Here is a 55758-nt window from a genome sequence, read left to right as displayed (position 1 = left end):
GCGACCCGCACAACCGGGAGGCGCACCACCGCATGCTGCAGTTCGTCTACGCCCGGCGCTCGGGCCCGCTCTCCGAGGCCGTCAACTACTGCCACTGGGCGGCGTCCACGGCCCCCGTCGGATCCGCCCTGCACGTCCTCCCGCTCTACGTCCGCGTCGAGCGCTACCGGCGCGAGCGTGGCCACGAGCGCGCCCTCGACCTGCACTGGGTCGCAGAGGACGCGGTACGCGAGGCCCGGCGCGCGCTCGACACCTGGTTCCTCTACTGCGCCACCGACGAGGCCTCCCTGCTCGACCTCAACCACCTGGCGCACGCCCTCTTCGGCGCCCTCCGCTTCCCCGACGCGGCCCGGGTCTTCGAGTCGCTCGGCCCGTACTACACGACCTTGCCGTGGGCGTACCGGACTCCCCATCCGGACGACCGCGCCCACGCGGAGGACGTCTTCCTGCGCGCCCGCGCCCGCTGTCTCGGCGACTGACGCAGGCCCACGAACACCGACCACCGCCGGACCGCCGAACCGTCGCACCGCCCACGCCTTGTGCCGCACCGAAAACCCCGCTCACCCCCCGTCCCCGGAGGAACCCATGTCCCGTACCGCCGCCCCCGACGACGCGATACGCAAGCCACCCCCCGCCCAGGACGAGGAGGCGCGGCTGAGAGAGCTCGGCTACCAGCCCGTCCTCGCCCGCCGCATGGGCGGCTTCGGCAACTTCGCGATCAGCTTCTCGGTCATCTCCGTCCTCTCCGGATGCATGACCCTCTACGGCTTCGGCATGGGCACCGGCGGTCCCGCCGTCATGCTGTGGGGCTGGGCCGGCGTCGGCCTGTTCGTGCTGTGCGTGGGCCTCGCCCTCGCCGAGGTCACCAGCGCCTATCCGACCTCCGGCGCCCTCTACTACATGGCGGACCGGCTCGGCGGGCGCCGCTGGGGCTGGTACACCGGCTGGCTGAACCTGCTCGGTCTGCTCGGCGCCATCGCCGGCATCGACTACGGCGCCGCCCTCTTCACCGGGGCCTTCCTCAACCTCCAGTGGGGCTTCGAGCCCACCGCCGGCTCCACCTTCCTGATCTTCCTCGCGATCCTGCTGTTCCACGCCGTCCTGAACCTCTTCGGCGTCCGCCTGGTCAGCGTGCTCAACTCGATCAGCGTCTGGTGGCACCTGACGGGCGTGGCGGTCATCGTCGGCGCCCTCGCCCTCGTCCCCGACCGGCACCAGTCCGCCGGGTTCGTGTTCACCGAGTTCGTGAACGACACCGGCTGGGCCAACCCCTTCTACGTCGCCGCGATCGGCCTGCTCCTCGCGCAGTACACCTTCTCCGGCTACGACGCCTCGGCCCACCTCTCCGAGGAGACCTCCAACGCCTCCGTCTCCGCCGCCAAGGGCATCGTGCGGGCCATCTGGGTCTCCTGGATCGCCGGATTCGCCCTGCTCGCCGGGCTGAGCTTCGCCATCCAGGACTACGCCGCCACGCAGAACAGCGCCACCGGCGTCCCGCCCGCCCAGATCTTCCTGGACGCGCTCGGCACCGGCGGCGCCACCGCCCTGCTGCTCGTCGTGATCGTCGCCCAGCTCTTCTGCGGCAACGCGGAGGTGGCCGCCGCCAGCCGCATGGTCTTCGCCTTCAGCCGCGACAACGCCCTGCCCGGCTCGGCGATCTGGCGCAAGGTCAGCGGCCGGACCCAGACCCCGGTGCCGGCCGTCTGGCTCGCCGTGGCGGTGGCCGCGCTGCTCGCCGTCCCTTCGCTGTACTCCGCCACCGCCTACGGCGCCGTCACCGCGATCAACGTCATCGGCATCACGCCCGCCTACGCCATCCCGATCTACCTGCGGCTGCGGGCCGGGGACCGGTTCACCCCCGGCCCGTGGAGCCTGGGCCGCTGGAGCAAGCCGATCGGCTGGACCGCCGTCGTCTGGGTGGCGGTCGTCACCGTGCTGTTCTGCCTGCCGCAGAAGTCCCCGGTGACGGTCGACACCATGAACTACGCCGTGATCGCGCTCGCCGTCGTCCTCGTGCTCGCCAGCGTCTGGTGGTACGTCGCCCGCCGTTCGTACGGGACGCCTACGGCGTACGGCACCGCCCGGGAGGAGGCGGAGATCGCGGAGGGAATCGTCTGACGAAGGGGCCGGCTCCCGTGCCGCCTGCTCTTCAACCGGCCCCGGCGTCCCTCTCAGGCGCTGAACTCGTAGGTCCAGGCCGCCGAACGGGCCGAGAAGTCGATGTCCGTGATCTCCAGGGCGTGCCCGTGCTGGTCGCTCACCACCCGGTGGACGGCCAGCCGTGCCGCGCCGCCGGCCGCCGTCGTGGCGGGTCCCGGCGGTACGCCGACCGACTCCCGGTGGGTGATCCGCAGCCCCGCCTGGTGCATCCAGTGGTAGAGCAGCCGCAGGTCCGGCTGCTGACGGCAGTCCCGGCCGCGCCGGTAGCGGGCCAGCTGGGGGATCTCGGCGAGCGCGGCCCGGGAGAACCACGACACCGCCCGCTGGAGCGCCGCGCCGTGCGGCCCGAGCACGACGTGCCGGTGCACGAGCGTCGGCTCGCCCGGGGCGAGCAGGAGACGCGGTGCCAGCGGGGTGGGCGGCGGATCCCAGGTGAGGGAGGCCCGCACCAGTGCCCCGGCCGCGCGCGGGCCGCCGGGGAACGTCGGCCGACGGGCGGCCAGGGCGGGAACGGCGGGCTCGCCCTCGCCGCCGGATCCGGCGGCGGCGAACGTGCCGCGCCGGTCGGTGACCACGAGCCGCTCCTCCCGCAGGAGCTGCAGCGCGCTGCGGACGGTCTGGCGGTTCACGTGGTATCGCTGGGACAGGGATCGTTCCGAGGGGAGCCGGCTGCCGGGGGAGATGCGCCGGTGGGCGAGATCCTCGCGCAGCGCGGCGGCGACCCGGAGATAGAGCGGCGCGTCCGCAGCCGCCTCGGAATCGGGCTCGGCCATGATCAGACCCTCTCTTCGCTCAGCGTGACCGCACGGGTCGTGTGCGTGATCAATTCCTATCATTGGTCTAAACCATTTTGCCAGAGCGCTCCCGCAGAGTGGCCGAAACGAGCGTCGCCCCGTGTAATGAGGTACCAGGTGACGGGGAAGAGACCGCGGTGGCGGAAGAGACGGGGTGAGGCCGGATGACGACACCGTCGGAACGCGCCGCACGGGGCAAGGAGGCCCGCAGGCGCGTCTCCCGCTCCTCCCACGGCCGCTGGATACCCAGCTCACAGCGGCCCCACCCGATCGACGTGCTGGAACAGCAGTCCCGGGACCGGCTTCCCGACCTCGTACCCCTCCGGTACGGCCGGATGTCCGCCTCCCCCTTCGCCTTCTTCCGCGGCGCCGCGGCCGTCATGGCCGCCGACCTCGCCGCCCAGCACCACACCGGCCTCACCGTCCAGCTCTGCGGCGACGCGCACCTGCTCAACTTCGGGGTGCACGCCTCACCCGAACGGACGCTCCTCTTCGACGTGAACGATTTCGACGAGACGCTCCCCGGCCCCTTCGAATGGGACGTCAAGCGGCTCGCCGCCAGCGTCGTCGTCGCCGCCCTCCAGAACGGCAGCGCCAAGCCCAAGGCCCACCGGGCGGCCCTCGTCGCCACCGAGGCGTACCGCACGAACATGCGCCGCCTCGCGGGCCTCGGCGAGCTCACCGTCTGGTACGAACGGATCGCCGCCGACGACCTCGTCCCCCTCGTCCGCCGGGACGAACGTGCCCGCTTCACGAACCGGCTCGCCGCCGCCCGCCGCCGCACCAGCCTCCAGGCCCTGACCAAGCTCACCGAGGCCGACGCGACCGGAGCCCGGCACATCGTCGACGACCCGCCGCTCCTCCAACGGACCACGGACCTCGACCGGGTCTCCCTCGGCAAGATCTTCAGCGACTACCGCAGCTCGCTCGCCGAGGAACGCCGGATCCTCCTCGACCGCTACCGCTTCCTCGACGCGGCCCGCACAGCCGGGGGAGTGGGCAGCATCGGCACGCGCTGCTTCCTCCTCCTCCTCGAAGGCCGGGACGAGGGCGACCCGCTCATCCTCCAGATCAAGGAGGCCGGCCGCTCCGTCCTCGAGCCGTACCTGCCGCCGAGCGCGTACGCCCACCAGGGCCGCCGCGTCGTCTGCGGCCAGCGCCTCATCCAGGCCGCGAGCGACATCTTCCTCGGCTGGATGACCGGACCCGAGGAACGCCACTTCTACTGGCGCCAGCTGCGCGACATGAAGGGCTCGGCCGAGGTGGATACCATGTCCCCGGCCATGCTGCGGGACTACGCGCGGCTCTGCGGCCGGGCCCTGGCCCGCGCCCACGCCCGCTCGGGCGACCGCGTCGCCATCGCGGCCTACCTCGGCGGTTCCGACGTCTTCGACCGCGCGATCGCCGACTTCGCCCTCGCCTACGCCGGCCAGAACGCAGACGACCACGCCGCCCTGGGCGCCGCCGTCGCCGCCGGCATGGTGGCGGCGGCGCCGGGCGCCTGAGCCCGCGCCACTGTGCGTCGAGGGCCCTCGGCCGTCGCCTGAGGGCCCCTTGCGGCTACCGGCGCAGCGGCGGCTCCGCCGGTGTCTCCGCGACCGGCCCGAAGAGGACCGCCCGCGCCACCGAGGGGGCGAACAGCCCCGTCAGGGGGGCCGTCAGGGTGAGCGCCGCACGGAACGGCGCCCCCACGACCGGATCGCCCGCGGCCCGCGCCTGCACCCGGCTCAGATACCAGCCGACGGCCTTGTCCATCGGACCCGGCCGCGCCGCGTCACCCGTGGCACCGGGCATCTTCTTGTCCGCGCCCGCCGAGATGTCCCAGGCCTGCCGGGACGCGTCGAACAGCGCACGCTGCACCTGCCGCGTGGTCGGGGTGCGCCTCGGGTCGGCGAGCGCCCGGCGCAGCGCGACCGCGCTCATCGCGGCGACCGCCATGCCCTGCCCGTAGATGGGGTTGAACGCGCACAGGGCGTCGCCCGTGGCGAGGAACCCGGCCGGGCGGCGGCCCGGACGGTCGTACCTCCGCCGGATGTTGGCGGTCTTGCGGAAGCCGTACACCGGGGACTCCGGCTCCGCGCGCGCCAGCCACTCGGTGAGCACCGGGTGCGGCAGCCGCTTCGCGTACTCCTCGAACGCGCCCTCCTCCGTCGGCGGTTCGTCGCCGCGCAGCCCCGACAGGGTCACCAGGTGGCGCCCGTCCCCGAGGGGCAGTACGACACCGCCGTAGACCTGCCCGGGGTTGGGCACGATGTAGTAGCCGGTCGCGTCGGTCCCCGGGTCCCCGGCCGGGGCCCGGTACACCCGGGTGCCGTACGCGAGACCCGTGTCGAGGGTCTCCTCGTGCGGGGCCTCCGCGCCGATGCCCGCCAGCCAGTCGGCGGCCTTCGTGGACCGCCCGGAGGCGTCCACGACCAGGTCGGCCGTGAGCGTACGCGGTTCCTTGTCGGCCCCCGCGCCCCGCTCCCGCAGCCGTACGCCCCGGACGCGCGACGAGTCGCCGGTCAGGCCCACCGTCTCGGTGCCCTCGATCAGCTCCACGCGTGGGTCGGCGAGCACCCGCTGCCGCACCAGCCACTCCAGCTGGGGACGGGGCCCGGAGTAGAAGTGAGCGGTCGCGGGCGTACGGCGGAACCACTGGCCGTTCTGCCACTGGATCATGTCCTCGGGAACGCCCACCTTCGGCGCACCGAGGCCGCTCAGCTCGTCCATGAACCCCGGAAGCAGCTCGTCGAGGGCCCGCTGCCCGCCCGCGACCAGCACGTGCAGGTGCCGGCCCTGCGGGACGCCCGGCCGGGCGTCCGGCCCCTCGGGCAGCCGGTCGCGCTCCACGACCGTCACCTTCTCCGCGTGCTCGGCCAGCACCCGAGCGGCCAGCAGCCCAGCGAGACTTCCCCCGATGACCACCGCGTGACGTGTCGCGCGGCGCCCCAAGTCGTCGGCCATACCCGCCCTTTCGTGTAGTGGAACTCCGACGCTCAGTATCCACACCGGTACGGGCCGCGTCGCGCCCCGTCACCCCCGCACCCCTCGCCGCCGTACGGTTTCGGCCGTCGGCCGGAAGGTGAATGGATCCGGGGCATCCGGGCAGGCGCTGGGACCGAGGCTGTCCTGAAGCGGAGGAGAGGGGAGAGAGGAGAGCGTGATGGCAGTCTCCCGGCACCACGACCTCAAGGGTCCGGGGGCCGCCGCCCGAGCACGCCAGGAGGTGCACCGCCTCGCCGGTGACGCCCTGCTCGCCGGGCATCCCCTGCGCCCGACCACCGAGAACGACGCGGTGCTCGTCGTGAGCGAGCTGGTCACCAACGCCATCCGGTACGCCGGCGGCGAGTGCACCCTCGACCTCGCCGTGGAGGGGGACGGCATCGGCATCGACGTCCACGACCACAACCCCGACCCGCCGCGCCCGAAGCAACCCGATCCGGGACGGGAAGGCGGCTTCGGCTGGGGCATCGTCACGCGCCTGGTCGGCCACGTCACCGTCCGTCGCGAGCCGGACGGCAAGACGGTCCACGCGCACGTGGACACCTAGAGAGTGTCCGGCGGACAGGCACGTGGACACCTCGAGAGTGTCGGGCGCACCGCGGTCGGGGTCCCCCTTGATCTGCTGGGCATGCCCTGGGCCGGGCCCGGCCCAGGGCGGCGAGATCAGCCCCGCATGATCAGCCTCAGCCCCGCATGGCGTCCTTAGCGCGGTCGAGGAGCGAGGCGAAGGGTCCCATCGTCCACTGGGCGACCGTCGAACCGGCGGCCGTGGGGTGCGGATGGGTGGGCGCCATGCGTTCGGCGGCGCGCAGCCTGCGCCCCATCGAACGGCGGTCGTCGATGTCGCACTCCGCGCGGATCCGCGGGAACTCCTCCCGCTCCTCGTGCTGTGCGTGGTGTTCGACGGCACGCTGGAACTCGGCGAGCCTCGCGTCGAACTCGGCGCTGTGGACGTCGAGGTTCTCCAGGGCGGCCAGCTCCTTGTTGGCCTGCGCCTCCTCCTCGTTGCGCGCCTCCGCCTCGTCCTTGCCGGCGACCCGCTTGGCCACGGGCCGCAGGATCATCTCCTCGGCGGTCTCGTGCACGGCGAGCAGCCCGCGCAGCTCGTCGAAGCACTGCTGCTTGGCCTCCCCCTCGGAGTCCATCGTCTCGGCGAAGAGCTGACGGATCCGCTCGTGCTGCTCAAGGAGCTGTTCCAGGATGTCGTCCTCCTGCTCGACCGTGTGCTGCGGTCCGGTCGTCATGCTGCCCATGACGCCTCCTCCGGTGTAGCGGCGATGTGCTCGCTCCCGCGTGTAACCCACGCCCGCGGCACAAAACCCCCGCCGCGGGCGGTTCACTCCGTCCTCAGCTCCGCCAGCGCGCTCGTCAGCCACTCCACCCAGAAGCGCTCCATGTCGATCCCGCCCCGCAGGACGAGATGCCGCAGCCGGTCCGGCTCCGTGTGGCGGCGCTCCGGCGTGAAGTCCCGCGTCTCGATCTCCAGGTACTCCGCCAGCTGCTCCCGGTGCAGGTCGAGGTGGCGGGACAGCTCCGCGCGCAGTCCCGTCGCGCCGACCACCGCCGCCGCCCGCATCCGCAGCAGCAGGGCGGCCCGCAGCGGCTTCGGGTCCTCCTGCCTGGCCACCCACCCGCCGAGCTCGGCGCGGCCTGCGGGCAGCACCTCGTACTCCTTGCGCTGACCCTGCGCCGGAACCGGGGCGGGCAGGGCACGGATGTGCCCCGCCTGCTCCAGCTTCCCGAGCTCGCGATAGATCTGCTGGTGCGTGGCCGACCAGAAGTAGCCGATCGACTTGTCGAAGCGGCGCGTCAGTTCGAGGCCGGAGGACGGCTTCTCGAGCAGCGCGGTCAGGATCGCGTGCGGGAGTGACATGCACGCATCCTAGAAGTGGCCGGCCGGGGCGATCACAGAGTGGCCGCGAGCCGGGTGCCCTGGTCGATGGCCCGCTTGGCGTCCAGCTCGGCGGCGACGTCCGCGCCGCCGATCAGGTGCGTGACGCGGCCCGCCGCCACCAGCTCCTCGTAGAGGTCCCGGCGCGGGTCCTGGCCCGCGCAGAGCACGACCGTGTCGACGGGAAGCAGCTGAGACTCGCCGTCGATCGTGACGTGCAGGCCCTCGTCGTCGATCAGGTCGTACGACACGCCCGCCACCATGGCCACGCCCCGGTGCTTGAGCTCGGTGCGGTGGATCCAGCCGGTCGTCTTGCCGAGGCCGGCGCCGACCTTGGTGGTCTTGCGCTGGAGCAGGTGCACCTGGCGCGGCGGCGCGTTCCGTTCGGGAGCGCGCAGGCCGCCCCGGTTCTCGTACGCGGTGTCCACGCCCCACTGGCGGAAGTACGTCTCGGGGTCCTGGCTCGCGCCCTCGCCGCCGTCCGTGAGGAACTCGGCGACGTCGAAGCCGATGCCGCCGGCGCCGATGATGGCGACCCGCTCGCCGACGGGAGCGCCGTCGCGCAGCACGTCGAGGTAGCTGAGGACGCTCGGGTGGTCGACGCCCGGGATGGCGGGGGTGCGGGGCGAGACGCCGGTGGCGACGACGACCTCGTCGTAGCCTTCGAGGTCGTCCGCCCCGACCTGGGTGTTCAGGCGCACCTCGACACCGTGCTCGGCGAGCTGGACGCGGAAGTAGCGCAGCGTCTCGTCGAACTCGTCCTTGCCCGGAACCCGCTTGGCGATGTTCAGCTGGCCGCCGATCTCGGCGGCGGCGTCGAAGAGCGTCACCGAGTGACCGCGCTCGGCCGCGGAGACCGCGCAGGACAGACCGGCCGGGCCGGCGCCGACGACGGCGATCCGCTTGGCGAGGCGGGTGGGGGAGAGGACCAGTTCGGTCTCGTGGCACGCGCGCGGGTTGACCAGGCAGGAGGTGATCTTGAGGTTGAAGGTGTGGTCCAGGCAGGCCTGGTTGCAGCCGATGCAGGTGTTGATGGTGTCGGCGCGGCCCGCGGTGGCCTTGGCGACGAACGCCGGGTCGGCGAGGAAGGGGCGGGCGAGCGACACCAGGTCGGCGCGGCCGTCGGCGAGGATCTCCTCGGCGACCTCGGGGGTGTTGATGCGGTTGCTGGTGACGAGCGGCACGGAGACCGAGCCCATCAGCTTCTTCGTCACCCAGGTGTAGGCGCCGCGCGGCACGGAGGTGGCGATGGTGGGGATGCGCGCCTCGTGCCAGCCGATGCCGGTGTTGATGATGGTGGCGCCGGCGGCCTCGATCTCCTTGGCCAGCTGGACGACCTCCTCCAGGGTGGAGCCGCCGGGGACCAGGTCCAGCATGGAGAGGCGGTAGACGAGGATGAAGTCCTCGCCCACGCGCTCGCGGATCCGGCGGACGATCTCCAGCGGGAAGCGGACGCGGTTCTCGTAGGAGCCGCCCCAGCGGTCGGTGCGCTGGTTGGTGGCGGCGGCGATGAACTCGTTGATGAGGTACCCCTCGGAGCCCATCACCTCGACGCCGTCGTACCCGGCCTCCTTGGCGAGCTCGGCGCAGCGGGCGTAGTCCTCGACGGTCTGCTCGACCTCGGCGTCGGTCAGCTCGTTCGGTACGAAGGGGCTGATCGGGGCCTTGACGGCGCTGGGTGCGACGAGGGCGGGGTGGTAGGCGTACCGGCCGAAGTGCAGGATCTGCATGGCGATCCGGCCGCCCTCGGCGTGCACGGCGTCGGTGATGAGCCGGTGCTCGGCGACCTCGTCGGCGGTGGTGAGCTTGGCCCCGCCGTCCCAGGGGCGGCCGGCGTCGTTGGGCGCGATGCCGCCGGTGACGATGAGGCCGACGCCACCGCGGGCCCGCTCGGCGTAGAACGCGGCCATGCGCTCGAAGCCGTGCTCGGTCTCTTCGAGGCCGACGTGCATCGACCCCATGATCACCCGGTTGGGCAGGGTGGTGAACCCCAGGTCGAGCGGGCTCAGCAGATGCGGGTACGGGGTCATGGGGGCGCCTCCTCGCGCAGGAACGTCGACCTCAGTTGTAGGGGACCTCCTTCCTGTTCTGCAACTAGTTGCAGAAGAACGGGGACGTGATTTCTACTACTCGGTAACCACCGATGCCGCCGCGGCCCCCAGCCACGCGTCGAGATCCTCCGGCGTCCGCGGTTCAGGCGCGTCCGCGCCCAGCAGGCCCCGCGCCCGCAGCAGCCGCGCCACGGCCGTGCCCCAGGGCCGCCGGAGCCGGGCCGCGTCGAGCAGCGCGTCGTCCGCGAGCAGCTCGGCGACCGGACCGGTCCGAAGGCCCGCGGGGGAGAGCACCGCCGCCTCGTCCGCCCACCGCAGCGCCAGATCCACGTCGTGCGTCGCCATCAGCACCGTCGTACCGGCCTCCCGGAGCCGCCCCAGGGCGTCGAGCAGCCGTTCCTGCCCGTGCGGATCGAGCCCGGCCGTCGGCTCGTCCATCATCAGCACCCGCGGCCGCATCGCCACGGCCCCGGCGATGGCGGCCCGCTTGCGCTGCCCGTACGACAGCAGATGCGTGGGCCGGTCCGCGAGCGCCGTGATGTCCAGGGCCTCCAGGGCCTCCGCCACCCGGAGCCGTACCTCCTCCTCCGGCAGCCCCAGGTTCGTCGGACCGAACGACACGTCCTGCCCGACCGAGGCCGCGAACAGCTGGTCGTCCGGGTCCTGCACCACCAGCTGCACGGTGGTCCGCAACCGGGTCAGTCCCTTCCGGTCGTACGCCACCTCCGCCCCGTCCAGGAGCAGCGACCCGCTCCCGCACCGCAGGCCGCCGCTGAGCAGCCGGAGGAGCGTCGTCTTGCCGCCGCCGTTGCGGCCGAGCAGCGCGACGGCGCGGCCCTCCGCCACCGCGAAGTCCACGCCCGACAGGACCGCGGGCCCGTCCTCGTAGGCGAAGCCGGCGCCCACCAGTTCCACGACGGGCGGCGGAAGGGAGGGAGCCTTCGTGGGCATCACGGGAGCAGCCTTTCCAGTACGAGGGTGAGGGCGACGAGCCCCGCGAGCAGGACGCCCGTCGCGGCGAGGAACCGGCGCGAGAGCGCGCACGCGGGCACGAGCACCCGCAGCGTGCCGTCGTACCCGCGCCCGGCGAGCCCCGACTGCAGCCGCTGCGCCCGGTCGAAGGCCCGTACGAACGTGGTCGCTCCGAGGCCGGCGAGGGAGCGCCAGGTCGCGGCCCGGGTGGTGTGCCCGAGCCGGGCCGCCTGTGCCTGCCGGATCTTCGACAGGGAGTCGAGCAGCAGGAAGATGATCCGGTACATCACGAGCGCCACGTCCACCACCGGAGCCGGCACCCCGGCCCGGACGAGCCGGGGCAGGACGTCGGAGACCGGCGTGGTGAACGCGAAGAGGAGCACCCCGAGCGAGGCCGAGGCGGTCCGCAGGAGCAGCTCGACCGCCTGCACCGGACCTTCCGGCGCGAGCGCGACGAACCCGCGGTCGCCGCCCACCGCGAAGAGCAGCGGAATCGCGCCCGTGACACAGAATCCGAGCGGGACGCGGAACGCCCGCCACAGGGCCCGGCCCGGCACACCGGCCGGACCGAGCAGGACCGCGAGCGTGGTCGCCGCGACGAGCGGGGCGCCCGGCCACGGCGGCAGGGAGACCGCGCACAGGGTCAGACCGAAGCCGAGCAGCGCCTTCTCGGCGGGGTGACGGCGGCGCCAGCGACTGCTGTGCGCCGCCGCGTCGATCGGCAGCATCGGCGGCTACGCGCCCGGCTCGTCGACGGTCACGGAGCGCGTACCGCCCGAGCCCGTGCCGCCGCCGTCCGGCGAGGCCTTCACCTCGGCCACCCCGGCCGTTCCCGCCTCGGCCTCCTGCGCCCCGACAGCCTTCTCCTCGGCCTCCTTCGCCAGCGCCGCCCCCTGCCTGCGGCCCCGCCGCAGCCCGAAGTAGTACGCCAGGAAGCCGGCGCCCAGCGCGGCCTGGAGGGAGAACAGTCCCGACTCGATCTCCCCCGACGGCGGCTCGTACAGGGGGCTGAACCACGGCTCGTAGTCCGGGTGGAGTTCCGTGATCGCCGTCTCCGCCTCCCCGTCCGCCCCGGTGAACGGCTCCTCCTTGTGGTCCCCGAGCCCGAGCGCGAGCGGCAGGACCGCGAGCGCCGCGACGACGAGCAGCAGCAGGGCGTTGATCTTCGTGTTCCGGCTCATCGCGCGGTCGCCTCCTCGCGTCGCTCCGCCGTGCGTCCGCCGAGGACGCCGAGCCGGATCAGATCGCCCTTGCTGGACTGGGTGAGCAGCCGCATCACGAGCACCGTGAGCAGTCCCTCGCTCACGGCGAGCGGGAGCTGCGTCACGGCGAAGATCCCGCCGAACTTGGCGAGCGCCCCGAGCACACCGCCGGCCGGGTCCGGGAAGGCGAGCGCCAGCTGCACGCTGGTCACGCAGTACGTGGACAGGTCGGCGACGAACGCGCCGAAGAAGACGGCGACCATCAGCGGCGCACCGGTCCTGCGCAGCAGCAGATACGTCCCGTACCCCGCCCACGGGCCGACGATCGCCATCGAGAAGGCGTTCGCGCCGAGGGTGGTCAGCCCGCCGTGGGCCAGCAGGAGGGCCTGGAACAGCAGGGTGATCGTCCCGAGGACCGCCATGATCGGCGGCCGGAACAGGATCGCACCCAGACCGGTACCGGTCGGATGCGAACAACTACCCGTCACCGACGGCAGCTTGAGCGCCGACAGGACGAAGGTGAAGGCGCCGGAAGCGCCGAGCAGAAGGGTGGACTCGGGATTGGACCGTACCTCGCGGGTCAGCGCGCGGACCCCGTGGACGATGAACGGCGCGGACGCGACGCCCCAGGCGGCCGCGTGCACAGGGGGCAGATACCCCTCGGCTATATGCATGGTTGGGAGACCCTCTCCAGCACCTCGTGGATGGACAACGCACCTTGGCCGGTCTCCTGGCTGACGGTCATACGTCCGACTCCGCCTTCCCACACCCCGACGGTCTCCCGTCGCGGTCCAGTGGCTTCCCCGAGGGTGCTTCCCGCGGGGGTGGAGCCGGACATCCCGATCACAGTGGCGAGGGCCGCACCGGTACTGCACCGGTTTCCCGTACACCAAGGCCCTGCGACCCTAGTGCGTTGACCAGGTACATCACAACACGGTCGCCACGCGGTGCGGCCTCGCGCTCACTCCACGCAGTCAGTCCTTGCGGTAGGCGTACGCCTCCGAGGCCACCGCCGCCACGGCGTCGAGGTCGCCGCCCGCGCTCGCCGTGACCAGCGCGGCGACCGCGCCCTCGACGAACGGCGCGTCCACCAGACGGGAGTTCTCGGGCAGTTCGTCGCCCTCGGCGATCAGTGCCTTCACGGTGAGCACCGCGCTCCCCAGATCGACCAGGATCGCCACACCGGCGCCCCGGTCCGCTGCCTCGGCCGCGGAGCGGATCAGCTCGGAACTCGTCCCGAGACCGCCGTCCGGGGTCCCGCCGGCCGGGAGGACCGGCGCCAGGTCTCCGCCGCCGGCGAGTCCACGGGCGAGCTCGGCCACGGCGGTCGCGACGGCGGCACTGTGCGAGACGAGCACGATGCCGACGCGGGGCCCGGCACTCATGACGCCCCCTCGGCACGGGCGACCTCGTCGAGCGCGGCGAACAGCAGCGCCGAGGAGGTGGCCCCCGGATCCTGGTGCCCCACCGACCGCTCGCCCAGATAGCTGGCCCTGCCCTTGCGCGCCCGCAGCGGTACGGTCGCGAGGGCGCCCTCCTCGGCGGCGGCGCGGGCCGCCCCGAACGACGCCCGCAGCCCCTCCACCGCCGGAACGAGCGCGTCCAGCATCGTCTTGTCGCCCACCTGGGCACCCCCCAGCTGCGACACGGCGGCCACACCCGACCCGAGGGCCTCCGCCAACCGCTCCCGGCCGACCCGGTCCCCGTCGCCGAGCGTCTTGCCGGTACGGCGCAGCAGCGTCCCGTACAACGGTCCCGACGCGCCGCCCACCGTGGAGATCAGCTGCCGCCCGGCGGCGGTGAGCGCCGCGCCGGGAGTCGCGGGCGGTTCCTCGGCCAGGACCTTGGTGACGGCGGCGAACCCCCGCCTCAGATTGGCGCCGTGGTCGGCGTCCCCGATGGCCGAGTCCAGCTCGGTGAGCCGGTCCGCCTCACGGTCGACGACCTCGGCCACCGAGGCCAGCCACCGCACCAGGAAGTCCACACCGAAGGTCTCCGTCATGCCGGTCCCCTCTCCCATGCCCCGACTCACCGGCCCCAGCGCAGCGCGGGCGTCTCCACGGGCGCGTCCCACAGGCGAAGGAGCTCCTCGTCCACCTCGCACAGGGTCACCGAGCAGCCCGCCATGTCGAGCGAGGTCACGTAGTTCCCGACGAGCGTACGGGCCACCGGCACCCGCCGCTCACCGAGTACGCGCTGCACCTCGGCGTTGAAGCCGTACAGCTCCAGGAGCGGGGTCGCGCCCATCCCGTTCACCAGGGCGATCACAGGACCGGACGGGCGGAGGTCCTCGACGACGGCGTCGACGACGAAGTCCGCGATCTCCCCGGACGTCATCATCGGCCGCCGTTCACGGCCCGGTTCGCCATGGATGCCGATGCCCAACTCCAGCTCGCCCGGGGGGAGGTCGAACGTGGGACTGCCCTTCGCGGGGGTGGTGCAGGCGCTCAGGGCGACACCGAAGGACCGGCAGCGCTCGTTGACCCGGCGGGCGATCGACTCCACCCGCTCAAGAGGCGCGCCCTCCTCGGCGGCGGCGCCCGCGATCTTCTCCACGAACAGCGTGCCGCCGGTTCCGCGCCGGCCCGCCGTGTACAGACTGTCCGTGACGGCGACGTCGTCGTCGACGAGGACCTTGGCGACCTGGATGCCCTCGTCCTCGGCGAGCTCCGCGGCCATCTCGAAGTTCAGCACGTCACCGGTGTAGTTCTTGACGACGAACAACACCCCGGCGCCACTGTCGACGGCAGCGGCGGCCCGCACCATCTGATCGGGCACGGGCGACGTGAACACCTCACCGGGACACGAGGCCGCCAGCATCCCGGGCCCCACGAACCCGCCGTGCAAGGGCTCGTGCCCGGACCCACCGCCGGAGACCAGCGCCACCTTCCCCGCCACGGGAGCGTCCCGCCGCACCACGACCCGCCGCTCCACATCCACGGTGAGCCCGGGATGAGCGGCGGCCATCCCCCGCAGGGCGTCGGCGACGACGGTCTCGGGAACGTTGATGAGCATCCTCATGGTTACCTCCTGGTGAGATGAGCAGGCAAGGGCGCTGAGCCGGGTCTTGGCAGGTCAGGGCACGTGAGGCGAGAAGGTGATCTTGGCGGTTCGTGGTGACGGACGGGGGGTGACGCAATTATCGACGCGAGATCGTATGCGCGCACCGGTGCGTCCGGGACCGGATCCCGGTGGATCTGATTCCAGAGTCCGCAAGGCGTGACCTGTCACCTGCGCCGCCGGCACTGGCGGTACTCAGCCGCAGCCAGGAGTGCCCCGACGAAGTGGCGGGAGGCATCGGCGCCGGTGAGGGTCTCGTTGGCTCGTGGAGCGACACCTCGCCCACGGGCATGGCTCACGGCGTCTGCAGGCGTACGGCCAAGGCGGCGATGTCATCGTCGAGGCTGCCTCTGCTGTGGCGGAGGAGGTCGTGGTGCAGGGCCGTGAGCAGATCACGGGGAGGTGTGGGGGGCTGTCGGCGCATCCACGCTGTCAACGGGAAGAACTCACCGTCCCGGGCGCGGGTTTCGGCGATCCCGTCCGTATAGAGGAGGAGAACTTCGCCGGGAGAGAAGTCGAAGGCGTCCGCACGGTACTGGTCGCCGAGCAGTTCCGCGAGGCTGAGCAAAGGCGACGGGACGGACGGTTCGAGGACGCGGACGTTCTTGGAGCTGTGGATCAAGGGTGGGGGGTGTCCGCAGTTGACGATGGTGATGTGGCCGCCTTGATGCGGGATCTCGACGAGCAGCGCGGTGGCGAAGCGTTCCATCGGTGCCTCGGGTGGATGGGCGGCGTTGTGCCGGGCACAGCTCGCGTCCAGCCTGCGTGCGACGTCGGCCATGGAGGCCTCGCCGTGTGCCGCCTCGCGGAAGGCGTTGACGATCGCCGCTGCCGCCCCCACCGCCGGCAGGCCTTTGCCCCGCACGTCGCCGATGAGCAGCCGTACCCCGTACGGAGTGTCGACGACCTCGTAGAAGTCCCCGCCGATGCGGGCTTCCGCGGCGGCCGCGAGGTAGAGCGATTCGATCTCGACGTTCCGGAAACGGTGGGGCAGGGGCCGCAGCACCACCTGCTGGGCCGCGTCGGCGACGAGCCGTACCTGAAAGAGCGTGCGCTCCCGTTGAAGCCGGACATGGCTTCCGTATGCGGCGGCCACGGTGACCGCCACGATTCCCCCGCACGTCCACCACGTCCCGAGATCGGGGAAGACGAAGCTGAGGCCGATCATCAGAAGGAGGCAGACGGTACCGAGGAGGACGGTCGGGAGGACCGGCCACATGGCGGCGGCCAGAGCCGGCGCCGCAGGCAGGAGGCGGCTGAAGGCCATCTCCGGCGGAGTGGCGTAGGCCAGGCCGGCGATGACGACGGTCAAAATCACCGGCGACAGCCGCACGAGCGTGCCGTGGCCGTGGCCGTGGCTCCGACGGAGCCGCAGCCGCAGCCGTCCGGACTCGATCATGAATCCCAGAGTATCCGCGAGGGACCCGCTCAGCGACGTGACGAGTGGGCTCCGCGTGCGACAGAGCACGCCTGCCCGCTCGCGAGGGGCGCGACCGCTTGCGACCGGCACGAAGGGCCGCGCTTCCAACGCCCACCCGCTACCTCGTGACCGCGTGGTCCCTCGTCGAACCGGCGTCCCACGCCGAGGCCGCGACCTTGCGCGGCGCGGCGATCAGTTCGTGCCGACGCGGTCGTACGGGACCGCAGCGGGGTCCGTTTCGCCGGCCCGACGCCCCGGCTCGTACGCCGAGGGCTGCCTCGCGGTGCGGCCGGGCCGGACCGGCCACCACAGCGAGCGGCCGAGCAGCGCGGCGAGCGCCGGGACCAGCGCGACGGACAGGACGAACGCCGACAGCAGGATGCCGAGGGCGGTCGCGAAGCCGATCTGCTGGGTGGACGGAGCGGGGTTCACCGCGAGGCTGCCGAAGGAACCGGCCAGCACCAGTCCTGCGGTGGCCACGGCCGGGGCCGTGTGCCGTACGGCGCGGGCCACCGCCGCGCGGGCCGGGCCGGGGCGCTCCATCTCCTCCCTGATGCGGTCGCTCATCAGGATGTTGTAGTCCGTACCCAGGGCGACGACGAACAGGAAGAGCACCAGCGGCAGGGTGAAGTCGACGCCTGCTTCGCCGCGCACGTGCTGGAACAGCAGAGCGGAGGCGCCGAGCGTGGCGGCGAAGCCGAGCCCGACGGAGACCATGAGCACCACCGGTGCCAGGGCGCTGCGCAACAGGACGAGCAGGATCAGCGCGATGAGCGCGGCGGCCACGGGAAAGACCAGCTTGAGGTCCTCGGAGACGGCGGCGGAGATGTCCGCGAAGATCGCTGCCGTGCCGCCGACGTGTGCCTGGGCGCCCGCGGGCACGTGCGCCGCGACGGTCGCCCGAACCGGCCCGGACACCAGGTCGCGTGCCTTCTGGCTCTGTGGGTCGGCGGTCAGGTAGAGGCCGATCCGGGCGGCGTCGCCCGTCTTGGCGTATGCGACTGGGGTCACCTGCGCCACGCCTTGTGTGCGGCCGAGCGCCTTGACCAGGACATCGACGCCGGGCCGGTCGAGGGCGCGGCCGTCGCCGCTGGTGACGTAGACCTCGGTGGGGTCGGACACCCCCGCCGGCAGGGTGCGGGAGATCTCCGCCGCGGTGGCCGCGGCCGATGTGCCCGAGCCGCCGCTGCCGGTGCCGTAGTCCATCTTCATGCCGGCCATCCCGGCGGCCAGCGCACCGAGCAGGACGATCGCGCCGACCGTGACGGCGAGCGGTCGTCGGGCGACGATGTCGCCGAAGCGTCCGGCCGAACCCTCACGCGGAGCGCGCTTCAAGGCGCCGGAGGGCCAGAACATCCTGCGGCCGGTCACCGCGAGCAGGGCGGGCATGAAGGTCAGGCTGGCCAGCAGCATCACCATGACGGAGATCGCGACAGCCGGGCCGAGGACCCGGAACTGCCCGAAGCCGGCCAGACCGAGGGTGGCGAAGGCCGCGACGATGGTGAGTGCCGCCGAGGTGATCGCGGAGCCCACCCGCCCCGTCACCTCCCCCACGATCTCGCGGGCCTCCCGCTCGGGCTGCGCGCGCAACCGCTCACGGAAGCGGAAGAGGAGGAAAAGGAAGTAGTCGATCCCGATGCCCAGCAGCACCACGCTGATCAGCTGAGGCGTGCTCGGGTCCAAGGTGGTCCCGGTGAGCAGTGCCGTGCCGACCACCGCACCCGCGGCGGCCCCGCCGACGAGGCTGACCGCCAGCAGCGGGAGGAGCGCCGCCAGCGCACTGCGGAACACCAGCACGTTCAACAGCACGATCAGGCCGATGGTGAGTGCCCCGACCACCGTGCTCGTGGTCTTCTCCGCATCGCGACTGTCGACGAGGTCGGCCAGACCACCGGTGAATCCGGTGCGCAGTCCGCCCTGCTCGTACATAGCGGAAGCGGTACTCCGGAATTCCTTGAACACATTCTGCAGGCCAGGGTCGTTCGCATTGCCGGAGAAGCCGATCGAGAAAAGCATGAAACTGTGGCGGGGTGCGAAAGCGCCGGACGCTACCTTCGGCGTCTGGGAATGGTCCTCCGTCAGGAACTCGGGGGCTTCGTCGGACTTCGGCATGGTCACGCGAAGTGTGCCGAGAGCCGCTGCGGTCGCCTTCGCGCGTTGCTGGTCAGCCGCGCCGAGCGGCCTTCCATCGGCCCGTTTCACCAGCATGGTCACCGTATTGGCGTCCGGCTTGATCCCGAACTCGTCCTCGGCGACCTTCAGTGCCGCCGCCGAGTCGTACTTCTCCGGCAGGAAGTCACCGAGCTGACTCTCGGTGACCCGGTACACCAGTGCCTGACCCACCAGGCCAAGTCCGATTCCCAGCAGTACCCAGAAGGTGATGACTTTCCATGGATTTCTCGTGGAGAATCCGGTCAGGGCGCGAATCACGGGAACTTCCGTTCGTAGGCGATCTCGGACAGTGCCCTTCCAGCACATCACCGGAATGCGCGCGGACCGTCGGAGTGCGGGACGAGATGCCGTACGGGCCCCTGGACCCGTCCTTCCACCGGACCAGGACCCTGATCCTGGTCCGATCTCGTCCCCGGGGCGTAGCAGGGGCCGGTCGGCAGGCGGGGACAATGGCGGGAGCCGGCTGCCGATGCCGGGCGGGACGTGCGGCAGCGCAGCGGAGAACAGCCGGGGAGGGGACCCACATGGGGACGCGTCACAGCGCTGCGCCATCGCGCAGGGAACTGCGCGGGCGCCCTGTCCCGCCGGACGCCGACGCGTTGCCGTGGACCCGCAACGACGCCCTGCCGGCCGTCGGCGCGGCCGTCGTGGACCTCATCGGGTATACCGCGTTCGCGCAGGTCGAGGGTGATCCCGCATCAGCTCCCGGCATTCTGCTGGTGACCGTCTCCGCGCTGCCGCTGCTCATGAGGCGCCGTTTCCCGCTCGCCGTGATGTGCGTCAGCCTGGTGCTCGTGGCGCTGCTGAATCTGACGGAACCCATCAGCCATCACTTCGGCGCCACCCTCGCGGTCGCTCTTTACTCGGCCGCCCGGACCGGCCGTTCGTGGGCGACGGCCGCCCTGACGACCGGGGCGATCGGTGTCACCCTGCTCACTCCGGATCTCGCCGCCCCGCGCGGATACATGAACGTGATCAGCGCCTGCCTCGCCGCCGGCCTCATCGCCGCCACCGGCCTCGCGGTCAACCGGTGGCATCAGGAGACGGAGGCCAACCGCCGGCTCCTCGCCGACCGGGCGGTGGCCGAGGAACGCCGCCGCATCGCCAGGGAGCTGCACGACATCGTCGCCCACCGCATCACCACCATGCAGCTGATGGCGGGCGGCGCCCGCGCCAACCTCGACCACGACACCGTCGTCGTCCGCGAGGCCCTGGTCACCTTGGAGGAGTCGGGGCGGCTGGCCCTGCGCGAGATGCGGCAGCTCCTCGACGTCCTGCGGACCGACGAGGACACGGCGACCGGTCGGCACGGCACGCCGGAGGCGCCGCAGCCCGGCCTTGCCGACCTCGACCGCCTGATCAAGGAGTCCCGGCAGGCCGGACAGCCCACCGAGCTGACCGTGGACGGCGAGCACGGACGACTGTCCCCGGTGGTGGGTCTCACCCTCTACCGGATCGTGCAGGAGGCACTGACCAATGCCCGTAAGCACGCAGGGCCCGACGTTCCGGTGAAGGTCCGCCTCACCTGTCTACCCGACCGCGTCCGTGTGTCCGTCACCGACCAGGGCACGAAGGACGCGGCAGAGTTCGCCTCCGCCTCTGCCTCCGACACCAGGCATGGCGCCGGATACGGTCTGGTCGGCATGCGTGAACGGGTCGCCCTGCACGGCGGAGCCCTGGAGGCCGGTCCCCTGCCCGAGGCCGGCTTCCGGGTCGTGGCGAGCCTGCCGCTGGAAGATCCGACGGGCCAGGACAAGGAGGACTGACCGGTGATCCGGACAGACACCGAGAACGAGGCCGTGGGCGAGCGGATGATCCGGGTACTGATCGCGGACGATCAGCCGCTCGTGCGGCGCGGACTGGCCCTAATTCTCGGCCCCTCGCCGTCCATCACCGTGGTCGCCGAGGCCGAGAACGGCGAGCAGGCCCTTGTGCTCGCCCGAGAGCACCGTCCCGACGTCGTCGTGATGGACATCCGGATGCCCGTCCTCGACGGGGTGGCCGCCACCGAGCGAATGGCTCGTGACCTTCCCGAGTGCCGGGTGCTCGCCCTCAGCACCTTCGACATGGACGAGTACGTGGTGGCCGCCCTGCGTGCCGGCGCCTACGGCTTCCTGCCCAAGGACAGCTCGCCCGAGGACCTCGTGGCCGCGATCCGCACCGTCCGCGCGGGCGAGGCCGCCGTCGCGCCCCGTCTGCTGACCCGACTGATCTCCGCGTATGTCAGGAACGAACAGGGGGCGCCCCCGAACCAACGACAGGCCGCCGCACAAGGGACCTCCGGTCTCACCCCGCGCGAGGTGGAGGTCTGGCGCCTGGTGGCTACCGGCCTGGACAACAAGCAGATCGCCAGCACCATGGAGATCAGTGTCTCCACCGTCAAGAACTACATCAGCAGCATCTTCGACAAACTCGGCGTCCGTGACCGAGCGCAGGCCGTGATCGCTGCCTACGAGTCGGGCCTGGTGGCAGCTCGACGGGCCGCTGACCCGGACTGAACGGAGCGCGCCGGTTCGTCGCTCCGTCTGGGACCGGTTCTCCAGTCGGGCCTGAAGAGGGTCGTCCAGGCCCGCAGTCCCCACTCGGCCGGCCCGTACGGGTGGCGGCCGAGCCACCATCGACTGGGTCAGGTAGTTGGTCAGTGTCATCCGGCCCGCCGGAGCCGGCGCGGCGAGCACGGTCCTGCCGTGTCGGCCGTTCGCGAGGCGCAGGACGGTGGCCGCGTACGCGGCGGCCAGAAGCGGCGCCGTGATCACGTCGATCCCCAGCGCGAGGATCTCGGTGAAGCCCAGCGCCGCCGGGGCCTGGAAGAACACCAGCATGAACACGACGTCCGGCAGCTGGTCCAGATGCGCCGAGACGACCGAGGCGGTGTCGCCCCGCAGGGCTTGGGTGGCCCGGGCGGCGTCGGCCGCGGCCGCCACATCGTCCAGGCCGGCGTCGGGCGACCACAGCGTGACCGCGGGCGGCGAGGAGCGCGTACGCGGCGGCGGTGACACCGAACAGCGCGACGGCGGTGCGCACGGCGGTGCGGGGCCGGATGCGGCGGAAGACCAGCAGGATCAGTCCGAGGGCGGCGTAGGTGGTGAGGATGTCGCCGGGGAACAGCACGACGGCGTGGACCACCCCCAGGAGGAACAGTCCGGTCAGACGCCGAAGGAACCGCGGGACGAACCGCGCCCGGGCGCGGTCGGCGGAGGCGAGCTGCAGGGTGAAGGCATAGCCGAAGAGGAAGGAGAACAGCAGGAAGAACTTCGCCTCGAAGAACGTCGCCACCACCGCACGCACGGCACCATCGAGCGGGCCGCCGACGCCGGGGTCCGCCACGCCGGTGCCGTGGTAGGCGGAGGCCAGGTAGGTGATGTTCACCATCAGGATGCCGAACAGGGCGAATCCCCGCAGCGCGTCGACGGCCCCGAGACGCCCGACGGGCGTCTCCTGCACGGCAGTCGCGTCGGTCGCGCCGGTCATGCCCGCCCCTCTCCGGAACCCAGTAGCCGGAGCAGCCGTGCCTGATCGGCCAGGAACCCATCGGCGTACAGCTTCCTGGGGGCGAGGACGGCGGTCAGCGTCAGGCGCCACCGCGAGCTCTCCACCGCGTGGTCGACCAGGGAGTGCGCGGCGTCGGGATAGCGCGCCACCGTCAGGGACGCCGCCGGAAGGATGGCGCGGTAGACGGCCTCTGTGTCGGCGACGTCGACGTTGACGTCATGGCCGGCCAGCACCAGCACGACCGGAGTGCCGCGCATGGCGCGCAGGTCCGCGGTCGCGTCCGACCGGTGGTTCCTTGCGATGAACGACCACCGGGCGGCGGTCATGTCGCCCACGTCGCCGACCGCGGCGCGGTACTCGGCGAAGGACGCGCCTCGGTCCAGCAGGCCCAGAGTGGTCTCCCGCCTGCGCAGCGCCGCGTCGCGCTCCTCGGCGCCGGCGCTGTCCCGGCGCTGTTCGGCGAGGAGGTTGTAGCGCCCCTGCCGCAGCCAGTTGACGGCAGGGGAGACGGCGACGACGAACTGGAGCCGCCGGTCCGCCGCGGCGACCTTGGGCAGGACCCAGCCCGCCTGGCTCGCTCCCCACAGGCCGATGCGGCGGCCGTCGATGTCCGGACGCCCGCGTGCCCAGGCCACCGCGGCCAGAGTCTCCTCCGCCCGGTCCGCCATGCTCTGCCCCAGCCAGTCCCCCTCCGAGCCGCCGACACCGGGCTTGCTGAACGAGAGCGAGGCGTACCCGGCCCGGGCGAAGGACTCCCACAGTGGTCGGTAGAACGTCTCGTGCGTCGCGTCGACCGGACCGTCGCCGTGCACGAAGACGACCAGACCGAAGGGGCCGTCACCCGTGTCGGGCGTGGCCAGCACCCCGTCGAGCAGCTTCCCGTCGTGCCGTAACGACACTTTCTCCTCGCGGAGCGCGTACGTGTTCTGCCAGACCGCCACCCCGCCGAGTCCGGCACTCAGCAGCAGGACCACTGCCAGCACCCGCACCGCCCACGCCCACCGCCCTCTGCGCCGCCCCGGCGCCCGACGTATCGCGAACATGCCCATCCCCAATCGCTTGAATCAAAAACGCTCGTATGTGAAGTGAGCGTATTACACTCGATCGAGAAGGGTGCGTCGGTCATACGGAAGGGGTGGCATGGAGACGGCAGAGGGAACGGCCCACGCGGCGGAAGGCGGGCGGCCGGTCGTGCGCCGGGGGATTCCCGAGGGCGGCGAGGAGCGGGTGGCGGCGCTCTACTGGGAGGCGTTCGGCCGCAAGCTCGGCGCGGCGCTCAACCCACCCGAGGTGGGGCGGGCGTTCATCGCGGCCCATCTGCACCACGACCGGGGTGTCACCGCGCTGGCGGACGGCCGGGTGGTCGGCGTGGCGGGGTACCAGCTCGGCGGCCGCGCGCTCACCGGCGGCGGCGTGAAGGACGTGCTGTCGACCTACGGCCTGTTCCGCGGCCTGCCTCGGCTGGCGATCCTCACCCTCTTCGAGCGGGAACCCGCCCAGGGCGAACTCGTCATGGACGGGATCGCCGTGGAGGCGGCGCACCGCGGTTCCGGCATCGGTAGCCTGCTGCTGCGGGAGATGGCGGCGCTCGCCGCCGAGCACGGCTGCCGGCGGATCCGGCTGGACGTCATCGACGTCAACCCCCGCGCCAAGGCACTGTACGAACGGCACGGCTTCACCGCCGTCCGCACCGAGCAGACCCCGTACCTGCGCGGTCTGCTGGGCTTCAGCGCCGTCACGACCATGCATCGCCAGGTCACCCGAGCGGACGCGCCGGGCGTGAGAGAGGCACGATGAGCACCAGAACCCCCGACCACGCCACCGACCCTGCCGTGGGCGGGTCCGGCGCGCCGGACATCCCCACCCGGCTGCTCGTCCACGCTCTCGTGCGCGAGGACGGCACCGTGGACGCGGGCGAGCTCTACACCGTCGCCGCTCTTCTGTACATGACCGACCAGCAGGTGCGGCTGTGCGTCAAACGCCTCGTCGACGAGGGTCGTTTCACCCAGGAAGGCCGGGGGCGCAAAGCCACTCTCCGCGCCGTCGCCGACGTCACCGGCTCCCTGGCACCGGACGCCGCCTACGTCCGCCACGCCTACCGGCAGGACGCCGGGCTCGCCCCGTGGGACGGCACATGGCACCTGTTCGGCTTCGCCATCCCCGAATCCCGTCGCGCCGCCCGCGACACCCTGCGCGAAGGCCTCCTCCACCTCGGCGCCGCACCCCTCCAGAGCGGCCTGTACGTCACCGCCAACCCCGTCACGGACCTCGTCGAATCGCAGGCCCACCACCTCGGCGTCCTCGACAGCCTCACCTGCCTGACCACCACGGACCTGCGGATCGGGAGGATTACCGACCCCCGGGGCCTGGCCGCCGCGCTGTGGCCCCTGGAGGAGATCGCCGCCCGGCACCGGCAGCTCGCGTCCTTCGCCGAGTCCCGCCTCGCCCGGCTCACTCAGGGGCCCGCGCCGTCGGATGCCGTGCGGCTCACGACGGCCGTCGAACTCGCCGCCCTCTTCACCGCGGCCATGACCCCCGACCCCCTCCTGCCGCCCGAACTCCTGCCCGCTCCCTGGCCGGGCGGCCGGGCCCGCCGCCTGGCCGCCGACTGCTGGAGACACCTCCGCGAGGCCCGGGCGACCGGCAGCGCCCCCGACACCTCCGAGCTGCGCCTGTTCACGCTGTACGCCGACGCGCTGGACACGTGAGCAGCCGGCGCTACCCCAGGAAGCTCAGCCGCACCTGGCGTTCCGGGTTGTCCTTGTTCGTGTCCACCAGGCACACCGACTGCCAGGTGCCGAGCGCCAGTTCGCCGCCGACCACGGGAAGGGTCGCGTGGGGCGGGACGATGGCGGGCATCACGTGATCGCGGCCGTGCCCCCGGCTTCCGTGGCGGTGCTGCCACCGTTCGTCGGCGGGCAGCAGATGGTGCAGAGCGGTCAGCAGATCGTCGTCGCTGCCCGCGCCGGTCTCGATCAGCGCCACGCCCATGGTCGCGTGCGGTACGAAGACGTTCAGAAGTCCGTCCCGGCCCTGCGCGACCTCCGCCAGGAAGGAGGCACACTCCTGGGTCAGGTCGTAGACCGTCTCTGCTGTGCCGGTGGTGACGTCCAGGGTGCGGGTCTCGAATCCGTGGCTCATGAACCCATGGTGGCCGACCGGGCGGTCCGCTCAAAGTCCACACGCCCTGAGAACGGGGCCAACGGACATCGGGCGGCGGGCAGCCCCGCCACCCGACTGAACCGCGGTCCTCGCCACCACCGGCAGGGCTGCCGTCGGCAGGTGGCGAGGACCGTGGGGCACAGGTCAGGTGAGCGGCCTCCCGGGGAGTGCGGTAGAGGCCCGCGTCAGGTCAGCAGACGCGGATGCCGTCCGCCTTGTCGTTGTTCGTGTTGCCCACGTAGGAGCTCCTCGACGGGGCGGTGGAGGCCCAGAGCTGCGACCAGGAGCTGCCGGTCCAGTTGTAGACCCTGGTCACGGTGCCGCTGCTCTGGTTGTTGTGCCAGGACGACGTCTTGTCGATGAAGTCCCAGCTGGAGAGGTTGACGAAGGCGCAGTCCGACCAGGTCAGCCGACGCCCGTCGTAGTTGTCGTGTTCGTAGAGGCAGGTCCAGAGGTAGCTGCAGTTCGCCGTGCCGAGCGTTCCGACGGGCTCGTCGACGGCGCGGGCCTGCTTCTCGCCCGGCAGCGGGAACGTCATGACCGCCTTGCCGCCACGCCAGGCGACTTGGTTGACGCCGATCTGTTCGCCACCCGGGGTGACGGCCATCTGCCTGTCGATCTGCCTCTGCAGTTCGGCGACCTCGCTCCGGTCGAGGCCGGCACGCTCCGCCTGGGCCGCGATCGTCCTGTCGAGCGTGGGCGCGGCGGAGGTCGGACCGGCCATCCCGAAGACGGCCAGGGCGCTCGCGGAAAGAGCGACTGCCAGCTTTGTTCTCGTACGCACAGGAATCGTGTCCCTTCTGGTCGTGGAACTCTGGGTGGAGCGCTGTACACGCTGAGCTCATCCCCTGCGGCCGGGCACCCCGCCGGCCGTGCGCCCTCTCGCGCAGAGCGGGGGACGTCGCGGACTACGTTGCCCGCCGGGCGCCGGTAGGCGAAAGCGCTCCCGAATTAACGCGATTCCGGTGCATCGGAAGGGTTCTTGTGCTACGGCACCGCTCTGGAGACGTCCACGGCCGCTGTCCGCCGACCGCCGTGAGGGTGGCGTCCTTCGCGAGCAGCGCCCGCAGCCCTTGCAAGTCGCCCGTCGAGGCCGCGGTCATGAACTGACCGGTGACGCGCGCGGTCGCCGACGCGAGGTCCACCTCGGCCCACCGCAGGCAGCCGTCCCGCAGCACGGCAGATAGCCGACTTCTCGGCCCTGGCCCTATCCGCTATCCGCCCGTCACGGCCCGGAGCGGCGGGCTCGACGGCCGGCGCCGGCGGTCGGTGCGCCGCTTCGCAATCCCGATCCGCCTCTGGGCACCCTGCGAAGAGCAGCGGTGCGTTCCATCGGAGGAAAGCGGGGAAAACATGCTTCGCATCCACTTCACCGGCGAGGACCTCGGGCGGATCCGGCTCGCCCGGCAACCTGACGCCCTGTGGGAAACGGTACTGAGTCTGCACCAGTTGGTCCGGCCCGACCCCTTCTTCGGCCCGTGGTGCCGTCGCACGCGCACCGCGCTGGCCGCCGCCGGCTCAGGCCACGAGGTCCGCATGCTCACCGCGTTGGCCCCGCGCACCTCGTACTTCCCGGACTTCCTCACTCCCGTCGGCGGCAACGGCGCCGAGACCGTGCTGAACGCGGGCATCGACATGGTGCTCTCCACCAGCAGGGACCGGCTTCGCGCCGACATCGACCGGCTCGCCGCCGGCCGGCCCCGACCGTCGGCATGGCTCGACGAGATCGCGTCGGGCAGAGTCCCCGCCCTGCGCCGGCTCGGCACGGGGCTGCGCCGCTACTACGACGTCGCGGTGGCTCCGCACACCGCCGTGTCCGCGGTCCGGGTCCACCACGACGTCCAGCACCGGGTGCGTGACCTCCACGAGTACGGGAGCGAGAGCCTACTGGCCCGTCTCGGCCCCACGTCCCGCTGGAACCCGCCCGTCCTCGAAGTCGACTACTCCGTCGAGCGTGACCTCCACCTGGAGGGCCGCGGCCTGACGCTCATTCCCAGCTTCTTCGGTCACGACCACCCCATCACGCTCGCCCTGCCCGAGCTTCCGCCGGTCCTGGTCTACCCGGTAGCGCGTGATCCCTTATGGATACCCGAGACCGCCGCCACCGGCCCGGGAGCCACGGCCCTGGACGAACTGCTCGGAGCCACCCGCGCCGCGGTACTGCGCTCGCTCGCCACCAGCCACAGCACCACCACGCTCGCGGCACGTCTCCACGTCTCGACCACGGCGGCGAGCCGCCACGCCGCCGCACTGCGCGCGGCGGGTCTCGTCGTGACGGAGCGGCGGGGCGCCTCCGTGCGGCACAGCCGCACGCCCCTGGGAGCCGCCCTGGTGCACGAGGTCCACCCTCCGGCCTGACACGGGGGACCGGCCGACGGGCACGTGTCGATGCCCGGTGTCACGCTGAGGTGACACCTGATCTGCGAAAGGGAATCGCTGTGATCACCACTGACTTCGTCGCCGGCTCCCCCTGTTGGCTGGACCTCGGCGCCCCGGACGTCCCGGCCGCCGCGGCGTTCTACGGCGCGGTGCTGGGGTGGGAGTACGAATCCATGGGGGAGGGGCAAAGGGAGGGGGAGGAGATGGAAGGCGGGATGTTCCGGAAGGACGGCAAGGTCGTCGCCGGGCTCGGCAAGCTCACCGAGGCGGGCGCACGCTCTGCCTGGATGATCTACTACTGCGTCACCGACGCGGACGCCACGACCCGGGCCGTGCGGAACGGGGGCGGCAGGGTGCGGGTGCCGCCGAGGGACCTCGACGAGTGGGGCCGGATGGCGCAGTACAGCGACCCGATGGGGGGCGAGTTCGCCGTCTGGCAGCCCGGTACGAACAAGGGCGTCGACCTCGTGGACCAGCCGGGCTCGCTGTCCTGGACCGAGCTGTACACGAGCGACGCCGCGTCCGCGAAGGAGTTCTACGGCACCATCCTCGGCTGGCGGTTCACCGACATGCCGGCGCCCGGAGGCGGAGGCACGTACTCCCTCATCACGCCCGCCGGGCTTCCCGAGGAGCGCATGCACGGTGGCCTCATGGAGCTGCGCAAGGAGGACCTCGCGCTGACGAACGGGCGACCGTACTGGCACCCGGTCTTCGCCGTCGCGGACTGCGACGCCACGGTCGCCAAGGTCACCGAGAACGGGGGCAGCGTGCAGATGGGGCCGGAGGACGCGGAAGGCGTCGGCCGCCTGGCGGTCTGCCTCGACCCGTCGAACGCCGACTTCGTGGTGCTCACCCCGTCGGAGAGCTGATTCCGGGAACCCAGGGTCCCCTCCCGCGGGACTCCCGCGGGAGGGGACCCTTTTCGGCTCTGAGGGCGCGGGAGCGTATCGGTCGCTGGGCCGTGCCGCTTCCGCGGACCGTGGCGGCAGTCCGGTCTGACGGCCCTTATCGCCCGATCGGCTCAGCCGCGACCATCTCGGATGGCGCAGTGTCACAAAATGCGCACTATTAGTAATCAAGTGTGCGTGTGATGGCGCAACACGAGACAGACACGGTGGACGCCTACCGGATGTTCCACGAACGGAGCCCGCGACATGACCCCCGACCTCTTCAATTCCAATCCGGCGAAACACGAGAACGAGCGGACAGCCGGGTCCGCCAAGGCGCCGGACGCCAGGTTCGCCGCCGTACCCCCGCACGCGGCTCCCAGTACGCCGTATACCCCAGCCCCGCCCACCCCGTCTCCCGCCGAGGCCGCACGGACGACGACCGGCGAGGCCATGCCGGCGGCGCCCGAGGTCGTCGTACGGACCGCGCCCGAGGATGTCGTACGGACCGCGCCCGAGGACGCCCTGCAGGCGACGCCCGAGGACGCGGTACCGGCCGCGCCCGAGACGCCCGAGTCCGCCGTGGAGCCGAAGGCCGCCCCCGAGGAGCCGGACGCCCCGGACGCCCCGGCCGAGTCCGGCGACGAGGCGATACGTACCCTCCTGTCGACCGCCGCGACCGAACGTCCGGTGGAGGAGGTCGCCGCCCTTGTCGCCCGGCTCAAGCAGACCGGCCAGCTGTCCAGCCCCGCCGACGTGGCGCTGCGCGCCGCCGCCGTCTCCCGCCCTCTGGAAGAGGTGCGGCAACTGCTCGCGCTGCTCTACGAGTCGGGGTACGACCTCCAGCAGGCCGAGACCACGCTGCGCGCCGCGGCCGTGGGCCGGCCGATCGACGACGTCGTGCAGCTGGTGAGCATCCTCGGTGCCGACAGCAGAGACTGGCGCTCCACCGTCGGCGGGGACGGCGCAAAGGGGCGGCCGGCCGGCGGTGGCGAGGACGGGCGTGTGGAGGCCGCCAAGGGCGGCGTCCCGGTCGTCAGCGCCTCCCCGAAACGAACGCGAGGGTCTGCGAAAAGCCCCAGGTCGGCCCTGGACGGCGCCTTGGCCGCGGGGCCCGGCAGCCACACGGTCTCCCCGGCCCTCCGGTCGGCGCTCCGCTGGCCGACGGCCGTCGCGCTCATCGTCTGCGGCTTCATCCAGCTGCCCACGGACCTCGCCGGAATGCGGACGGGCGGCCAGGCGGAGACCCTGTCCGTGGTCGTCACCGTGCTCTGTCTGGTCTGCGGCGTATGGCTCGCGGTACGGGACACCATGATCGTCTGGGCCGCCGCCGCGGGCCTAGCCGTCGGGCTCATCGCGCTCCACGCGCTCGCGAGCGCACGGAGCGTCGATCTGCTGAACAGCAGCCTCGGCTCCACGTTCTCCGCGGCGAAGGCGATCACCCTGCTGTGTGCCGCGGCTGTCCTTGCCATGGCCGGCTCGGCCCTGGTCCGCCACACCAGGCCGACCGGCGCGGAGGGCAACGCCTGACGCGCCCGCCCGCCGCACAGCTGACGCGAAGGCCGGTTCACGGACGTACAGTGAACCGGCCTTCGCATGGTGGTACTTCACGCCCCGGCCGCACGGGCGCGGCTGCTCGGGCCCGATCCGAGAGACACCCCCTAGCCGGCGGGGGCGCTGAGAGGACGGCGGAGAGGCAGCCGGTGGGGGTGCCACGACGGAACGGCGAGACCCCTTCGCGGCGAGACCCGCGGTCTCCTCCGCCGACAGGGGTCCCTGGTGTCGAGGCGCTCCTCCAGTGAGCAGCCGTCGACCAACTGCATGACGATCCAGGGGAGCCGGTCCTCGATGACGACGTCGTGGACCCCGACGATGTTCGGGTGGTCGCGCAGCCGGGCGGCGTTGCGTGCTTCACGGGCGGCCCGGGCCGGCCGCTGTGCGCGTTCGGTCTCGGACATCATGGGGAACAGCCATGACTCCTTGACCGCGACGTCGATGCGCAGGGTCTCGTCGCGTGCCTTCCAGGCCCGCCCGAACCCTCCGGAGCGGAGCTCGGAGACCAGCCGGTAACGGCCGCCGATCACCTGGCCCGATCGCGCCCCCTGCGCCACGACCGTCCCCCCAGACCTCGTCGCCGTCGTTGCCGACGGCCGGCCTAGCCTCGTGGGCGGGCGGCCGCACGGGGTCGGGGTGCGTCAACTCGCCCCGGTGGCCGTGTCCGTCACGCCGAGGCGGAGGTGTTCCACGTGGTACAGGGCCTGGTCGAGGAGGCCGGCGACGTGGTCGTCGTGGAGTGCGTAGACGACGGAGCGGCCCTCGCGGGTGCCGGTGACGAGGCCCAGGTTGCGCAGCAGGCGGAGCTGGTGGGAGCAGGCGGACTGTTCCATGCCGACGGCGGCCGCCAGTTCGGTCGCCGCGCAGGGCCCCTCGCGGAGGCGGGCGAGGATCAGGAGCCGTGACGGCGTGGACAGCGCCTGCAGGGTGGTCGCGACCTGCTGTGCGTTCTCGCTGGTCAGGCGGGTGCGCGGGGTCGTGCTGCTGTCCGGTGCGTTCACTCCGTGGCCCATGGGTGCCATCCTACGGAAACCGATACATGAATGGATGTTCAAGTATTCCTGTACGGTGGCGGTGTACGACTCCTCCCCGTGAAGGACTCCCTCTGTCATGGCCTCCACACTGACCAAGCCCGCCCCGGCCTCCGCCGGCCCGGCGCCCGCGCGGCGCCGCACCCGCGTCCTGGCGCTCCCCGAGGCCCGCTGGGCCCTGGCCGCCCTGGTGCTGTTCCTGATCGGCCTTCCCCTGGACCTCCTGGGCGCCCCGGCGTGGGCATGGGGCCCGCTCTTCGCCGCCACCTACGTCACCGGCGGATGGGAACCGGCATGGGAGGGCCTGAAGGCCCTCAAGGACAAGACTCTGGACGTCGATCTCCTGATGGTGGTCGCCGCCCTCGGTGCCGCGTCCATCGGGCAGGTCCTCGACGGGGCACTCCTCATCGTCATCTTCGCGACCTCCGGCGCCCTGGAGGCGCTCGCCACCGCCCGTACCGCCGACTCCGTCCGCGGACTGCTCGACCTCGCCCCGACCACCGCGACCCGGCTCCGCGGCGACGGCACGGAGGAGGGCGTGCCGACCGGCGACCTCGTCGTCGGGGACGTCATCCTCATCCGCCCCGGCGAACGGGTCGGTGCCGACGGCCGCGTCACCGAAGGGGCGAGCGAGGTCGACCAGGCCACCATCACCGGCGAACCCCTGCCCGTCGTCAAGGGTGCCGGCGACGAGGTCTTCGCCGGCACCCTCAACGGCACCGGCGTGCTGCGGGTCGTGGTCGAGCGGGACGCCTCCGACTCCGTGATCGCCCGGATCGTACGGATGGTGGAGGAGGCCTCGGAGACCAAGGCCCCCACCCAACTGTTCATCGAGAAGGTCGAACAGCGGTACTCGCTCGGCATGGTCGCGGCCACCCTGGCCGTCTTCCTCGTCCCCCTGGCGTTCGGCGCGGAGCTGACCTCCGCCCTGCTGCGCGCGATGACCTTCATGATCGTCGCCTCGCCGTGCGCCGTGGTCCTCGCCACCATGCCGCCGCTGCTCTCCGCCCTCGCGAACGCCGGCCGGCACGGCGTGCTCGTGAAGTCCGCCGTGGTGATGGAGCGCCTCGGACAGGTCGACGCGGTGGCCATGGACAAGACCGGCACGCTGACCGAGGGCACCCCGCGCGTCACGGCCGTCCGCGTCCTGAACGCACCGGGTTCCCCTCAGTACGAGCGCGAGCGTGAGCACGAGTCGTACGAGCGTGAGCGCGGGTCGTACGAGATCGGGCACGAGCCGTACGAGATCGAGCACGAGCCCTACGAGAGCGGTGCCGCCCAGGACCAGCTGCTCGCCCTCGCCGCCGCCGCCGAGCACCCCAGCGAGCACCCGCTCGCCCGCGCGATCGTGCAGGCCGCCCACGAGCGCGGCCACCAGCCGGCTCCCGCACTGGACTTCGGCTCCACACCCGGCCTCGGCGTCACCGCCACCGTCGGCGGCCGACTGGTCGAGGTCGGCGCGCCCGCCCGGCTCCTGGACGGGGCCGAGGACGCGTTCTCCACCCGCGCCGCCGCCGTGGCGGGCGACCTGGAGACAGAGGGCCACACCGCCGTACTGGTCCGGGTGAACGGCGTACCGGCCGGTGTCCTCGGCATCGCCGACCGGCTGCGCCCGGACGCCGCCGCGACCGTCGCCGCCCTCACCGGCCTGACCGGCACCCCGCCGATGCTCCTCACCGGCGACAACCCGCGCGCGGCCGCCCGCCTGGCCGCCGACGTCGGCATCACCGACGTTCGCGCCGGACTCCTGCCCCAGGACAAGGTCGCCGCCGTCCGGGACCAGGAGAAGGCCGGACGCAAGGTCCTGGTGATCGGCGACGGCGTCAACGACGCGCCCGCCCTGGCCGCCGCCCACACCGGCATCGCCATGGGACGCGCCGGCTCCGACCTGGCCCTGGAGACCGCGGACGCGGTGATCGTCCGCGACGAACTCGCCACCGTCCCCGCGGTCGTCGCGCTCTCCCGGCGCGCCCGCGGACTCGTCGTGCAGAACCTCGTCGTCGCGGGCGTGTTCATCACCGCCCTGGTGCTGTGGGACCTCCTGGGCACCCTGCCGCTACCTCTCGGCGTCCTCGGCCACGAGGGCTCCACCGTCCTCGTCGGGCTCAACGGCCTGCGCCTGCTCCGCGAGGCCGCCTGGCGGCGCGCCACCGCCGACGCGGATCACCAGGCGCGGCCCGCCTCGACCAGCGCGTCGCGGACGCGCGCGACATCGGAACCGGTCGCCCGGCCCGGGCGCTGAGCGAGGTAGGCCGTGTTGATGGGCGGGTCGTCCGGACGGTGGAGGACCACGAGGGCGCCGGAGGACAGTTCGGCCTCGCAGAGGTAGCGCGGCAGGACGGTGAAGCCGGCCCCCGCGACCACCGCCGCCAGGACGCCGCGCAGGTCGGGCACGGTCACGGCGGCGGAGCGGGACAGCCGGGCACCGAAGACGTGCCGCCAGTAGCGGCGGGCGATCGGCAGATCCTCCGCGTACGTGACCAGCGGGACGCCGAGCAGCGCGGCCGGCCACTCCTCGCCGGGCCGCGCCCCGAGGAGTTCGGCCCAGGCGGGTGCGGCGACCAGCACGAACTCCTCGTCCATCAGCGGTACGGCCGTCAGGGCCCGCCCGCGCGGCCGGAAGGTCGCGATCACCAGGTCATGGCGCCCCGCGCGCAGTTCGTCGAGGAGGGGCTCCGTCAGGCCCGGGGTGACGCGGAGCCGTACTCCTTCCGCCGCCAGCGGGGCCAGGGCCGGGAGGACGCGGGTGCAGAGCAGTTCGGCGGGGCCCGCCAGATGGACGGGGGCGGTCCGCTCCTGTGCCGCGCCGTCCTGGCCGGCCGAGGCGGCGAGCGCGTCGAGCGGTGCGGCGACGCGGGCCGCGAGGTCGTGGGCGACCGGGGTCGGGGCGACGCCGCGCGGCAGGCGCTCGAACAGCTCCCGGCCCGTCTGCCGCTCCAGGGAGCGGATCTGGGTGGTCACGGTGGGCTGGGAGAGCCCCAGGAGACCGGCGGCGGCGGTGAACGAGCCGGAGCGGTACACCGCGAGGAAGGTACGCAGCAGATTCAGGTCCGCCACGGGCGCCGCCGCCCTCGGCGGTCGCGTACCGCCGCCGGCCGAACCATCGGAATCCGTATGCCTCACCTCGCAAGACTACGGCTTCCCTGATGGCGCGGACGGCGGAAGGGCGCCCCGGTGCCGGTGCCGGTGCCGGGGCCGGGGCGGCGGCACCCGGGCCGCAGCCGTGCGGGCAGTGGCCGGGCGGCGACCGTCAGCGCAGGGTCTTGAGGACCTCGGCGGCGAGCGGGGCGGAGGAGGCGGGGTTCTGGCCGGTGATGAGGTTGCGGTCGACGACGACGTTCGGCGCCCACGGCTCGCCCACCTGGACGTCGACGCCGGCCTCGACGAGACGGCTCTCCAGGAGCCACTTCGCCTTGTCGGCGAAACCGGACTGGGTCTCCTCGTCGTTGGTGAAGGCGGCGACGCGGTAGCCGGCGAAGGCGTTCACGCCGTCGGCGTCCGTGGCGGCGAGAAGCGCGGCCGGGCCGTGGCAGACGACCGCCAGCGGCCGTCCGGAACGCAGCGCCTCGGTCAGCAGCCGGCCCGAGGTCGCGTCGACGGCGAGGTCCTCCATGGGGCCGTGGCCGCCCGGGTAGAAGACGGCCGCGTAGTCGGCGAGGTCCACGCCGTCGAGACGGACCGGACGCTGGAGCGCGATGAACGAGCCGAGCGCGGCGGCGACCTTGTCGGCGCCCTCCTGACCGCCGTTGACCTCCGGGGCGAGACTGCTCTTGTCGACGGTGGGCACGACACCGCCGGGGGTGGCGACGACGACCTCGTACCCGGCGGCAGTGAACGCCTCGTACGGGGCGACGGCCTCCTCGGCCCAGAAGCCGGTCGGGTGCTTCGTACCGTCGGCCAGGGTCCAGTGGTCGGCGCCGGTCATCACGAAAAGGATCTTGGGCATGTGGGTTCTCCCGGGAGGTACGGGCCAGGGGCCGGCCCGAAGCGAGGTCGTCGCACACCCGGCGTCTCGGTCCGAGGCCGTCGGTGTGGCGATGTCCTCGAACGTAGTCCCGATCCGGAAGCCTTTCCAATGAGGAATCCAATGGCTGCCATGGGAAGTCCGATGGGTTCCCGGGAATATCCGGGGACCAGGCGCACGCCTCCCGCCTGCGGAAAGACTCAGTCCTCCGCCGCCCACGCCGCCGCCCCCACCCTGCCGCGGAAGGTACGCCGGTAGGCGAGCGGAGTGACCCCGATGGCGGCATGGAGGTGCTGGCGCAGCGAGGTCCCGGTGGCGAAGCCGACCTCCCCCGCGATGTCGTCCACCGGGAGGTCGGTGGATTCGAGCAGCTGCCGGGCGCGGGCCACCCGCTGCTGGATCAGCCAACGCCCCGGGCTCATGCCGACCTCCTCGTTGAACCGGCGGGCGAACGTCCGCAGGCTCATCCGGGCGTGATCGGCGAGCTCGCTCAGGGCGAGCGGTTCCCGCAGGTTCTCCAGCGCCCACTGGCGGGTCGCCGAGGTTCCGCTCGCCGTCGTCTCGGGCACGGGCCGCTCGATGTACTGGGCCTGCCCGCCGTCCCGCCACGGCGGTACGACGCACATCCGCGCCACCTGGTTCGCGACGGCGGCGCCGTGGTCCTTCCGTACGAGATGCAGGCAGACGTCCACCCCCGAGCCGGCGCCCGCGGACGTCAGGACGTCGCCGTCGTCGACGAAGAGCACGTCCGGGTCGAGCGCCACCTTCGGGAACCACGACTGGAAGACCTCCGCGAGCGCCCAGTGGGTCGTGGCGGGCCGCCCGTCGAGCAGCCCCGCGGAGGCGAGGAGGAACGCCCCGGTGCAGATGGACACGAGCCGCGCCCCGGCGGGTACGGAGGCCAGCGCCTCGGCGAACCCCGGCGGCAGCTCGCGGGAGATGAGCGCGGTGTCGAAAGGCGGCAGCAGGACCGTGTCGGCCGTACGCAGCACCTCGGGCCCATGCGCGACGGTCACCGAGAAGTCGGCGTTGGTCCGGACGGGCAGGCCGTCCACCGAACACGTGAGGACCTCGTAGCGCCCGCCCGCCGATCCGAAGACCCGGCTGGGGATGCCGAGTTCGAAGGGATACACCCCGTCCAGGGCGAGCACGACGACACGATGGGCATCTCCCATGGCACTGACCCTTTCCGTGACGGCCGGCGATCTCGCGAGCGACGCGAACCCGATCCACCCGCTGGCACGATCTCGTCGAAAGATGGCAATCATGCCATGGTCCGGGGCCGCCCGGAAGGCGAGGCTGAACGCATGACCAACCACGCCACCATGCGCGCCATCAGCCAGGACACCCACGGCACCCCCGAGGTGCTGACGGAGGTCACGCTGCCCCGGCCCGTGCCGGGTCCGAGCCAGATCCTCGTCGCCGTCCACGCGGCCGGCGTCAATCCGACCGACTGGAAGCACCGCTCCGCCGGCCTGTTCCTCGACCGTCTGCCGCTCGTCCTCGGCTGGGACGTCTCCGGCGTCGTCGAGGCCGTCGGCTTCGGGGTGACCGTGTTCAAGCCGGGCGACGAGGTCTTCGGGATGCTGCCCTACCCGGACGGCGTCGGCTCCCACGCCGAGTACGTGACCGGGCCCGCCCGCGCCTTCGCGCACAAGCCCGCCGACATCGACCACGTCCAGGCCGGCGCCCTGCCGCTCGCCGCCCTCACCGCGTACCAGGCGATCGTCGACATCGCCGCGGTCGGCCCCGGTCAGCGCGTCCTCGTCCACGCCGCCGCCGGCGGAGTCGGCCACGTCGCCGTCCAGATCGCCAAGGCCCGCGGCGCCTACGTCATCGGCACCGCGAGCGCCCCCAAGCACGACTTCGTGCGCTCCCTCGGCGCGGACGAGGTCGTCGACTACCGCTCGGTCGACTTCGCCGAGGTGGTCCACGACATCGACATGGTCCTGGACACGCTCTCCGGCGACACCCGCGTCCGGTCGCTCGACGTCCTGCGCCCCGGCGGGACCCTCGTCTCCCTGCTGCCGGGAACCGACCCGGACGAGGCGGCGAAGGCCGCCGCGCGGGGCGTACGCGTGGAGACCCACCTCGTGGAGGCCGACCACGCGGGCATGAACGCCGTCGCGGACCTCGTGCGGTCGGGCGCCCTGCGCGCCCACGTCGAGGCGGTCTTCCCGCTGGCCGACGCGGCCAAGGCACACACCCACGGCGAGACCGGCCGCACCACGGGCAAGATCGTCCTCGTCGTGAACGGCGACTCGGCCTGACCCGTCGAAGCCCGACTCCCCGTGCGTCCAGGCCCCGGGCGGTGGATCCTGGAGATATCGGAGAAGGGGCCGCGCCCCGGTCCGCGTGGCCCTGTGTGCGAGGAGGCGGACCATGACGCGCACCCTGGAATGGACGGTCGGCGTCGAACTGGTCGAGGAGAGCGGCAGGACCAGCGCCGAGGCGCGGCTCAGCACCGGCACCTCGACCCTCACGGGCCACGGATCCGCCCGGTGCAACCCGTCGGACGTGGACGTACCGGCGATCGGTGACGAGCTCGCCGCGAGCCGGGCGATGAAGGACCTGGCCGGAAAGCTCATGCGGGAGGCCAACCGGGAGATGGAGGCGGTGGGCGCGGGGACCGTACCCCAGCACACCGGCCCCGGATACGGCTGGCCGGAGGCGGTCTCCTGACGGGACCGCCACCCGAGGCGGGGCCCGGCGGGGTGTGGCCCGCCGGGCCCCACCGCGTCAGCCGGCCGCGGGCGGCGGCGGAGCGTCTCCGCCGAGGAGGGGCCCGGGCCCGGCGCCGCCTCCCGGCCCGTCCGCGCCGTCCTGCCCGTCCGCGCCCCCCGGCCCGTCCGCGCCTCCGCCCCCGTCGTCCCCGCCCCCCGGCTCGTACGTCAGCCGGTCCTCGACCTCCACCACCCCGTCCACCGTCTCGCACAGCCGGACCAGGATCGGGCCGAGCCCCGGGCGGTCCAGGGCGCCGCTGAGCGTGACCCTGCCCTCGTCGACGTCGATGTGCACGGCGGCGGGGGAGAGGCGCAGGATGCGGACGACCACGTCCTCGCGGATCTCCTCCTGGATCGAACGGTCCCTGCGCAGGAACAGCTGGAGCAGATCGCTCCGGCTGAGCACTCCGATCAGCCGCCCGTCCGCGTCCACCACCGGCAGCCGCTTCACCCGGTGCCGTTCCATCAGCCGGGCCGCCTCGACGGCCGTCCACGAGGGCCGGGCCGTCACGACGGGGCTCGACATCATGGCCTCCGCGGTGCTCGGCCCGTCCTTCTCCGTGTGGCGCCGCAGCAGGTCCGCCTCGGAGACCACTCCCACGGGCCGGTTCTCCTCGTCGACCACGGGGACGGCGGTGATGCCGTACTCGTCGAGGAGTCGCGCGATCTCCTTGAACGACGTCCCGGGCTGCACCGCCACCGCGGTCGGCGTCATCAGGTCGGCGACACTGCGGTGCCTCATCGTCGGTTCCGTCCCTTCGGGGTTCCGGATCCCATGATCTCCCACGGGGTGGCCGATCGGGACGAGGGAGAGAAGCGCGAGGCGTGAGAAGGGCTTGCAGGAATTGACATGTACATGGTTACTTCGGGTAAGCCGCCGCTCCGCGCCGCCCCTGCCAGTCGGAAGAAGGACCCCCGCATGCCCCCTTCCCGTACGCCCGCCACCCGCCGGCTCCGCACCCACCGCCTCGCCACCGCCGTCGCGGTCGCCCTCGCCTTCGTCGCCACCGCCGGTGGCACCGGTTCCGCCGCCCCCGAGGGGCCGGCGTCCACGGAGCTGCGCGAGGCGATGTTCGTCGGCAACAACTGGGACGGAACGGCCGACGTCATCGCCTCCCGGGGCGACTTCCACCGCATCGGCCGCCTGAACGTGATCCCCGACAAGGAGGAACGCCTCCGGGAGATCTATCTGAACCCCGTCAAACTCGCCTTCTTCCTCGGCGTCCGCAGCGGGCCGGGGGAGGGGCACGACCAGTTCGTCGACGACATGTACGCGACCCCCGACGGCTCTGCCATGGTCGTCTCCCGACCCAGCTTCGCCGATGTCGTCTCCCTCGACCTGCGTACGGGACGCGTCAACTGGCGCTTCCCCGTAGCGGGTTACCGCGCCGACCACATGGCCGTCTCCCCCGACGGCAACCGGGTCGCGGTCTCCGCCTCCACGGCGAACACCGTCCACGTCCTCGACATCGCCACCGGCCGCCAGCTCGGCTCCTTCAAGACAGGCGACAAACCGCACGAGAACGTCTTCACCTCCGACGGGCTCCTGTGGAACATGTCCATCGGCGAGGTCACCACCGCCCTCGACGCCCCCTGGCTCGACTGGACCAAGGGCGACCGCCGTATCACCGTCGTCGACGCCCGCACCTTCGAGACCGTCCGTGTCATCGACATGCGGGAACGCCTCGACGCCTTCGGGCGCGGCGACCTCTCCGACGCCGTGCGCCCGCTCGTCTTCAGCCCGGACGAGAAGAAGCTCTACTTCCAGGTCTCCTTCCACAACGGCCTCCTGGAGTACGACATCGCCACCGACCGGATCACCCGGGCGAAGGCCCTCCCCGGCAACCCGGCGACCGACCCCGACCGCACCACCTGGGTCAACGACTCGCGCCATCACGGCCTCTCGATCAGTCCCGACGGCACCAAGCTCTGCGTCGCGGGAACGATGGACGACTACGTCACGGTCGTCGACCGCGCCACGCTCCAGGAGGGCCCGCTCGTCGAGGCCTCCAAGCCGTACTGGGCGACCGTGAGCGGCGACGGACGGTCCTGCGTGGTCTCCGAGAGCGGCACCGACCGGGTGACCGCGATCGACTTCTCCACCGGCCGGCGCGTGGCCTCCGTGGAGGTCGGCGACCACCCGCAGCGCGTACGGCTCGCCCGGATCCCCGCCGACTGGACGGGAGTGGAGGGGGGCTGAGCGGCGGGAGCGGGGCCGGACGGATCGCCCGTCGATCCGTCCGGCCCCGCTCCCGTTCAGCCTCCGGAGGCCTACAGGCCCCTCAGGCCCGCAGACCCCTCAGGCCCTGTGGACCGCGAGCTCGTAGAGCGAGTAGCCCCACTGGGTCGCCCGCCGCTCGCCGTGGATCCGGACGTACCGGGCCGACGTCGAAGCGAACTCCGCCGTGTCGTACCCGCCGTCCCCGGCGTCCGTGGACCACACCGTCCGCCAGTCCGTGCCGTTCTCCGACACCTCGATCCGGTACTGGCGCGCGTACGCGCGCTCCCAGTCGAGGGTGACCCGGCCGACCCGGCGCACGGCCCCGAGGTCCACGCCCAGCCACTGGCCGTCCGACCAGTCACTGGCCCAGCGGGTGCCCACGTCGCCGTCGACGGCGCGGCCCGGGGCGTAGCTCGTGAACGGGTGCCACTCCGAGGAACTGGCCGAAGCGGGCGCGCCCGCGGCCAGGTTGACACCGGGCTCGTGCTTCTCGGTCGCCCCCCACGTGGTGAGGTACGACTCCGCGCCGCCGGCCAGCTCGTCCACGACTTCCTGGCCGCCGCTGAGCCTGATCTGCTCGATCCAGTCCGGCACCATCCCGTTGTGCGCGGCGCCGTCGGTGTTGAGGTCCCACGTGCGCTCGCCCGTCACCTGACGGTCGATCACCGCACCGCCGTCGAAGCTGCGGAAGGGGTACTTCACCGCGTTCGGCGCGTCGGCACCGACCGGACCCGGCCAGCCGCCGACCCCGTTCATGTCCGTGCCGTAGCCGAGGCCGACGCCGTACGTGGCGCGAAGGTCCGCCTTCTGCGCGGCCTCCCCGATGAAGCCCTCCGCGCCGTGCATGTACTGCGCGACGAAACCGCCCAGGCGGTAGAGCCGCTCGGTCCAGTCCAGGTCCATCCAGCTGTGGGTGGAGAGGACGCCCGGGTACTCCTCGGACTCCAGGATGTCGAGCGCCCGCCCGGCCGCCTTGACGCTCATGTGGTCGAGCTCCAGCATCATGCCGCGGTCGATCATGCCCCGCAGCGCGTGCTCGCCCAGCCGGCTCAGGCCGCGGGTGTTGCACTGCGCGTCGGAGGCGTACGAGGGGACGCTCACCCCGGCCGGCAGCTTGGCGGCCATCACCGGGGCGGCCGCCAGCCCGATCGGGTTGTCGCGCTGCGGGCCCGCGCACTTCTCCGTCGCCCAGAACGTGCCCGTCGAGAGGAACTGGCCGATGTTGACCGCCGTCCCGATGGCCCCCGAGTCGAAGCGGACCCCGCACAGCGCGTTGTCGAACTTGTGGCACAGGAACATGCTGCGCACCCCGAGCCCGTACAGCTCGTCGAGGCCGCGGTCGATGTCCTCCTTGCCGCACTGGGCGACGTCGAGGATCTGCTTGCAGCCGAACGGCTCCGAGGTCTCCACGCCCAGGACGACCGCGAGCTTGCCCTGCTCGACCACCGAGCGCGCCTGCGCGGCGGAGGTGACGATGCGGAACCAGCCCTTGCCCGGGCCGCCGTACATCCCGTCGACGTAGTCCTGGAGCTCGTACGTCTTGCGGGCCTGTAGGCGGATCGACGTCATCTCGTCGCAGCTCCGGTCCCGGGGCAGGATCGAGCAGATCAGGCCGTTCGTCACCAGGTCGTTGACGAGCACCCGCTGCCCGCCGCGCCAGGCCCGCTCCACCCACGCGTAGTAGTTCTGCTGGTGGGTCAGGGAGTTGTGGGCCGGCCAGTCCTTGAACGTCGGCCAGCCCACCGGGTCGTGGTGGCCGTCGGCGCCGCCGGTGATGTTCTCGAACAGCGCTCCGGAACCGTCCGGGTAGTGCTCGGGACAGTCCTTGAGCGCCTCGGGGGCGCCGCCCGCGGAGAAGGTCCGGCCGCAGATCAGCCGGCCGCCGAAGCCCTCGTCGGACATCAGGTGGTTGTGCGCGTCGACGAAGCCGCGCACCTTGCCCTGCGCGTCCGTTCCGGTGAACGGCGCGCCCGTGACGTTGATCCGCGAGTCGGGCGCGGGCCGTGACGTGGGCTCCCACCAGCCGCCGTCGGCTCCCGCCGCGGGGACGGGACCGGAGCCGAAGAGGACGGCGGCGAGGGCGAGGAACAGCGCGAGGAGGGCGGATCTGCCGCCGGTCCCGCGTGAATGGTGTCGAGTCATGGTCAGCGATGCCTCCGGTCGGTGGGGGTGTACCGGGCGCCCCGAGGATCGCGGTGTCGGTGCAGTGAGTCAAGAGTCCGGGACAGATGACCTGTTGACGGAGGCGCGGCCCCGCCCGTCCCGCCGTGGACGCGGGGCCTCACCCGTGGATCCCGCGTCGGTGTCGTCGGTGCCGACCTGGCCGCGGGGAAGGATCCGGTCCAGCCACCTCGGCAGCCACCAGTTGGCCCGGCCGAGGAGTGTCATGGTCGCCGGTACCAGCACCATGCGTACGACCGTGGCGTCGATGAAGATCGCGGTGGCCAGGCCGAGCCCGAACATCTTGGTGGAGGGGTCCTCGGCGACGGCGAAGGACAGGAAGACCGCCACCATGATGAGGGCCGCCGAGGTGATGATCCGGGCGGTGCCCGAGACGCCCTCGACGATCGCCGTGCCGTTGTCGCCGGTGCGCAGGTACTCCTCGCGTACGCGGGAGAGGAGGAACACCTCGTAGTCCATCGACAGGCCGAACAGGATGGCGAAGAGGAAGGTCGGGATGAACGACACGATCGGAACCGTCGCTTCCAGCCCGATGAGTGCGCCTCCCCAGCCCCACTGGAAGACCGCGACCATGATGCCGTAGGCCGCGCCGATGCTCAGCAGATTCAGCAGTACCGCCTTCAGCGGTACGAGTATCGAGCGGAAGACCAGCATCAGCAGCAGGAACGACATCGCCAGCACGGCGGCGACGATCACCGGCAGGCGTTGGCTGGTGCGTCGGCCCACGTCGGACAGGCTCGCGGCGGCGCCGCCGATGTGGGCCCTGGCCGGGCCGTGCCCGATCGCCGTGGGCAGCACGTCGGTGCGCAGCCGGGCGATGGTGTCGGCCGTGGCCTTGTCCTGAGGGCTGGTGGTCGGGAACACCACGAGGGTCGCGATGCCGGTGGCACGATCGATGTGCGTCGGCGCGACGGACGCGATGCCCGGATCCGCCGCGACCGCCCCGACGAGCCGGTCCAGCACTCCCGGATCACCGGTGGGGTCCGCGGCGATGACGAGGGGACCGTTGGTTCCCTGGCCGAATCCCTCGGCGACGAGGTCGTAGGCCCGGCGCTCGGTACGGCTGTGGGGCAGTGAGCCGTCGTCGGGCAGGCCGACGCGCAGGCCGAGCACGGGCAGCGTCGCCGTCAGCAGCAGCGCCGCGGCGCCGACCGCGTACGGCACCGGGTGCCGGCTGACGTGCCCGATCCAGCGACGCCACCCGGCGGCGTGGGCGGGGCCTTCCGCCGGGTCCCGCCGCCGTGCGAGTCGGGCCGGCCTCCTGGTCCGCAGAGCCCGGCCGATCCGGCCGGCCCCGCCCAGCCGCGGGCCCGCCGCGCCGAGGAAGGCCGGCAGCAGCGTCACCGACGCGAGCACCATCGTCAGGACGACGATCGAGACGGCGACCCCGCCCACCGTCATGAACGGCACGTTCGCGACCGCCAGGCCGAGGATCGACACGACGACGGTGCCGCCGGCGAAGACCACCGGCCGCCCCGCAGTTGCCACCGCCCGTCCGGCCGCCGCCTGCGGATCGAGCCCGCACGCGAGGTACTCCCGGTGCCTGGCGAGCACGAACAGCGCGTAGTCGATGCCCACTCCGAGCCCGACCATGCTGCCCAGGACCGGTGCGAAGGTGGGGACCTCCGTCACCCCCGCCAGCACCGTCATCGTGGCGACCCCGACGGTCAGCCCGAAGACCGCCATGCCGATCGGCAGCGCGGCGGCGACGAGCGAACCGAACGCCAGGAACAGGATCGCGGCCGCGGCGAGGAGGCCGATCAGCTCGCTCGCGCCGCCGTCGGGGTCGGAGAAGGCGTAGAAGAGGTTCCCGCCCATCTCGATGCGCAGCGGCAGCTCGGCGCGCAGCCGGTCGCCGAGACCGACGAGGGCGTCGAGGTCTTCGGCCGACAGCCGGCTCTGGTCGGGGTACTGCACCCGGACGACCGCGATCCGCCCGTCGGCCGAAACGAGGCCGCCGCGCACGGCGGTGTCCCCGCCCGCGTCGAGCGCCCCCGCCGGGTCGCTCGTGCCGAGCACGTGCGGCAGCCGCTCCACCTCGGCCCGCAGCCGCGTGAGAGCGGTGCGCGCGCCGTCGTCGTCGAAGAACGTCGCGCCGTCGTCGAGGGGGGTGACGACCACGTGGGCGGTCATCCCCTCCTGGCCGGTGCCTGCCCGCTCGATCAGTTCCGCGGCCCGGCGGGAGTCCAGTCCCGGAGCGGTCATCGAGTCCGCGGTCCGCCCGCCGAAGGCGACGGCGGCGAGGACCGCGAGCGTGGCGGCGACCAGCCATGCCGCGATCACCCGCCAGGGACGGCGGGCGGCGCCTGCGCCCAGGCGCAACAGGGCTTTCGAGAGCATCGGGTCCTCCAACCACCTCGTCGGCCGTCCTTGTACGGCCGCCGATGCCGAGGGTCGTCGCCGCGGCGCCCCGCGGCATCGGCCCGCGGGCCGCGGATCCGTCGGCCCCGGGGCGGAGTGACGACCCGTCCTTTCGGCCGATGCGCGGCACGCCAGGGTCCCTAGGCTGAGAACCGTGCTCCGAGACGACCTGCGAACCCTGTGGACCGAACCCCGGCCGCCCGACGCGCCCGCCCGGGTGCGGCGGGACTGGGCGCTGCTCGCCGCGGGCCTTGCCGGTGTGGCGCTGGAGGCCACCCTGCGCGAGAACGTCGTGTGGCGGCCGGTGGCGGTGGTGCTCGCCGTATCGCTGTGCCTGCTGCCCCTGTGGCGCCGGACCCGCCCGCTGGCGATGGTGACGCTGGCGTTCGGCTCGATAAGCCTGCTTCCGCTGGCCTCGCTCGTCGCCGCACCGCGCGAGCCCGTCGGCCTGTACACCGGCGCGGTCGTGCTCGTGCTGGTGTACGCGCTGCCCCGGTGGGGATCGGGACGCGAGATCGTGCTGGGCGGAGCGGTGATCCTCGCGGTCGGCGCGCTGTGTGTCGTCACGGACGGGACCCCGGTCGTCGAGAAGGTCGTGGGCTTGGCCTTCCTGCTGCTGCCCGGCGTGGTCGGGGCTGCCGTGCGGTTCCGGGTGACCGCTCGCGAGCGGCAGTTGGAGCAGGTGCGCTCCCGCGAGCGCGAGCAGCTCGCCCGGGAACTGCACGACACGGTGGCCCATCACGTGTCGGCCATGGTGATCATCGCCCAGGCGGGCCGGGTGCTCGCGGGGACCGACCCGTCCGCCGCCGCCGAGGCGCTGGAGGAGGTCGAGGAGGAAGGGGCGCGCACGCTGGAGGAAATGCGCGCCATGGTTGCCACGCTGCGCGACCGCGGGGTCGGCGCCGAGCTGGCGCCCCCTGCCGGAGTCGCGGATCTGGAGCGCCTGGTGCGCACCCCGGGTGGTCGCCTCAGGGTCGACCTGGGGCTCGACGGCGAACTGGACGCGCTGCCCCCGGCCGTGGACGCGGCCGTCTACCGGATCGTGCAGGAGTCGGTGACCAACGCGCTGCGCCATGCGGTCGACGCGACCGAGCTCGTCGTTCGGGTCGCCGCGGAACGGCAGACGGTACGGGTGAGCGTGCGCGACAACGGCCGGCGCACCGGCCGGGGCCGTGACGGATACGGACTTACCGGACTGCGCGAGCGAGCGACGCTGCTCGGCGGCACACTACGAGCCGGCCCGGGTACCGACCGGGGCTGGCATGTCGAAGCCGAACTGCCGAGAGCGAGGAGCGAGAGCGGTGTCCATTCGCGTCCTCGTCGCTGACGACCAGACGATCATCCGCACCGGGTTGCGGATCATTCTGAACGCCCAGCCCGGCATCGAGGTGGTCGGCGAGGCCGCCGACGGGCGGGAAGCGGTACGTCTTGCCCGCGAACTACGCCCCGACGTCTGCCTGTTCGACATCCGCATGCCCGTACTCGACGGGCTCGAGGCCACCCGGCTGGTCGCCGGCCCGGGCGTCGCCGACCCGCTGGCCGTGGTCGTCATCACCACGTTCGACCTCGACGAGTACGTCTACGGCTCACTGCGTGCCGGCGCCCGCGGATTCCTCCTCAAGGACACGGGACCGGACCTTCTGGCGCAGGCCGTACGGTCGGCGTCCGACGGTGAGGCGCTCATCGCGCCCAGCGTCACCGTCCGTCTGCTCCAGGCATTCGCTGACCTGCCCGCCGGCCGGCCCCTGGCCCAGCCGGTCTCCCCCGTCACCGCCCGCGAGGAGCAGGTGCTCCTCGCCGTCGCTCGCGGGCTGACCAACACCGAGATCGCCGATGCACTGCACATCAGCCTCAGCACGGTGAAGACGCATCTGGCCAGCCTGATGGCCAAGCTCGGCGCCCGCAACCGGGTCGAGATCGCGATGTGGGCCTACGAAACGCGCCGTATCCTCCCCGGAACCTGAGCCGGGTGCCGGATCGAAGACCTCACCAGGACCACCCGGTGGTCACGACTCGATACGCGCCCTGGTCACCCTTCGATCAGGAGCACCAGCTGATCAGCCGTCAGGTCGAGCTGTCCGGCCGCCGCTTCCGCGTCACCGAGGACCAGGAACTGGAGCGTGAGACCGTCGATCGCCGCCGCCAGGTACCGCGCGATCGTCTCCACGGGCACCTTCGGCTCGAACCCCCGCATCGTCCGGACCTGCTCGACCAAAGCGCCCGCCGACACCACGTACTGCTCGTACTGGGCGCGCGCCAGATGCTCGAACCCGGGCTCCCGCAGGGCGTACTGGGTGAGGTCGTAGGTCAGCATGTGCTCGCCGGGGTGGGCCGTGACATGGTCCCAGTACGTCTGGAGCGCCCTCCGCACGGTCTCCCGCAGCGTGGCCCCCGGCTCGACCGCCGACATCACCCGCGCCACGTAGTTGTCGGTGATGGTCTCGATCGCGGCCTCCAGGAGGGCCTGCTTGGAGTCGAAGCAGTAGTGGAACACGCTCAGCGAGACACCCGCCTCGGCGCAGATCGACCGCGTGGTGGTCCTGGCGACACCGTCCCTGGTCATCGCCCTGATCGCCGCCTCGACCAGCTGCCTGCGTCGTTGGGCCGACGGCATCCGTCCCATGGTTCCTCCTCGCGTCCGGCGCAAGGGTAGGCGAATCCGTGCGCGGGAACGGATGCCGGGACGACGTCAGGGGGTGTACGGGGCGTCGCTGTGCCGCAGTTCGGTCATGGCGGGCTCCACGACCCGGTAGACGGCGGTGCGCCGGATCGTCACGACGGCGGCCGGCTCGGCGTCCCCACGGGTCAGGTAGACGACGGTCACCTGCCGCGCGGCGGGCGAGGAGGCGTCGATCGACACCACGGGTGTGCGGTCGCCGAGCGAGGCGGCGGCCGCCGGCACGGGGGTCCCGGCCTCGTTGCGCCAGGTGACGAGGCCGTAGAAGCGGCCCGTACCGCCCGTGGTGACCTTGACGGCCGCCACGGCGTCCGCCGCCGGGTCACCCGTCACGTCCCCGATGCCGCACTGCGGCTGGAGCTCGATCACCACACCGTCCCCCTCCCACCGGCCGTCGGTGAAGGCGATGGTCCCCTCGGGGGCGTCGGGCAGCCGCAGGGACGGGCCCTGCAACTGGGCGTTCCGCAGCTGGTCACAGGTGAGGGCGCCCGCGGCGTCCTCGCCGGGCTCCTCCGGCTCGGCCGGGTTCGTCGACTTGGCAGGCGACGGCTTGACCGGCTTCTTCGACGCCGCCGGCGACGGCGGCGTCGAGGAGGCGCCGGGTTTGCCGGGCGCCGAGCCCTCTCCCGCGCCTCCCGTGTCCTGGCATCCCACGCCCACCGACGCCAGGGCGAGGGCGGCGATCAGCAGCTTGGCGCGTGCGGTCCGTCTTCCGGGCTTGTTCTCCACCGCGGGTCCCCCTTGTGCGTTCCGCCGCCCGCTCACCGGCCGGCAGGGTCGAAGACGCGCCGTTCCCGCGGTGCGGTTGCGCTCCCAGCGCGGTCACTGCGACGGCGTGGGCCAGGCGCCACGGTCCGCGAGCCGCAGGACCAGGGCCGCGATGTTCCAGGCGTCGTCCTCCCCGCGGTGGTGCCGGCCCTCCAGCGGCAGCCCGGCGAACTCCAGGGCCCGCGCCATCCCAGGGCGCTTGGGAAGCCCGTACGCCTCGGTGAAGACCGCCTTGGCGTTGGTGTGGTGCCGCCCGAAGGGGTACGGAGTGCCGGTGGCCCGGCACTGGCGGGTGAACTGGTTGCGGTCGTAGTCGCCCCAGCTCGCCCACGGGCGCATCCCGGCCCCGTACGTGCCGGCGAGCAGCCGGCAGGCGTCGGCGAAGTCCAGACCGGTGTCGACCTCCGCCTGGGTGAGTCCGGTCAGGTCGGTGCAGAACGCGCTGACCCGCGAGCGGGCGGGCCTGACCAGGATCCCGTGCCGGGAGACCCGCTCACCCGCGTCCAGGTCCACCACCGTCAACCCGATCTCGATGATCTCGCTGACGGCGCCGGGCGGTGACCGGCCCTCCCAGCAGGTCGCCTCGACGTCGACGACGTTGACAAGTCCCCCGTGATGCATGGGGAGGAGACTAGGACCGGCCCTGCGTCGCGCGCATCCGAATTCGGCGGCTCAGTTCAGGTCCAGGATCCGGCGCAGTGCCGCCACCGCGTGGGCGCGGTGCTCGTCGAGCCACCGGATCGCGGCCTCCTCGTCACCGTGGCGCAGCGCGGAGATGACGGCACGGTGCTCGTGCACCGCCTGCTTCCGGTGCGGGTCCTCGGTGTAGTAGAGCGAGCGGTACGCGTCGGTGGAGTCCCACAGGGTCGTGATGAGGCGGACCAGGCGCGGCATGCCCGACGCCTCGATCAGGGTGAAGTGGAAGAGCCGGTTCGCCGCGGCCATCCCCGGCACGTCGCCCTCCGTCGCGGCCCGCTCCACCTCGCGCTGGATCCGCTCCAGGGCGGCCACCGTGCCCTCCGGCATCCGCGCGAAGGCCGTGCGCACGGCCTCCGTCTCCAGGAGTTCCCGGATGCGGTAGATCTCCTCCAGGTCGTCGAGCGAGAGCTCCGCAACGAAGTAGCCGCGGTGGATGTGATGGACGACCAGTCCCTCGGCCTCCAGGGATTTCAGGGCCTCGCGCAGCGGCACCCGGCTGACCTCGAACCGGGCGGCGAGGGCGTCCTGACGGATCTGGTCGCCCGGCCTGAGCTCCCCGCTGGTGATGGCGCGCCGCAGCTCCCCGAGGACGAACTGCTGGGCGGTCTGCGGCCGCCTCTTCTGCACCGCGCTGCTCATCGCCTGTGACCTTCCGTTCCCTCACATTGCCCACCCGCGCATCGCCGCGCGGGTGCCGACCATCTTCCTACGCGCGGTCGTTCGCCGCTGAGCGCCTGTGGACAACCGGTCCCAGCTCCGCGAGCAGGTCCTCCGTGTGCTCGCCGAGACGTGGGGGAGCGGTGCGATAGGCGGGCGGGGTGGCGTCGAGCCGGATCGGGTGGGCGACCTGCCCGGGACCGGCCGCGGACTCCGGGACCCGTGGGGCGAGCCCCAGCCGGTCGGCGAGCTCGAAGGCCGCGGCCAGGTCGTTGATCGGCCCGCACGGCACGCCGGCCGCGGTGAGCTCCTCGAACCAGCTGTCGGCGGTCCGGGCGGCGAGCGGTCCCGCGAGCGCCGCGATCAGTTCGTCCCGGTGTGCGACGCGGGCGGTGTTGGTGACGAAGCGCGGGTCGTCGGCGAGCCCGGGCAGGCCGAGCCGTTCGCACAGGGCCCGGAACTGCCGGTCGTTGCCCACGGCGAGGACCAGCGGCCTGTCCTGGGCCTCGAACACCTCGTACGGGGCGATGCTCGGGTGCCGGTTGCCCATCGCGCGCGGGACGACCCCGGCGCCGAGGTGGGCTGAGGCCTGGTTGGTGAGCGCCGAGAGGAGGGAGCCGAGGAGCGAGACCTCGACCCGCTGGCCCTCGCCGGTGCGCTCCCGGTGCCGGAGCGCGGCGAGGACGCCGAGCCCCGCGTGCAGTCCGGTGATGACGTCGACCAGGGCGACTCCGGCCTTGGTCCCCTGACCGCCCGGCTCGCCCGTCACGCTCATCAGGCCGCCCATGGCCTGGACGAGGAGGTCGTAACCGGGCAGATGAGCGCCCTCCGCGGTGCCGAAGCCGGTCACCGAGCAGTAGACGATTCCCGGGTTGGTCGCCCGGACGTCCTCGTAGGCGAGGCCGAGCTTCTCCATCGTGCCGGGGCGGAAGTTCTCCACCAGGACGTCCGCGCGGTCCACGATCGCGCGCGCCGCCGCCAGGTCCCCTGGGTCGGTGAGGTCGAGGGCGACGGAGCGCTTGTTCCGGTTCACGCCGAGGAAGTAGGTGGCCTCGCCGTCGGCGAACGGCGGGCCCCATGCGCGCGTGTCGTCGCCGGAGCCGGGCCGCTCGATCTTGATCACGTCAGCGCCCAGGTCGGCGAGGAGCATCGTCATGTACGGCCCGGCGAGCACCCGGCCGAAATCGGCGACGACGATTCCGGACAGGGCGCCTCCGGACAAGGCGCTCCCGGACGGGGCGCCTCCCGACCGGGCGTCGCCCTCCGGTGTCGCCGGAGCCTCGGGGGTGCCCGGCTGGTCTGCGCGCATTCCGCTCTCCCTCGCTGGCGATCGGATCCAGTCGTCGGACCGTACGGTTCGGACATCGGATTTTCAATACTGGATCCAATATCCGATCTACGGCTACGCTGCGGTCGCCGAGTTGCCACAGCCGCCAGGAGGCCGTCCGTGAAGTCGTCGCCGTCCACCCCCCTCCACCCCTTCGAGCTGCTCGCCATCGACGGGCTCCTCACCGACGAGGAACGCCAGATCCGCGACACCGTGCGCGCCGTCGCCGACCGCGAGCTGCGCCCGCACGTCGCCGGCTGGTTCGAGAAGGGCGAGATCCCCGCCCGCGAGCTCGCCCGCACCCTCGGCGGCGTCGGCGTCCTGGGCATGCACCTGGAGGGCTACGGCTGCGCGGGCACGAACTCCGTCGCGTACGGCCTCGCCTGTCTGGAGCTGGAGGCCGTCGACTCGGGCCTGCGCTCGCTGGTCTCCGTACAGGGCTCCCTCGCCATGTACGCGATCTGGAAGTACGGCTCCGAGGAGCAGAAGCAGCGCTGGCTGCCGAAGATGGCGGCGGGCGAGTACATCGGCTGCTTCGGTCTCACCGAGCCCGACGCCGGTTCGGACCCGGGCGCCATGCGCACCAACGCCAAGCGCGACGGCTCCGACTGGATCCTCAACGGCACCAAGATGTGGATCACCAACGGCTCCGTGGCCGACGTGGCCGTCGTCTGGGCCCGTACCGAGGACGGTGTGCGCGGGTTCCTCGTCCCGTCCGGCACCCCCGGCTTCAGCGCACCCGAGATCAAGATGAAGCTGTCCCTGCGGGCGAGCGTCACCAGCGAACTCGTCCTGGAGGACGTGCGCCTCCCGGCCGACGCGATGCTGCCGGAGGCCCGCGGTCTCTCGGGCCCGCTCGGCTGCCTCAACGAGGCCCGCTTCGGCATCGTCTTCGGTGCGCTCGGCGCCGCCCGCGACTGCCTGGAGACGGCGATCTCGTACGCCCGCGACCGGATGGTCTTCGCCCGGTCCCTCGCCTCGTACCAGCTGACGCAGCAGAAGCTCGCCGACATGTCCGTGGAGCTCGGCAAGGGCATGCTGCTCGCCCTGCACCTGGGGCGGCTCAAGGACGCGGGCGCGCTCACCGCCGAGCAGGTCAGCGTGGGCAAGCTGAACAACGTGCGCGAGGCCATCGCCATCGCCCGCGAGTGCCGCACCATCCTCGGCGCCAACGGCATCACGCTGGAGTACCCGGTGCTGCGCCACGCCAACAACCTGGAGTCGGTGCTCACCTACGAGGGGACGAGCGAGGTCCACTCCCTGGTCATCGGCAAGGCGCTCACCGGCGAACAGGCCTTCCGCTGAGCTTGAGGCCCCGGCCGCGCGGAGTCCGAGCCCACGCGCAGGCCGTGGCCGCCCGTTCCTCAGCCGGCCGTCACCCGGTCGACGAAGGCGTCCAGGTTGCCCGTCAGGCGGGCGACCTGCTCGTCGAGCGTGAGGGACTCCTCGTGGCGCCGGGCGCGCAGCTTCGGCTGCCGCCGGCCCCGGACGTACAGGGAGCAGGCCAGGTCGGCGCAGAGGTAGATCCCGACCGTGTTCCCCTCGCGGCCCCGGGTTCCGGCGAGGGGCGCGACGAGGAGCGTGACGCCCGAGGAGGCGTGTCCCGTCAGGCAGACCTGGCACATGCTCGACTTCACGGCGCTGGTCCGCCCGGAGGCCGGCACGCGCAGGCTCACGCCGACCGGACCGTCCGCGCGGGGGAGGACCAGGTGCGCGCGGAGCGGCGCCCCCGGGTCGACCCAGCCGAGGAAGTCCAGGTCCTCCCAAGGGAGTCCGGAGAAGTCGAGCGGCAGCTTGAGGCGTGCCGCCTCGCCCTTGGTGCAGTTCACGAAGGACGAGCGGATCTCTTTGTCGGTCAGTGGTTCCACTCGGTGGACCGTACACGCACCTCAGGAGCCGGGCATCCTGTTTAGCGGAGCGCACACGGCGGCCGCTCTCAGGCCACCCAGTCCGGCAGCGCCGGGTCCGTGAAGCGGCCCGGGGCGCCGTCGAGAGCCGCCGCGAGGCGCTCCGCCGCCGGTTCGTAGACGTCCTCGGGCAGGGTGTACGGGAGGCGCAGCCGGTGTTCGTGCGTGCCCGGGTCCACGCCGAACCGTGCGCCGCCCTCCACCCGTACCCCGTGCCGCAGGGCGCGGGCCGCGAGGGCGGAGGCGCCCGGACGGCCCAGGTCGATCCACAGGCACATGCCGCCGGGCGGCATCGCCCAGCGCCACTCCGGCAGGTGCCGGGCCAAAGCCGAGGCCAGCGCCTCCCGGCGCAGCCGCAGTTCCTCGATCCGCCGTGGCAGGACCACGTCGAGGCGGTCCATCAGGGCGACGGCCACCAGCTGGTCCAGCACGGAACCGGACAGGTCGGCGGTGATCCGGACCCGGGCGAGCTCGGTCACGACCCGGGAGGCGGCCCGCACCCAGCCGACCCGCAGCCCGCCCCAGCAGCTCTTGCTCAGCGAGCCGACGGAGACGATCTGCTCGCTGTCGCCGCCGGCGGCCGCCGCGGCGAACGGCAGGGGCGCGGGCACGTCCAGGGCGATGTCCGTCAGCGTCTCGTCCACCACGAGCCAGGTGCCGGTGGCCCGCGCCGCCCGTGCGATGTCACGACGCTGCTCCTGCGGCATGAGACGGCCGGTGGGGTTGTGGAAGTCCGGGATCAGATAGGCCAGGCGCGGCGCGGTCTGCCGGAGTGCCGCGTCGACGAGCCCGGTGTCCCAGCCGGCCTCGGTGACGGGGACGGGGGTGACGCGCAGCATGCGCCCCCGCATCGCGTCGAGGGCGTTGGTGTACGAGGGGTTCTCGGCGAGCACCCGGTCACCGGGCCTGCCGAGCAGGGTGAGCACCAGCGACACCGCCTGCTGCGCGCCCGTGGTGACGAGGATCTGCTCCGGGAGGGTCGGCACGCCGCGGGCGGTGTAGCGCGCGGCGACGGCGGCGCGCAGCGCGGGCAGCCCGTACGGGTGGTAGCCCTGCGAGCCCGCGTAGCGGGGGAGTTCCGCGGCGGCCGACGCGAGCGCGGCGGCGAGTTCCTCCGCCGGTGCCTGCGGCGCGGCGAGGGCGAGGTCGATGGTCGCCCCGCCGTCGTCGTGGAAGGCGCCGAGGGCGGTCGGCGCCTGGCCGTCAGGGAGCGCCGTCCAGGTTCCCGAGCCGCGCCGGCTGTGCGCGTAACCGCTCTCCCGCAGCAGGTCGTACGCCCCGGTGACCGTCGTCCGGCTGACGGCGAGCACCGTGGCGAGCTCCCGTTCGGCCGGCAGCCGCATCCGCAGCGCCACCCGGCCGTCGAGCAGCGCCTCCCGTACGGCCCTGGCCAGCTCGCGGTAGCCGAACCGGCCTTCGGGGGGCGGGGTGAGGAGCGTCGCCAGCTGGCGGCCCGTCAGGGTCCGGTCCGCTGTGTGGACCACACGTGCCACTGCCATGCCAATCACTCCTTATTGGCTCTGCTGCCCAGGCCAATAAGATTACAGACTCCTCTTCAGTGGCCTGGTGGCCGCCTTCCAGGGGAGGAGACGAATGATGTCCGGACACTTCACCGACCGTGACGAGCGGAGGTGGCAGCGGCGGGCGGAGGAGCCGGTGGCCCGCCCCCTGCCGATCGGCGCCTGGCTGCGAGGCCTGCGCAGGGCGACGGCGAGCGATCCGTCCCGCGATTCGTCCCACGTGCAAGCCCGCACCCCCGCACCCGGCCGAAGGGGATCGTCCGGGTCGGGGGTGCGCGCGGGCGGGGTCAGGACCTGGCCTGGTCGACCTTGAAGATGCGGGCCATGTCGTCGAGGATCATGTGCGCGCCCTGGAGGGAGACGGCGGTCATCCAGACCTGGTCCTTGACCTCGTGGACGTTGCCCTTCTCGACGGCCTTCAGCGTCGCCTCGCTCGACCGGCCACCGTCATCACCTGCCCGGTGGCCGGTACGCCCCTAGTCATTCCCGAAGGGGGCCGCAGGCCTCGCGTCCCTCGTCCTCAGGCCACGGACCGACGGTCGGGCACGGCGGACCGGGCCCACGCGGCCCCTCCGGGACCGGGGGCCGGGACCGAGGAGGAACCGGAGGCCGAGGCCGTCCCGGAGTCCGCCGACGGTGACAGCGAGGAGGCGCTCGCGGGCGAGCTGGCCGACGTCGTGCCGTCCGTCACAGGCGCGGACTCCGGAGCCGACGACTCGGTCGCCGGCGAGGAGTCGGGCGGGGGCGTGTCGGTCGACGGGGACGTGTCCGGAGGGGACGTGGGCGGCGAGGACGTCGGGGGCGACGACGTCGACGCCGAGGGGGAGAGGGTCGAGGGGCAGGGCGACGGCGTGATCCCGTTGACCGGCGGCGGGGGCTCCGCGCCCGTCACCGTCACGCACGGCACCGGCGACGAGGGGGAGACGGACGGGGACGTCGAGGTGGAAGGCGACGTCGAGGGCGACCGGGTCGGCGGCGGGGGAGGCGGCGGGGTCGGCTTGTCGTGCCGCCCGGTGTCGCCGTGCTTCCGCGCGAACCAGCTGTCGTCCCGGGGGTCGTACACCACGAAGACGTTCACGACCGTCACCGAGGGCGCCACCACGACCACCTGGGAGGTGTTGTAGCCCTGCCACGGCGTTCCCGTGGTCCGCGGCTCCTTCTGCGGCACCGGATCGGTCAGCGGATTGCCGCAGGCGCAGCGCACCCGGGGCACTCCCCGGCCGTCGACCATGACCGCCGTACCGGCCTGGAGCACCGCCTGGTAGGTGGTCGCGGAGCCGTCCCGGAAGCCGTGGTTCGTCACCCGGGTGTCGGCCCGGAGCTGAAGCGGCGTCAGGGAGCGGAGGTAGCGCGGCACGTCACCGGCGGAGATGCCCATGACCGAGGCGAACGCCGCGTTCTTCGAGGGCTCCGCGGAGAGGTAGCGCACCTGCTGCTCCACATCGCAGCTGGCAGCCGACTGCGTCCCGCCGTAGAGACCGGGCGTCGACCCCGAGACCTCGGTGGCGGCCGACGCGGTACGGGGTGGCAGTGAGGCCGGT

General features: G+C 72.6%; 51 protein-coding genes, 2 pseudogenes and 1 riboswitch (2 of these 54 only partly in view). Of the genes and pseudogenes, 19 read left to right on the top strand and 34 right to left on the bottom strand.

Features of this window, described 5'->3' with window-relative positions:
* Both ACIA8N_RS29280 and ACIA8N_RS29275 read left to right on the top strand, forming a co-directional pair.
* Window positions 1-479, top strand: the 3' portion of a protein-coding gene (locus ACIA8N_RS29280) for a hypothetical protein (protein ID WP_365781222.1). The gene continues 496 nt to the left of window position 1, outside the view; 479 of the gene's 975 nt are visible here — the last part of the coding sequence; its start codon lies beyond the left edge, outside the window; it ends in the stop codon at window positions 477-479.
* 106 nt (window positions 480-585) lie between these two features.
* On the top strand, window positions 586-2118 hold the full coding sequence (locus ACIA8N_RS29275; RefSeq protein WP_365781223.1) for an amino acid permease: 1533 nt from the start codon (window positions 586-588) through the stop codon (window positions 2116-2118).
* Window positions 2119-2171: 53 nt separating this feature from the next.
* On the opposite strand, the gene ACIA8N_RS29270 is transcribed toward ACIA8N_RS29275, so the two are convergent.
* Entirely contained in the window at window positions 2172-2933 is a 762-nt protein-coding gene (locus tag ACIA8N_RS29270) for a GntR family transcriptional regulator (RefSeq protein ID WP_365781224.1), read from the bottom strand.
* Between the two features lie 185 nt (window positions 2934-3118).
* Here ACIA8N_RS29270 and ACIA8N_RS29265 point away from each other — a divergent pair, with 185 nt between their 5' ends.
* Window positions 3119-4459, top strand: coding sequence for a DUF2252 domain-containing protein (locus ACIA8N_RS29265; protein WP_365781226.1), 1341 nt, complete (start codon window positions 3119-3121; stop codon window positions 4457-4459).
* Window positions 4460-4514: 55 nt separating this feature from the next.
* Here ACIA8N_RS29265 and ACIA8N_RS29260 read toward each other — a convergent pair whose 3' ends face one another.
* Window positions 4515-5900, bottom strand: coding sequence for an FAD-dependent monooxygenase (locus ACIA8N_RS29260; protein WP_365781227.1), 1386 nt, complete (start codon window positions 5898-5900; stop codon window positions 4515-4517).
* Between the two features lie 199 nt (window positions 5901-6099).
* Here ACIA8N_RS29260 and ACIA8N_RS29255 point away from each other — a divergent pair, with 199 nt between their 5' ends.
* Window positions 6100-6486: an ATP-binding protein gene (locus tag ACIA8N_RS29255; protein WP_365781228.1), complete on the top strand. Its 387-nt coding sequence runs from the start codon at window positions 6100-6102 to the stop codon at window positions 6484-6486.
* A 136-nt stretch (window positions 6487-6622) separates the two neighbouring features.
* Here the strand turns inward: ACIA8N_RS29255 and ACIA8N_RS29250 are convergent, their stop codons facing one another.
* From ACIA8N_RS29250 to ACIA8N_RS29195, 12 genes are all read right to left on the bottom strand, one after another.
* Window positions 6623-7192 (bottom strand): hemerythrin domain-containing protein, encoded by a 570-nt coding sequence (locus ACIA8N_RS29250; protein ID WP_365781229.1) that lies wholly within the window; start codon window positions 7190-7192, stop codon window positions 6623-6625.
* Window positions 7193-7275: 83 nt separating this feature from the next.
* Window positions 7276-7812 (bottom strand): PadR family transcriptional regulator, encoded by a 537-nt coding sequence (locus ACIA8N_RS29245; RefSeq protein WP_365781230.1) that lies wholly within the window; start codon window positions 7810-7812, stop codon window positions 7276-7278.
* A 32-nt stretch (window positions 7813-7844) separates the two neighbouring features.
* Window positions 7845-9860 carry an NADPH-dependent 2,4-dienoyl-CoA reductase gene (locus tag ACIA8N_RS29240; RefSeq protein WP_365781231.1) on the bottom strand — a complete coding sequence of 672 codons (2016 nt, stop codon included), beginning with the start codon at window positions 9858-9860 and terminating at the stop codon, window positions 7845-7847.
* A 96-nt stretch (window positions 9861-9956) separates the two neighbouring features.
* The gene (locus tag ACIA8N_RS29235; RefSeq protein WP_365781419.1) at window positions 9957-10832 is read right to left on the bottom strand and encodes an ATP-binding cassette domain-containing protein; all 876 of its coding nucleotides are present in this window, start codon (window positions 10830-10832) and stop codon (window positions 9957-9959) included.
* The gene (cbiQ, locus tag ACIA8N_RS29230) at window positions 10832-11581 is read right to left on the bottom strand and encodes a cobalt ECF transporter T component CbiQ (protein ID WP_365781232.1); all 750 of its coding nucleotides are present in this window, start codon (window positions 11579-11581) and stop codon (window positions 10832-10834) included. Before cbiQ ends, ACIA8N_RS29235 begins: the two co-directional genes overlap by 1 nt.
* Before the next feature lie 6 nt (window positions 11582-11587).
* Entirely contained in the window at window positions 11588-12034 is a 447-nt protein-coding gene (locus ACIA8N_RS29225; RefSeq protein WP_365781233.1) for an energy-coupling factor ABC transporter substrate-binding protein, read from the bottom strand.
* Entirely contained in the window at window positions 12031-12729 is a 699-nt protein-coding gene (locus tag ACIA8N_RS29220) for an energy-coupling factor ABC transporter permease (protein ID WP_365781234.1), read from the bottom strand. The genes ACIA8N_RS29225 and ACIA8N_RS29220 overlap by 4 nt, the downstream gene beginning before the upstream one ends.
* Window positions 12730-12757: 28 nt before the next feature.
* A riboswitch (cobalamin riboswitch) is annotated at window positions 12758-12992 on the bottom strand.
* Window positions 12993-13029: 37 nt separating this feature from the next.
* The gene (locus tag ACIA8N_RS29215; protein ID WP_365781235.1) at window positions 13030-13440 is read right to left on the bottom strand and encodes a PTS fructose transporter subunit IIA; all 411 of its coding nucleotides are present in this window, start codon (window positions 13438-13440) and stop codon (window positions 13030-13032) included.
* Window positions 13437-14057, bottom strand: a complete 621-nt coding sequence (gene dhaL / locus ACIA8N_RS29210; protein ID WP_365781236.1) for a dihydroxyacetone kinase subunit DhaL — start codon at window positions 14055-14057, stop codon at window positions 13437-13439. Before dhaL ends, ACIA8N_RS29215 begins: the two co-directional genes overlap by 4 nt.
* Window positions 14058-14083: 26 nt before the next feature.
* Window positions 14084-15076 carry a dihydroxyacetone kinase subunit DhaK gene (gene dhaK, locus ACIA8N_RS29205; protein ID WP_365781237.1) on the bottom strand — a complete coding sequence of 331 codons (993 nt, stop codon included), beginning with the start codon at window positions 15074-15076 and terminating at the stop codon, window positions 14084-14086.
* Between the two features lie 334 nt (window positions 15077-15410).
* Window positions 15411-16514, bottom strand: a complete 1104-nt coding sequence (locus ACIA8N_RS29200; RefSeq protein WP_365781238.1) for a PP2C family protein-serine/threonine phosphatase — start codon at window positions 16512-16514, stop codon at window positions 15411-15413.
* A 213-nt stretch (window positions 16515-16727) separates the two neighbouring features.
* Entirely contained in the window at window positions 16728-18965 is a 2238-nt protein-coding gene (locus ACIA8N_RS29195) for an MMPL family transporter (protein WP_365781239.1), read from the bottom strand.
* 266 nt (window positions 18966-19231) lie between these two features.
* On the opposite strand from ACIA8N_RS29195, the gene ACIA8N_RS29190 reads away from it, so the two are divergent.
* Together ACIA8N_RS29190 and ACIA8N_RS29185 are read left to right on the top strand one after the other, a co-directional pair.
* Entirely contained in the window at window positions 19232-20473 is a 1242-nt protein-coding gene (locus ACIA8N_RS29190) for a sensor histidine kinase (RefSeq protein WP_365781240.1), read from the top strand.
* Between the two features lie 45 nt (window positions 20474-20518).
* A complete protein-coding gene (locus ACIA8N_RS29185) occupies window positions 20519-21205 on the top strand; it encodes a response regulator transcription factor (protein ID WP_365781421.1) in 687 nt (228 codons plus the stop codon).
* A gap of 171 nt (window positions 21206-21376) precedes the next feature.
* Here the strand turns inward: ACIA8N_RS29185 and ACIA8N_RS29180 are convergent.
* A pseudogene (locus ACIA8N_RS29180) lies at window positions 21377-21529 on the bottom strand (hypothetical protein); the annotation flags it as partial.
* Between ACIA8N_RS29180 and ACIA8N_RS29175 the strand changes: the two are divergent.
* A complete protein-coding gene (locus ACIA8N_RS29175; RefSeq protein WP_365781241.1) occupies window positions 21456-22223 on the top strand; it encodes a hypothetical protein in 768 nt (255 codons plus the stop codon). The pseudogene ACIA8N_RS29180 and the gene ACIA8N_RS29175 sit on opposite strands and share 74 nt — an antisense overlap.
* Here the strand turns inward: ACIA8N_RS29175 and ACIA8N_RS29170 are convergent.
* Window positions 22175-23242 (bottom strand): CocE/NonD family hydrolase, encoded by a 1068-nt coding sequence (locus tag ACIA8N_RS29170; protein WP_365781242.1) that lies wholly within the window; start codon window positions 23240-23242, stop codon window positions 22175-22177. The genes ACIA8N_RS29175 and ACIA8N_RS29170 overlap by 49 nt on opposite strands.
* Window positions 23243-23339: 97 nt before the next feature.
* Here ACIA8N_RS29170 and ACIA8N_RS29165 point away from each other — a divergent pair, with 97 nt between their 5' ends.
* Both ACIA8N_RS29165 and ACIA8N_RS29160 read left to right on the top strand, forming a co-directional pair.
* Window positions 23340-23996 carry a GNAT family N-acetyltransferase gene (locus ACIA8N_RS29165; RefSeq protein WP_365781243.1) on the top strand — a complete coding sequence of 219 codons (657 nt, stop codon included), beginning with the start codon at window positions 23340-23342 and terminating at the stop codon, window positions 23994-23996.
* Window positions 23993-24907 (top strand): PaaX family transcriptional regulator C-terminal domain-containing protein, encoded by a 915-nt coding sequence (locus tag ACIA8N_RS29160; protein ID WP_365781244.1) that lies wholly within the window; start codon window positions 23993-23995, stop codon window positions 24905-24907. The genes ACIA8N_RS29165 and ACIA8N_RS29160 overlap by 4 nt, the downstream gene beginning before the upstream one ends.
* Before the next feature lie 10 nt (window positions 24908-24917).
* Here the strand turns inward: ACIA8N_RS29160 and ACIA8N_RS29155 are convergent, their stop codons facing one another.
* A complete protein-coding gene (locus tag ACIA8N_RS29155) occupies window positions 24918-25340 on the bottom strand; it encodes a YjbQ family protein (RefSeq protein WP_365781245.1) in 423 nt (140 codons plus the stop codon).
* Between the two features lie 211 nt (window positions 25341-25551).
* Complete coding sequence (locus tag ACIA8N_RS29150) at window positions 25552-26145, bottom strand: peptidase inhibitor family I36 protein (protein WP_365781246.1); 594 nt, start codon at window positions 26143-26145, stop codon at window positions 25552-25554.
* A 569-nt stretch (window positions 26146-26714) separates the two neighbouring features.
* Here ACIA8N_RS29150 and ACIA8N_RS29145 point away from each other — a divergent pair.
* From ACIA8N_RS29145 to ACIA8N_RS29135, 3 genes are all read left to right on the top strand, one after another.
* Complete coding sequence (locus ACIA8N_RS29145; RefSeq protein ID WP_365781247.1) at window positions 26715-27719, top strand: HTH domain-containing protein; 1005 nt, start codon at window positions 26715-26717, stop codon at window positions 27717-27719.
* A gap of 80 nt (window positions 27720-27799) precedes the next feature.
* The gene (locus ACIA8N_RS29140) at window positions 27800-28609 is read left to right on the top strand and encodes a VOC family protein (protein WP_365781248.1); all 810 of its coding nucleotides are present in this window, start codon (window positions 27800-27802) and stop codon (window positions 28607-28609) included.
* A gap of 285 nt (window positions 28610-28894) precedes the next feature.
* Window positions 28895-30157, top strand: coding sequence for a hypothetical protein (locus tag ACIA8N_RS29135; protein WP_365781249.1), 1263 nt, complete (start codon window positions 28895-28897; stop codon window positions 30155-30157).
* Window positions 30158-30288: 131 nt separating this feature from the next.
* Here the strand turns inward: ACIA8N_RS29135 and ACIA8N_RS29130 are convergent, their stop codons facing one another.
* Window positions 30289-30738, bottom strand: a complete 450-nt coding sequence (locus tag ACIA8N_RS29130; RefSeq protein WP_365781250.1) for a protein kinase — start codon at window positions 30736-30738, stop codon at window positions 30289-30291.
* A gap of 84 nt (window positions 30739-30822) precedes the next feature.
* The gene (locus ACIA8N_RS29125; RefSeq protein ID WP_365781251.1) at window positions 30823-31194 is read right to left on the bottom strand and encodes a metalloregulator ArsR/SmtB family transcription factor; all 372 of its coding nucleotides are present in this window, start codon (window positions 31192-31194) and stop codon (window positions 30823-30825) included.
* Between the two features lie 97 nt (window positions 31195-31291).
* Between ACIA8N_RS29125 and ACIA8N_RS29120 the strand changes: the two genes are divergently transcribed.
* Window positions 31292-33454, top strand: coding sequence for an HAD-IC family P-type ATPase (locus ACIA8N_RS29120; RefSeq protein WP_365781252.1), 2163 nt, complete (start codon window positions 31292-31294; stop codon window positions 33452-33454).
* On the opposite strand, the gene ACIA8N_RS29115 is transcribed toward ACIA8N_RS29120, so the two are convergent.
* From ACIA8N_RS29115 to ACIA8N_RS29105, 3 genes are all read right to left on the bottom strand, one after another.
* Window positions 33376-34335, bottom strand: a complete 960-nt coding sequence (locus tag ACIA8N_RS29115; RefSeq protein ID WP_399416819.1) for a LysR family transcriptional regulator — start codon at window positions 34333-34335, stop codon at window positions 33376-33378. The two genes, ACIA8N_RS29120 and ACIA8N_RS29115, sit on opposite strands and share 79 nt — an antisense overlap.
* A 127-nt stretch (window positions 34336-34462) precedes the next feature.
* Complete coding sequence (locus ACIA8N_RS29110; protein WP_365781254.1) at window positions 34463-35158, bottom strand: type 1 glutamine amidotransferase domain-containing protein; 696 nt, start codon at window positions 35156-35158, stop codon at window positions 34463-34465.
* Window positions 35159-35376: 218 nt separating this feature from the next.
* A complete protein-coding gene (locus ACIA8N_RS29105) occupies window positions 35377-36351 on the bottom strand; it encodes a helix-turn-helix domain-containing protein (protein WP_365781255.1) in 975 nt (324 codons plus the stop codon).
* A 132-nt stretch (window positions 36352-36483) separates the two neighbouring features.
* On the opposite strand from ACIA8N_RS29105, the gene ACIA8N_RS29100 reads away from it, so the two are divergent.
* Both ACIA8N_RS29100 and ACIA8N_RS29095 read left to right on the top strand, forming a co-directional pair.
* Window positions 36484-37446 (top strand): NADP-dependent oxidoreductase, encoded by a 963-nt coding sequence (locus tag ACIA8N_RS29100; RefSeq protein WP_365781256.1) that lies wholly within the window; start codon window positions 36484-36486, stop codon window positions 37444-37446.
* Between the two features lie 112 nt (window positions 37447-37558).
* Entirely contained in the window at window positions 37559-37858 is a 300-nt protein-coding gene (locus ACIA8N_RS29095; RefSeq protein ID WP_365781257.1) for a DUF1876 domain-containing protein, read from the top strand.
* Between the two features lie 57 nt (window positions 37859-37915).
* Here ACIA8N_RS29095 and ACIA8N_RS29090 read toward each other — a convergent pair whose 3' ends face one another.
* On the bottom strand, window positions 37916-38641 hold the full coding sequence (locus ACIA8N_RS29090; RefSeq protein WP_365781258.1) for a CBS domain-containing protein: 726 nt from the start codon (window positions 38639-38641) through the stop codon (window positions 37916-37918).
* 177 nt (window positions 38642-38818) lie between these two features.
* Here ACIA8N_RS29090 and ACIA8N_RS29085 point away from each other — a divergent pair, with 177 nt between their 5' ends.
* Window positions 38819-40099, top strand: coding sequence for a YncE family protein (locus tag ACIA8N_RS29085; RefSeq protein WP_365781259.1), 1281 nt, complete (start codon window positions 38819-38821; stop codon window positions 40097-40099).
* Window positions 40100-40198: 99 nt separating this feature from the next.
* Here ACIA8N_RS29085 and ACIA8N_RS29080 read toward each other — a convergent pair whose 3' ends face one another.
* Together ACIA8N_RS29080 and ACIA8N_RS29075 are read right to left on the bottom strand one after the other, a co-directional pair.
* Window positions 40199-42262 carry a discoidin domain-containing protein gene (locus ACIA8N_RS29080; protein ID WP_365781260.1) on the bottom strand — a complete coding sequence of 688 codons (2064 nt, stop codon included), beginning with the start codon at window positions 42260-42262 and terminating at the stop codon, window positions 40199-40201.
* A gap of 69 nt (window positions 42263-42331) precedes the next feature.
* The gene (locus tag ACIA8N_RS29075; protein WP_365781261.1) at window positions 42332-44641 is read right to left on the bottom strand and encodes an MMPL family transporter; all 2310 of its coding nucleotides are present in this window, start codon (window positions 44639-44641) and stop codon (window positions 42332-42334) included.
* A gap of 175 nt (window positions 44642-44816) precedes the next feature.
* Here ACIA8N_RS29075 and ACIA8N_RS29070 point away from each other — a divergent pair, with 175 nt between their 5' ends.
* Entirely contained in the window at window positions 44817-45989 is a 1173-nt protein-coding gene (locus ACIA8N_RS29070; RefSeq protein ID WP_365781262.1) for a histidine kinase, read from the top strand.
* Window positions 45964-46626 (top strand): response regulator transcription factor, encoded by a 663-nt coding sequence (locus ACIA8N_RS29065; protein WP_365781263.1) that lies wholly within the window; start codon window positions 45964-45966, stop codon window positions 46624-46626. Before ACIA8N_RS29070 ends, ACIA8N_RS29065 begins: the two co-directional genes overlap by 26 nt.
* Before the next feature lie 65 nt (window positions 46627-46691).
* Here ACIA8N_RS29065 and ACIA8N_RS29060 read toward each other — a convergent pair whose 3' ends face one another.
* The 5 genes from ACIA8N_RS29060 to ACIA8N_RS29040 form a co-directional block, all read right to left on the bottom strand.
* Complete coding sequence (locus tag ACIA8N_RS29060; protein ID WP_365781264.1) at window positions 46692-47285, bottom strand: TetR/AcrR family transcriptional regulator; 594 nt, start codon at window positions 47283-47285, stop codon at window positions 46692-46694.
* Between the two features lie 66 nt (window positions 47286-47351).
* The gene (locus ACIA8N_RS29055; RefSeq protein WP_365781265.1) at window positions 47352-48068 is read right to left on the bottom strand and encodes a hypothetical protein; all 717 of its coding nucleotides are present in this window, start codon (window positions 48066-48068) and stop codon (window positions 47352-47354) included.
* A 93-nt stretch (window positions 48069-48161) separates the two neighbouring features.
* Entirely contained in the window at window positions 48162-48728 is a 567-nt protein-coding gene (locus tag ACIA8N_RS29050) for a 3'-5' exonuclease (protein WP_365781266.1), read from the bottom strand.
* 51 nt (window positions 48729-48779) lie between these two features.
* Complete coding sequence (locus tag ACIA8N_RS29045; protein WP_365781267.1) at window positions 48780-49445, bottom strand: GntR family transcriptional regulator; 666 nt, start codon at window positions 49443-49445, stop codon at window positions 48780-48782.
* 67 nt (window positions 49446-49512) lie between these two features.
* Window positions 49513-50772 (bottom strand): CoA transferase, encoded by a 1260-nt coding sequence (locus ACIA8N_RS29040; RefSeq protein ID WP_365781268.1) that lies wholly within the window; start codon window positions 50770-50772, stop codon window positions 49513-49515.
* A 138-nt stretch (window positions 50773-50910) separates the two neighbouring features.
* Between ACIA8N_RS29040 and ACIA8N_RS29035 the strand changes: the two genes are divergently transcribed.
* A complete protein-coding gene (locus ACIA8N_RS29035; RefSeq protein WP_365781269.1) occupies window positions 50911-52095 on the top strand; it encodes an acyl-CoA dehydrogenase family protein in 1185 nt (394 codons plus the stop codon).
* A 59-nt stretch (window positions 52096-52154) separates the two neighbouring features.
* On the opposite strand, the gene ACIA8N_RS29030 is transcribed toward ACIA8N_RS29035, so the two are convergent.
* The 3 genes and pseudogenes from ACIA8N_RS29030 to ACIA8N_RS29020 all read right to left on the bottom strand — a co-directional run.
* Window positions 52155-52658, bottom strand: a complete 504-nt coding sequence (locus ACIA8N_RS29030; RefSeq protein WP_365781270.1) for an FBP domain-containing protein — start codon at window positions 52656-52658, stop codon at window positions 52155-52157.
* Window positions 52659-52726: 68 nt separating this feature from the next.
* Window positions 52727-54196 carry a PLP-dependent aminotransferase family protein gene (locus ACIA8N_RS29025; protein ID WP_365781271.1) on the bottom strand — a complete coding sequence of 490 codons (1470 nt, stop codon included), beginning with the start codon at window positions 54194-54196 and terminating at the stop codon, window positions 52727-52729.
* A gap of 679 nt (window positions 54197-54875) precedes the next feature.
* A pseudogene (locus ACIA8N_RS29020) lies at window positions 54876-55758 on the bottom strand (DUF6777 domain-containing protein) (its annotated part continues 482 nt past the right edge of the window); the annotation flags it as partial.

The organism is Streptomyces sp. NPDC051822 (assembly GCF_044452745.1).
Lineage (GTDB): Bacteria > Actinomycetota > Actinomycetes > Streptomycetales > Streptomycetaceae > Streptomyces.
This window is presented reverse-complemented; position numbering and strand designations above follow the sequence as displayed.

Bases quoted from the DNA above. Each gene is read 5' to 3' on its own strand.
- ACIA8N_RS29275 (WP_365781223.1), top strand. From the start codon at position 586: ATGTCCCGTACCGCCGCCCCCGACGACGCGATACGCAAGCCACCCCCC.
- ACIA8N_RS29270 (WP_365781224.1), bottom strand. From the start codon at position 2,933: ATGGCCGAGCCCGATTCCGAGGCGGCTGCGGACGCGCCGCTCTATCTC.
- ACIA8N_RS29265 (WP_365781226.1), top strand. From the start codon at position 3,119: ATGACGACACCGTCGGAACGCGCCGCACGGGGCAAGGAGGCCCGCAGG.
- ACIA8N_RS29260 (WP_365781227.1), bottom strand. From the start codon at position 5,900: ATGGCCGACGACTTGGGGCGCCGCGCGACACGTCACGCGGTGGTCATC.
- ACIA8N_RS29255 (WP_365781228.1), top strand. From the start codon at position 6,100: ATGGCAGTCTCCCGGCACCACGACCTCAAGGGTCCGGGGGCCGCCGCC.
- ACIA8N_RS29250 (WP_365781229.1), bottom strand. From the start codon at position 7,192: ATGGGCAGCATGACGACCGGACCGCAGCACACGGTCGAGCAGGAGGAC.
- ACIA8N_RS29245 (WP_365781230.1), bottom strand. From the start codon at position 7,812: ATGTCACTCCCGCACGCGATCCTGACCGCGCTGCTCGAGAAGCCGTCC.
- ACIA8N_RS29240 (WP_365781231.1), bottom strand. From the start codon at position 9,860: ATGACCCCGTACCCGCATCTGCTGAGCCCGCTCGACCTGGGGTTCACC.
- ACIA8N_RS29235 (WP_365781419.1), bottom strand. From the start codon at position 10,832: ATGCCCACGAAGGCTCCCTCCCTTCCGCCGCCCGTCGTGGAACTGGTG.
- cbiQ (WP_365781232.1), bottom strand. From the start codon at position 11,581: ATGCTGCCGATCGACGCGGCGGCGCACAGCAGTCGCTGGCGCCGCCGT.
- ACIA8N_RS29225 (WP_365781233.1), bottom strand. From the start codon at position 12,034: ATGAGCCGGAACACGAAGATCAACGCCCTGCTGCTGCTCGTCGTCGCG.
- ACIA8N_RS29220 (WP_365781234.1), bottom strand. From the start codon at position 12,729: ATGCATATAGCCGAGGGGTATCTGCCCCCTGTGCACGCGGCCGCCTGG.
- ACIA8N_RS29215 (WP_365781235.1), bottom strand. From the start codon at position 13,440: ATGAGTGCCGGGCCCCGCGTCGGCATCGTGCTCGTCTCGCACAGTGCC.
- dhaL (WP_365781236.1), bottom strand. From the start codon at position 14,057: ATGACGGAGACCTTCGGTGTGGACTTCCTGGTGCGGTGGCTGGCCTCG.
- dhaK (WP_365781237.1), bottom strand. From the start codon at position 15,076: ATGAGGATGCTCATCAACGTTCCCGAGACCGTCGTCGCCGACGCCCTG.
- ACIA8N_RS29200 (WP_365781238.1), bottom strand. From the start codon at position 16,514: ATGATCGAGTCCGGACGGCTGCGGCTGCGGCTCCGTCGGAGCCACGGC.
- ACIA8N_RS29190 (WP_365781240.1), top strand. From the start codon at position 19,232: ATGGGGACGCGTCACAGCGCTGCGCCATCGCGCAGGGAACTGCGCGGG.
- ACIA8N_RS29185 (WP_365781421.1), top strand. From the start codon at position 20,519: ATGATCCGGGTACTGATCGCGGACGATCAGCCGCTCGTGCGGCGCGGA.
- ACIA8N_RS29170 (WP_365781242.1), bottom strand. From the start codon at position 23,242: ATGTTCGCGATACGTCGGGCGCCGGGGCGGCGCAGAGGGCGGTGGGCG.
- ACIA8N_RS29165 (WP_365781243.1), top strand. From the start codon at position 23,340: ATGGAGACGGCAGAGGGAACGGCCCACGCGGCGGAAGGCGGGCGGCCG.
- ACIA8N_RS29160 (WP_365781244.1), top strand. From the start codon at position 23,993: ATGAGCACCAGAACCCCCGACCACGCCACCGACCCTGCCGTGGGCGGG.
- ACIA8N_RS29155 (WP_365781245.1), bottom strand. From the start codon at position 25,340: ATGAGCCACGGATTCGAGACCCGCACCCTGGACGTCACCACCGGCACA.
- ACIA8N_RS29145 (WP_365781247.1), top strand. From the start codon at position 26,715: ATGCTTCGCATCCACTTCACCGGCGAGGACCTCGGGCGGATCCGGCTC.
- ACIA8N_RS29135 (WP_365781249.1), top strand. From the start codon at position 28,895: ATGACCCCCGACCTCTTCAATTCCAATCCGGCGAAACACGAGAACGAG.
- ACIA8N_RS29125 (WP_365781251.1), bottom strand. From the start codon at position 31,194: ATGGGCCACGGAGTGAACGCACCGGACAGCAGCACGACCCCGCGCACC.
- ACIA8N_RS29120 (WP_365781252.1), top strand. From the start codon at position 31,292: ATGGCCTCCACACTGACCAAGCCCGCCCCGGCCTCCGCCGGCCCGGCG.
- ACIA8N_RS29110 (WP_365781254.1), bottom strand. From the start codon at position 35,158: ATGCCCAAGATCCTTTTCGTGATGACCGGCGCCGACCACTGGACCCTG.
- ACIA8N_RS29105 (WP_365781255.1), bottom strand. From the start codon at position 36,351: ATGGGAGATGCCCATCGTGTCGTCGTGCTCGCCCTGGACGGGGTGTAT.
- ACIA8N_RS29100 (WP_365781256.1), top strand. From the start codon at position 36,484: ATGACCAACCACGCCACCATGCGCGCCATCAGCCAGGACACCCACGGC.
- ACIA8N_RS29095 (WP_365781257.1), top strand. From the start codon at position 37,559: ATGACGCGCACCCTGGAATGGACGGTCGGCGTCGAACTGGTCGAGGAG.
- ACIA8N_RS29090 (WP_365781258.1), bottom strand. From the start codon at position 38,641: ATGAGGCACCGCAGTGTCGCCGACCTGATGACGCCGACCGCGGTGGCG.
- ACIA8N_RS29085 (WP_365781259.1), top strand. From the start codon at position 38,819: ATGCCCCCTTCCCGTACGCCCGCCACCCGCCGGCTCCGCACCCACCGC.
- ACIA8N_RS29080 (WP_365781260.1), bottom strand. From the start codon at position 42,262: ATGACTCGACACCATTCACGCGGGACCGGCGGCAGATCCGCCCTCCTC.
- ACIA8N_RS29075 (WP_365781261.1), bottom strand. From the start codon at position 44,641: ATGCTCTCGAAAGCCCTGTTGCGCCTGGGCGCAGGCGCCGCCCGCCGT.
- ACIA8N_RS29060 (WP_365781264.1), bottom strand. From the start codon at position 47,285: ATGGGACGGATGCCGTCGGCCCAACGACGCAGGCAGCTGGTCGAGGCG.
- ACIA8N_RS29050 (WP_365781266.1), bottom strand. From the start codon at position 48,728: ATGCATCACGGGGGACTTGTCAACGTCGTCGACGTCGAGGCGACCTGC.
- ACIA8N_RS29045 (WP_365781267.1), bottom strand. From the start codon at position 49,445: ATGAGCAGCGCGGTGCAGAAGAGGCGGCCGCAGACCGCCCAGCAGTTC.
- ACIA8N_RS29040 (WP_365781268.1), bottom strand. From the start codon at position 50,772: ATGCGCGCAGACCAGCCGGGCACCCCCGAGGCTCCGGCGACACCGGAG.
- ACIA8N_RS29025 (WP_365781271.1), bottom strand. From the start codon at position 54,196: ATGGCAGTGGCACGTGTGGTCCACACAGCGGACCGGACCCTGACGGGC.